The 57,671-nt window shown below is 43.6% G+C and carries 56 protein-coding genes and 2 tRNA genes (1 of these 58 running past the window's edge); 39 read left to right on the top strand and 19 right to left on the bottom strand.

What is annotated here, in order from left to right:
* From alr to htpX, 4 genes are all read left to right on the top strand, one after another.
* Window positions 1-56 carry the 3' portion of an alanine racemase gene (gene alr / locus ACN0VI_RS12085; RefSeq protein ID WP_417446982.1) on the top strand. Its footprint begins 1,039 nt before the window's first position, so 56 of the gene's 1,095 nt are visible here — the last part of the coding sequence; its start codon lies beyond the left edge, outside the window; it ends in the stop codon at window positions 54-56.
* Window position 57: 1 nt separating this feature from the next.
* On the top strand, window positions 58-471 hold the full coding sequence (locus ACN0VI_RS12080; protein ID WP_417446981.1) for a secondary thiamine-phosphate synthase enzyme YjbQ: 414 nt from the start codon (window positions 58-60) through the stop codon (window positions 469-471).
* Window positions 472-496: 25 nt separating this feature from the next.
* Window positions 497-1,210: a PepSY domain-containing protein gene (locus tag ACN0VI_RS12075; RefSeq protein WP_417446980.1), complete on the top strand. Its 714-nt coding sequence runs from the start codon at window positions 497-499 to the stop codon at window positions 1,208-1,210.
* Window positions 1,211-1,452: 242 nt separating this feature from the next.
* A complete protein-coding gene (gene htpX, locus ACN0VI_RS12070) occupies window positions 1,453-2,352 on the top strand; it encodes a protease HtpX (protein ID WP_417446979.1) in 900 nt (299 codons plus the stop codon).
* 59 nt (window positions 2,353-2,411) lie between these two features.
* Here the strand turns inward: htpX and ACN0VI_RS12065 are convergent, their stop codons facing one another.
* Window positions 2,412-2,954 carry a DUF2799 domain-containing protein gene (locus ACN0VI_RS12065; protein WP_417446978.1) on the bottom strand — a complete coding sequence of 181 codons (543 nt, stop codon included), beginning with the start codon at window positions 2,952-2,954 and terminating at the stop codon, window positions 2,412-2,414.
* 179 nt (window positions 2,955-3,133) lie between these two features.
* On the opposite strand from ACN0VI_RS12065, the gene dusA reads away from it, so the two are divergent.
* The 4 genes from dusA (at window position 3,134) to ACN0VI_RS12045 (ending at window position 7,074) form a co-directional block, all read left to right on the top strand.
* Window positions 3,134-4,126: a tRNA dihydrouridine(20/20a) synthase DusA gene (dusA, locus tag ACN0VI_RS12060; protein WP_417446977.1), complete on the top strand. Its 993-nt coding sequence runs from the start codon at window positions 3,134-3,136 to the stop codon at window positions 4,124-4,126.
* 85 nt (window positions 4,127-4,211) lie between these two features.
* Window positions 4,212-5,081 carry a hypothetical protein gene (locus tag ACN0VI_RS12055; RefSeq protein WP_417446976.1) on the top strand — a complete coding sequence of 290 codons (870 nt, stop codon included), beginning with the start codon at window positions 4,212-4,214 and terminating at the stop codon, window positions 5,079-5,081.
* A 109-nt stretch (window positions 5,082-5,190) separates the two neighbouring features.
* Entirely contained in the window at window positions 5,191-5,730 is a 540-nt protein-coding gene (locus ACN0VI_RS12050) for an SRPBCC family protein (RefSeq protein WP_417446975.1), read from the top strand.
* 147 nt (window positions 5,731-5,877) lie between these two features.
* On the top strand, window positions 5,878-7,074 hold the full coding sequence (locus ACN0VI_RS12045) for a phospholipase A (RefSeq protein ID WP_417446974.1): 1,197 nt from the start codon (window positions 5,878-5,880) through the stop codon (window positions 7,072-7,074).
* Window positions 7,075-7,122: 48 nt separating this feature from the next.
* Here ACN0VI_RS12045 and ACN0VI_RS12040 read toward each other — a convergent pair whose 3' ends face one another.
* Window positions 7,123-8,553: a M20 family metallopeptidase gene (locus tag ACN0VI_RS12040; RefSeq protein ID WP_417446973.1), complete on the bottom strand. Its 1,431-nt coding sequence runs from the start codon at window positions 8,551-8,553 to the stop codon at window positions 7,123-7,125.
* A gap of 113 nt (window positions 8,554-8,666) precedes the next feature.
* Between ACN0VI_RS12040 and ACN0VI_RS12035 the strand changes: the two genes are divergently transcribed.
* Window positions 8,667-9,560, top strand: coding sequence for an MBL fold metallo-hydrolase (locus ACN0VI_RS12035; protein WP_417446972.1), 894 nt, complete (start codon window positions 8,667-8,669; stop codon window positions 9,558-9,560).
* 293 nt (window positions 9,561-9,853) lie between these two features.
* Here the strand turns inward: ACN0VI_RS12035 and ACN0VI_RS12030 are convergent, their stop codons facing one another.
* The gene (locus ACN0VI_RS12030) at window positions 9,854-10,588 is read right to left on the bottom strand and encodes a fumarylacetoacetate hydrolase family protein (RefSeq protein ID WP_417446971.1); all 735 of its coding nucleotides are present in this window, start codon (window positions 10,586-10,588) and stop codon (window positions 9,854-9,856) included.
* Window positions 10,589-10,608: 20 nt separating this feature from the next.
* Between ACN0VI_RS12030 and ACN0VI_RS12025 the strand changes: the two genes are divergently transcribed.
* From ACN0VI_RS12025 to ACN0VI_RS12010, 4 genes are all read left to right on the top strand, one after another.
* On the top strand, window positions 10,609-11,100 hold the full coding sequence (locus ACN0VI_RS12025; protein ID WP_417446970.1) for a copper chaperone PCu(A)C: 492 nt from the start codon (window positions 10,609-10,611) through the stop codon (window positions 11,098-11,100).
* A gap of 42 nt (window positions 11,101-11,142) precedes the next feature.
* Window positions 11,143-12,165: a DUF2333 family protein gene (locus tag ACN0VI_RS12020; RefSeq protein WP_417446969.1), complete on the top strand. Its 1,023-nt coding sequence runs from the start codon at window positions 11,143-11,145 to the stop codon at window positions 12,163-12,165.
* A 386-nt stretch (window positions 12,166-12,551) separates the two neighbouring features.
* Entirely contained in the window at window positions 12,552-13,112 is a 561-nt protein-coding gene (locus ACN0VI_RS12015; protein ID WP_417446968.1) for an RNA polymerase sigma factor, read from the top strand.
* Window positions 13,113-13,163: 51 nt separating this feature from the next.
* Window positions 13,164-13,736: a hypothetical protein gene (locus tag ACN0VI_RS12010; protein WP_417446967.1), complete on the top strand. Its 573-nt coding sequence runs from the start codon at window positions 13,164-13,166 to the stop codon at window positions 13,734-13,736.
* A gap of 63 nt (window positions 13,737-13,799) precedes the next feature.
* Here ACN0VI_RS12010 and ppa read toward each other — a convergent pair whose 3' ends face one another.
* Window positions 13,800-14,330, bottom strand: coding sequence for an inorganic diphosphatase (gene ppa, locus ACN0VI_RS12005; RefSeq protein ID WP_417446966.1), 531 nt, complete (start codon window positions 14,328-14,330; stop codon window positions 13,800-13,802).
* 268 nt (window positions 14,331-14,598) lie between these two features.
* On the opposite strand from ppa, the gene ACN0VI_RS12000 reads away from it, so the two are divergent.
* Window positions 14,599-16,602: a sodium-translocating pyrophosphatase gene (locus ACN0VI_RS12000; RefSeq protein WP_331889706.1), complete on the top strand. Its 2,004-nt coding sequence runs from the start codon at window positions 14,599-14,601 to the stop codon at window positions 16,600-16,602.
* Between the two features lie 352 nt (window positions 16,603-16,954).
* Window positions 16,955-18,400 (top strand): hypothetical protein, encoded by a 1,446-nt coding sequence (locus ACN0VI_RS11995; RefSeq protein ID WP_417446965.1) that lies wholly within the window; start codon window positions 16,955-16,957, stop codon window positions 18,398-18,400.
* A 28-nt stretch (window positions 18,401-18,428) separates the two neighbouring features.
* On the opposite strand, the gene ACN0VI_RS11990 is transcribed toward ACN0VI_RS11995, so the two are convergent.
* Window positions 18,429-19,910, bottom strand: coding sequence for a rhomboid family intramembrane serine protease (locus ACN0VI_RS11990; protein ID WP_417446964.1), 1,482 nt, complete (start codon window positions 19,908-19,910; stop codon window positions 18,429-18,431).
* Between the two features lie 139 nt (window positions 19,911-20,049).
* Here ACN0VI_RS11990 and ACN0VI_RS11985 point away from each other — a divergent pair, with 139 nt between their 5' ends.
* Window positions 20,050-20,661, top strand: a complete 612-nt coding sequence (locus ACN0VI_RS11985; protein ID WP_417446963.1) for an energy transducer TonB — start codon at window positions 20,050-20,052, stop codon at window positions 20,659-20,661.
* A gap of 73 nt (window positions 20,662-20,734) precedes the next feature.
* Here ACN0VI_RS11985 and ACN0VI_RS11980 read toward each other — a convergent pair whose 3' ends face one another.
* Window positions 20,735-22,000, bottom strand: a complete 1,266-nt coding sequence (locus ACN0VI_RS11980; protein WP_417446962.1) for a 6-phosphofructokinase — start codon at window positions 21,998-22,000, stop codon at window positions 20,735-20,737.
* 316 nt (window positions 22,001-22,316) lie between these two features.
* Here ACN0VI_RS11980 and mpl point away from each other — a divergent pair, with 316 nt between their 5' ends.
* From mpl to ACN0VI_RS11950, 6 genes are all read left to right on the top strand, one after another.
* Complete coding sequence (mpl, locus tag ACN0VI_RS11975) at window positions 22,317-23,672, top strand: UDP-N-acetylmuramate:L-alanyl-gamma-D-glutamyl-meso-diaminopimelate ligase (protein WP_417446961.1); 1,356 nt, start codon at window positions 22,317-22,319, stop codon at window positions 23,670-23,672.
* The gene (locus ACN0VI_RS11970; RefSeq protein ID WP_417446960.1) at window positions 23,669-24,304 is read left to right on the top strand and encodes a flavin prenyltransferase UbiX; all 636 of its coding nucleotides are present in this window, start codon (window positions 23,669-23,671) and stop codon (window positions 24,302-24,304) included. The genes mpl and ACN0VI_RS11970 overlap by 4 nt, the downstream gene beginning before the upstream one ends.
* Window positions 24,305-24,505: 201 nt before the next feature.
* The gene (locus ACN0VI_RS11965; RefSeq protein WP_331889720.1) at window positions 24,506-25,438 is read left to right on the top strand and encodes an ABC transporter ATP-binding protein; all 933 of its coding nucleotides are present in this window, start codon (window positions 24,506-24,508) and stop codon (window positions 25,436-25,438) included.
* Window positions 25,435-26,196 (top strand): ABC transporter permease, encoded by a 762-nt coding sequence (locus ACN0VI_RS11960; protein WP_417446959.1) that lies wholly within the window; start codon window positions 25,435-25,437, stop codon window positions 26,194-26,196. The genes ACN0VI_RS11965 and ACN0VI_RS11960 overlap by 4 nt, the downstream gene beginning before the upstream one ends.
* Entirely contained in the window at window positions 26,189-26,782 is a 594-nt protein-coding gene (locus ACN0VI_RS11955) for an LON peptidase substrate-binding domain-containing protein (protein WP_331889724.1), read from the top strand. Before ACN0VI_RS11960 ends, ACN0VI_RS11955 begins: the two co-directional genes overlap by 8 nt.
* 68 nt (window positions 26,783-26,850) lie before the next feature.
* Window positions 26,851-27,399 (top strand): hypothetical protein, encoded by a 549-nt coding sequence (locus ACN0VI_RS11950; protein ID WP_417446958.1) that lies wholly within the window; start codon window positions 26,851-26,853, stop codon window positions 27,397-27,399.
* 534 nt (window positions 27,400-27,933) lie between these two features.
* On the opposite strand, the gene ACN0VI_RS11945 is transcribed toward ACN0VI_RS11950, so the two are convergent.
* Both ACN0VI_RS11945 and fabV read right to left on the bottom strand, forming a co-directional pair.
* Window positions 27,934-28,449, bottom strand: coding sequence for a hypothetical protein (locus ACN0VI_RS11945; RefSeq protein ID WP_417446957.1), 516 nt, complete (start codon window positions 28,447-28,449; stop codon window positions 27,934-27,936).
* A 261-nt stretch (window positions 28,450-28,710) separates the two neighbouring features.
* Window positions 28,711-29,892: an enoyl-ACP reductase FabV gene (gene fabV / locus ACN0VI_RS11940; RefSeq protein WP_331889730.1), complete on the bottom strand. Its 1,182-nt coding sequence runs from the start codon at window positions 29,890-29,892 to the stop codon at window positions 28,711-28,713.
* 174 nt (window positions 29,893-30,066) lie between these two features.
* On the opposite strand from fabV, the gene ACN0VI_RS11935 reads away from it, so the two are divergent.
* Both ACN0VI_RS11935 and ACN0VI_RS11930 read left to right on the top strand, forming a co-directional pair.
* Complete coding sequence (locus tag ACN0VI_RS11935) at window positions 30,067-31,866, top strand: DUF3592 domain-containing protein (RefSeq protein ID WP_417446956.1); 1,800 nt, start codon at window positions 30,067-30,069, stop codon at window positions 31,864-31,866.
* Between the two features lie 54 nt (window positions 31,867-31,920).
* On the top strand, window positions 31,921-32,421 hold the full coding sequence (locus ACN0VI_RS11930; protein ID WP_417446955.1) for a helix-turn-helix transcriptional regulator: 501 nt from the start codon (window positions 31,921-31,923) through the stop codon (window positions 32,419-32,421).
* Window positions 32,422-32,465: 44 nt separating this feature from the next.
* Here the strand turns inward: ACN0VI_RS11930 and cfa are convergent, their stop codons facing one another.
* Entirely contained in the window at window positions 32,466-33,617 is a 1,152-nt protein-coding gene (gene cfa, locus ACN0VI_RS11925; protein WP_417446954.1) for a cyclopropane fatty acyl phospholipid synthase, read from the bottom strand.
* 191 nt (window positions 33,618-33,808) lie between these two features.
* Here cfa and ACN0VI_RS11920 point away from each other — a divergent pair, with 191 nt between their 5' ends.
* The 15 genes from ACN0VI_RS11920 (at window position 33,809) to ACN0VI_RS11850 (ending at window position 49,033) form a co-directional block, all read left to right on the top strand.
* Entirely contained in the window at window positions 33,809-34,855 is a 1,047-nt protein-coding gene (locus ACN0VI_RS11920) for an NAD(P)-dependent alcohol dehydrogenase (protein WP_417446953.1), read from the top strand.
* Window positions 34,856-35,289: 434 nt separating this feature from the next.
* Window positions 35,290-36,672, top strand: a complete 1,383-nt coding sequence (dbpA, locus tag ACN0VI_RS11915; RefSeq protein WP_331889740.1) for an ATP-dependent RNA helicase DbpA — start codon at window positions 35,290-35,292, stop codon at window positions 36,670-36,672.
* A 96-nt stretch (window positions 36,673-36,768) separates the two neighbouring features.
* On the top strand, window positions 36,769-37,143 hold the full coding sequence (locus tag ACN0VI_RS11910; protein WP_417446952.1) for a hypothetical protein: 375 nt from the start codon (window positions 36,769-36,771) through the stop codon (window positions 37,141-37,143).
* Window positions 37,144-37,204: 61 nt separating this feature from the next.
* Window positions 37,205-37,861: an SOS response-associated peptidase family protein gene (locus tag ACN0VI_RS11905; protein ID WP_417446951.1), complete on the top strand. Its 657-nt coding sequence runs from the start codon at window positions 37,205-37,207 to the stop codon at window positions 37,859-37,861.
* Window positions 37,862-38,136: 275 nt separating this feature from the next.
* Entirely contained in the window at window positions 38,137-39,138 is a 1,002-nt protein-coding gene (locus tag ACN0VI_RS11900) for a hypothetical protein (RefSeq protein ID WP_417446950.1), read from the top strand.
* A gap of 28 nt (window positions 39,139-39,166) precedes the next feature.
* Window positions 39,167-39,505, top strand: coding sequence for a hypothetical protein (locus ACN0VI_RS11895; protein WP_417446949.1), 339 nt, complete (start codon window positions 39,167-39,169; stop codon window positions 39,503-39,505).
* A gap of 257 nt (window positions 39,506-39,762) precedes the next feature.
* Complete coding sequence (locus ACN0VI_RS11890) at window positions 39,763-40,095, top strand: type II toxin-antitoxin system MqsR family toxin (RefSeq protein ID WP_417446948.1); 333 nt, start codon at window positions 39,763-39,765, stop codon at window positions 40,093-40,095.
* A gap of 13 nt (window positions 40,096-40,108) precedes the next feature.
* Window positions 40,109-40,681 carry a type II toxin-antitoxin system MqsA family antitoxin gene (locus tag ACN0VI_RS11885; protein ID WP_417446947.1) on the top strand — a complete coding sequence of 191 codons (573 nt, stop codon included), beginning with the start codon at window positions 40,109-40,111 and terminating at the stop codon, window positions 40,679-40,681.
* Window positions 40,678-41,103, top strand: coding sequence for a hypothetical protein (locus ACN0VI_RS11880; RefSeq protein ID WP_417446946.1), 426 nt, complete (start codon window positions 40,678-40,680; stop codon window positions 41,101-41,103). The genes ACN0VI_RS11885 and ACN0VI_RS11880 overlap by 4 nt, the downstream gene beginning before the upstream one ends.
* Before the next feature lie 297 nt (window positions 41,104-41,400).
* The gene (locus tag ACN0VI_RS11875) at window positions 41,401-42,642 is read left to right on the top strand and encodes a tyrosine-type recombinase/integrase (RefSeq protein ID WP_417446945.1); all 1,242 of its coding nucleotides are present in this window, start codon (window positions 41,401-41,403) and stop codon (window positions 42,640-42,642) included.
* Window positions 42,643-42,650: 8 nt separating this feature from the next.
* A complete protein-coding gene (locus ACN0VI_RS11870) occupies window positions 42,651-43,355 on the top strand; it encodes a hypothetical protein (protein ID WP_417446943.1) in 705 nt (234 codons plus the stop codon).
* A 92-nt stretch (window positions 43,356-43,447) separates the two neighbouring features.
* Window positions 43,448-43,654: a helix-turn-helix domain-containing protein gene (locus ACN0VI_RS11865; protein WP_417446942.1), complete on the top strand. Its 207-nt coding sequence runs from the start codon at window positions 43,448-43,450 to the stop codon at window positions 43,652-43,654.
* Window positions 43,647-44,606 (top strand): AAA family ATPase, encoded by a 960-nt coding sequence (locus ACN0VI_RS11860; protein ID WP_417446941.1) that lies wholly within the window; start codon window positions 43,647-43,649, stop codon window positions 44,604-44,606. The genes ACN0VI_RS11865 and ACN0VI_RS11860 overlap by 8 nt, the downstream gene beginning before the upstream one ends.
* Before the next feature lie 134 nt (window positions 44,607-44,740).
* Window positions 44,741-46,801 (top strand): AAA family ATPase, encoded by a 2,061-nt coding sequence (locus ACN0VI_RS11855; RefSeq protein WP_417446940.1) that lies wholly within the window; start codon window positions 44,741-44,743, stop codon window positions 46,799-46,801.
* 3 nt (window positions 46,802-46,804) lie between these two features.
* Window positions 46,805-49,033 (top strand): restriction endonuclease, encoded by a 2,229-nt coding sequence (locus ACN0VI_RS11850; protein ID WP_417446939.1) that lies wholly within the window; start codon window positions 46,805-46,807, stop codon window positions 49,031-49,033.
* A gap of 95 nt (window positions 49,034-49,128) precedes the next feature.
* Here ACN0VI_RS11850 and ACN0VI_RS11845 read toward each other — a convergent pair whose 3' ends face one another.
* The 10 genes from ACN0VI_RS11845 to ACN0VI_RS11800 form a co-directional block, all read right to left on the bottom strand.
* Window positions 49,129-49,473, bottom strand: a complete 345-nt coding sequence (locus ACN0VI_RS11845) for a hypothetical protein (protein WP_417446938.1) — start codon at window positions 49,471-49,473, stop codon at window positions 49,129-49,131.
* A gap of 180 nt (window positions 49,474-49,653) precedes the next feature.
* Window positions 49,654-49,730, bottom strand: a tRNA-Met gene (locus tag ACN0VI_RS11840).
* 109 nt (window positions 49,731-49,839) lie between these two features.
* Window positions 49,840-50,931: a redox-regulated ATPase YchF gene (gene ychF / locus ACN0VI_RS11835; protein ID WP_417446937.1), complete on the bottom strand. Its 1,092-nt coding sequence runs from the start codon at window positions 50,929-50,931 to the stop codon at window positions 49,840-49,842.
* A gap of 30 nt (window positions 50,932-50,961) precedes the next feature.
* Window positions 50,962-51,555, bottom strand: a complete 594-nt coding sequence (gene pth / locus ACN0VI_RS11830) for an aminoacyl-tRNA hydrolase (RefSeq protein WP_331891513.1) — start codon at window positions 51,553-51,555, stop codon at window positions 50,962-50,964.
* A gap of 132 nt (window positions 51,556-51,687) precedes the next feature.
* The gene (locus ACN0VI_RS11825) at window positions 51,688-52,374 is read right to left on the bottom strand and encodes a 50S ribosomal protein L25/general stress protein Ctc (protein ID WP_417446936.1); all 687 of its coding nucleotides are present in this window, start codon (window positions 52,372-52,374) and stop codon (window positions 51,688-51,690) included.
* Between the two features lie 446 nt (window positions 52,375-52,820).
* On the bottom strand, window positions 52,821-53,771 hold the full coding sequence (locus ACN0VI_RS11820) for a ribose-phosphate pyrophosphokinase (RefSeq protein WP_331891511.1): 951 nt from the start codon (window positions 53,769-53,771) through the stop codon (window positions 52,821-52,823).
* A gap of 63 nt (window positions 53,772-53,834) precedes the next feature.
* A tRNA-Gln gene (locus tag ACN0VI_RS11815) sits at window positions 53,835-53,909 on the bottom strand.
* An 8-nt stretch (window positions 53,910-53,917) separates the two neighbouring features.
* Window positions 53,918-54,805, bottom strand: a complete 888-nt coding sequence (ispE, locus tag ACN0VI_RS11810; RefSeq protein ID WP_417446935.1) for a 4-(cytidine 5'-diphospho)-2-C-methyl-D-erythritol kinase — start codon at window positions 54,803-54,805, stop codon at window positions 53,918-53,920.
* Window positions 54,802-55,428, bottom strand: a complete 627-nt coding sequence (gene lolB, locus ACN0VI_RS11805; protein ID WP_331891509.1) for a lipoprotein insertase outer membrane protein LolB — start codon at window positions 55,426-55,428, stop codon at window positions 54,802-54,804. The genes ispE and lolB overlap by 4 nt, the downstream gene beginning before the upstream one ends.
* Before the next feature lie 168 nt (window positions 55,429-55,596).
* Window positions 55,597-57,567: a tetratricopeptide repeat protein gene (locus ACN0VI_RS11800; RefSeq protein WP_417446934.1), complete on the bottom strand. Its 1,971-nt coding sequence runs from the start codon at window positions 57,565-57,567 to the stop codon at window positions 55,597-55,599.
* Window positions 57,568-57,671 lie beyond the last annotated feature (104 nt).

Below are 57,671 nucleotides of genomic sequence, written 5' to 3'. Positions count from 1 at the left end.
GTGGTGTAACACGTCGCGTTCGTTTCTATTACAAAGACAAGTCGTACGAGTTCTGACATGAGTCTTTCTGAAACACTGAATATCAAGACTCAAGGACAGGGTCTGCATGAGTTTACTCAACAGCTGGAACAGCTGGTTCGCAAAGCCGATAAACGGATTGGCATTTGCCATGTGTTCGTGCGTCACACTTCCTGCAGCCTCTTAATTCAGGAAAATGCCGATCCCAGCGCTCAGCGAGACTTGGAACATTGGCTTAATCGGCTGGTGCCCGAAAACGATCCTCTCTATACTCACATCTACGAAGGCGCGGATGATATGCCTGCACACATCAAAGCAGCATTAACCGCGACGACCTTAAGTATCCCGATTGTCGATGGAAAGCTTGCGCTCGGCACCTGGCAGGGTACTTATCTTTGGGAACATAGACACGGTAGTCATAATCGACAGCTGATCATTCATATCAGCAAATAAACTTATTAGCTAAAAGTGATTCATTATGAAACCGATTGTTTTCTTCCGTAAATTCCATAAATGGCTTGGTTTAATTATTGGTATCCAGGTATTGTTCTGGGCCGCCGGTGGCTTCGTTATGACATTCTTCGATATCGAAGAAGTGCGCGGTGAGCATACTACGGCGAAACAGGAGCCTTTTACTCTCAATCAGCCTGTTGTAGTGACCGCTCAACAGGCCATCAGTCAGATCGACTTTGCACCAGAAACGATAACTCTGAAAGGATTCCTGGGAGAGCCGGTTTGGGTGGCACAAGGACAAGACAAGCAAGCGATAATAGACGCCGCTACAGGCGAAAGGCTCTCGCCACTGGATGAGTCTCTGGCTAGACAAGTTGCACTGGCAGACTTTAGTGGTGACGGCGAGCTTGCGGAACTCAATCTGCTTTCTGAAGAGTTGGGCGAGGTGCGTGGTAAAGGCTTACCCATCTGGCAGGCTCAATTTAATGATAGTGACAATACTCGTGTGTATATCTCGCCACAAAATGGAGAAGTGGTTGCCCGCCGCAATGATACCTGGCGAGTGTTCGATTTCTTCTGGATGTTGCACATCATGGATTACAAAAACCGTACCGACTTCAATCATCCGTTAGTGGTGTTCGCAGCATTATTAGCCTTGTTTATGACCTTAAGTGGCCTGTATCTGGTGATTAAAATGGTGTTTTTGAAGCCGAAACGAGCCAATCCCCGCAAGGCCTGACACTAGCCCGTGGCAAAACTTAAGCCAAACAGTAAACTGATTCCGCTGATTATTGTCATAGCTTTAGGCTTGTTTTGGCTGATTAAGTTATTGATATTCAATTACTTGTTATAGGCTTATACTTGGTTACAAATTTTAAGGGTTTGCTGACCCTGAATTGACTTGTAGATTGGCGCAAAATCCCAATATAGTAGTCATTAGTGTGTGCTCAATCTGAGCAGTATTACTTTACGGAGAAACACATGTTACGAATTGGTTTATTTATTTTAACTAACTTTGCCGTTTTAATATTGGCGGGTGTGGTGCTAAACCTCATCGGCTTTAATGGTCTTATGGCTGAAAATGGTGTTGATCTTAACCTGACAGCATTATTGATTTTCTGCGGTATTTTCGGTGTTGGTGGTTCTTTTGTTTCCTTGCTGATGTCGAAATGGATGGCCAAGCGTTTCATGCATGTCAAAATGATTGATAAGCCTGCTAACGAAACAGAGCAGTGGTTAATTAACACTGTGTCTGATTTAGCACGTGAGGCTAAAGTCGGTATGCCGGAAGTGGGTATTTTCCCGTCTCCGCAGTCGAATGCTTTTGCTACCGGCTGGAACAAAAACAAAGCCTTGGTTGCAGTCAGTCAGGGCTTGATGCAACGCATGAACCGCGATGAAGTGCGCGCCGTATTAGCGCACGAAATTGGCCACGTTGCTAATGGCGACATGATTACATTGACCCTGATTCAGGGGGTGGTAAATACCTTCGTTTTATTCTTCTCAAGAGTGATCGGTCATTTTGTTGACCGTGTGATTCTTAAGAACGAACGAGGCTTTGGTATTGGGTACTTCATATCAGTGATGGTGGCACAAGTCATTCTGACTATTCTGGCCAGCACCATAGTGATGTGGTTCTCACGTCGTCGAGAGTTCCGAGCGGATGAAGCGGGCGCACAATTGGCCGGTACAGGCGCCATGATTTCAGCGCTAGAAAAACTCAAGGTGGAATATGACATGCCGTCGGATATGGGCGAGACCTTTACCGCTTTCGGTTTGAAGAATGGTCGTACAGGTTCGTTCCAGGAGAAGTTCGGTAGTTTGTTCTTATCGCACCCTCCGTTGGATAAGCGAATCGAAGCTTTGCGTAATCGCTTTTAAGATTGAGATGAAATACAAAAACGGGGCCTAGTGCCCCGTTTTTTTGTATTTTCAGCGAATCAGCGATACATATCTAACAAGTAATTAACGCGGCTGATCTGGTTATTTGTGTCTCTGATTTCTTCATCAATATCATCCAGCTCTAGATTCAGACGTTCTTTTTCTTTTTCGTCTTCAATGCGACGAATGGCTTGTCGAAGTATTTCATGTTCGCGCATGAGTTCGTCCAGGTGAACCTGTAGATTTTCATGGCGTGAGAAGAGTCCGTCTTTATAGCTGGCTGTATATTCCGGGAAGGCGGCAGTGCAGTTTTGATTGGCATTGCTGGCTTTTACACCGTGCTGAAATCCATTATGTCCGGTGCAGTAAACTTCCAATCCTTTTTGGCGGCCTTGCTCGTATTGGTTACGGTCAATGCGAACGCCATATTCGATGCAGGCTGATTCGTGGTTGAGTATATAGTCGGAATCACGGCCAAATTTGCCGTCCTGATAACCCACTTGAGACCAGTTGCCGGAAACGCATTCTGTTTCTGACAGGGTGGCGCAACCGTTAAGTAAGATGGCAAAAAGCGCCAACAAAGATAATCGTTTTGTAATCATAATTTTTTCTCCCACACTCCAAAAGGGAGTGCCTCCTCTTTAAACTTTAACTGATATTAAAATATGCTAAAACCCAAAACCAACAAAACCCTAAGAAAATAGTGCCCAAAACTAGGGTCTGAAAGCAAAGGATCATATAATAGCGCCCCAAAGCGCAAACGCCTAATAGTAATCGAATCGTGGAAAAAACCTTAGATCGCAAAATTTGTATCGCTCCCATGCTGGATTGGACCGACCGTCATCAGCGACGATTTATGCGTCTGATCACCAAGCATGCGGTGCTCTACACTGAAATGATTACTACAGGTGCCATTATTCATGGCGGGGCTGAACGCCACCTGAAATTTAATCAGGAAGAGCATCCGGTTGCCGTACAGCTCGGTGGCAGCGATCCGAAAGACTTAGCTCATTGCGCTAAAATCTGCGAAGACTTTGGTTACGATGAAATCAATCTGAACGTCGGCTGCCCCAGTGACCGCGTGCAAAATGGTCGTTTCGGTGCTTGTCTTATGGCTGAACCCGAACTGGTGGCCGAGTGCATGTCAGCGATGGCTAATGTGGTGGACGTGCCGGTTACGGTGAAAAGCCGCATCGGGATTGATGATCTGGATTCTTATGAACACTTGCATCGTTTTGTTAATACTGTCCAATCTGCAGGTGTTAAAACCTTTATTATTCATGCGCGCAAAGCTTGGCTCAGCGGTTTAAGTCCAAAAGAAAATCGTGAAATCCCACCGCTTAGATACGACGTGGCCTATCAGATTAAGCAAGATTTCCCAGAGCTGGAAATCATCGTCAATGGTGGTGTCACCACGCTTGAGCAAGCCGAAGAACACATGCAGCATGCTGACGGCGTCATGATTGGCCGCGAGGCTTATCATAACCCTTATTTCCTGTCTGAAGCGGATAACCAGTTTTACGGAACACACAACGACATCCCAACACGCTTTGAAATCGCTCGTGAATACATGGACTATATACAGAGTCAGTTGGACCAGGATGTCTATCTAGGACACATGACCCGCCATATATTAGGATTGTTTTTTGCCCAGCCCAAAGGCAAATTATGGCGCCGTTACTTAAGTGAAAACGCCTACAAAAAAGGCGCAGGATTAGAAGTGCTTGAAGGAGCTTTAGCGATTTATGAAGAAGAACTTGATACTGCTAGTTAGTCTGGTAATCATCACCGTAATGTTTTTAATCTGGTTTAAACGTGAGCCTTTATTAACTCCAGTTCAAAAGCTAGAGCAGTCGTCTATGGAAGCAACTGAGCTTGACTTAGCTTCACCTTATCAAACCTCCGAAGTTCAAACACTAGAAACTGCTCCTCCTTCTTTTGAACATGAAGCGCCAGAAGAAACCATAGAGCAAGTTCCTTCCAATGTGTGTAAAGAGCAACTCGCAGAGCAGTATCCAGAGCTTGATAAGCGGTTGAACCAAACGATTCAGGACTTTTACCTTAGTGAGGATGAACTTGCAGGAGAGGGTGTTTATCAAGGAATGCCTTTTGAAACCTTGAAAGTGTTGGCTGATTCAAATGACTCCAAAGCTATGATTGTTTATGGCTCAGAGAAAATTTGGTATTCGGCTTTGGGGGTTAGAATCTCAGGCCCTGATAGCCGATACCGAAACTCGGATCAAACAAAAGATATCGTGAATAATCATAAAATTGATCTTGAGGGAATCAGCGAAGGTGAGAGTTATCTTTATAAAGCAGCGATTTTTGGGAAGGTCGGGGCTATTTTTGAGATGACTTTGCTGCTTGATATGGCAGGTAATCGATTGAATACAAACTCTGGTGACGAGACTGTTATTCGAGAGCTGATTGCAAAAAGCTTAGCCTATGAAAAGTTACAGGTTGATATTCATCAGAGCGATGCAGCTTTGAAAAGTATGTTTTTAGATTCTGTTGGTTGGAGAGATAGTATTCAAAGACTTTACGCAGACCGTGAAGACTATGCTGAGATTAGGAAACAAATAGAATCTGACGCGGAGAAGATGTATCAGGAGCTTAAGGCCCGATGGGAACATGATCGCGAATACTATGGTTTTGAAATTTACCCTGATTATCTACAGGGGGATTTAGAAGAGTATGGAAATGCCTATCTGGAGTGCCATCTGCGTTAAGGTTAGTCAGCGCACATCTGTTCACTAAAACGTGAACCACGTCACTAAATTTGCATATTTGCATTAATCTGAGCTAAAGTAGTAACTCTCCCTGAATGTTGGAGGTTCTATGAAGTTTCTTAAATGGTTGCTAATCATTATTGCTGTTCTAGCAGTGATTCTTGTAGTGGTTGGTTTCCTCTTGCCGCAAACGCGACACGTTGAGCGTTCTATTACTGTTGCCGCAACCAAAGACACCGTTTTCAATCAAGTCAATAACCTTAAAAACTTTAATAATTGGTCACCATGGTCTGATATCGACCCCAATGCATCATACTCATTTACTGGGCCCCAAAGTGGCGTAGGTGCGACTATGGCATGGGATAGTCAGATGAAAGAGGTCGGCTCCGGTACTTACAAAATTGTTGAAAGTAACTATCCGAACCTGGTCAAATTTGAAATGAAGTTTGGTCAGGAGCAAACTCCAGCAGAAAGCTCATTCATCCTTGAAGAGATTTCCTATGCAGAAACACGAGTGACCTGGACACTTGATGCTGACTTTGGAAATGATTTAATTGCCCGTTATATGGGTTTCTTCTTAATGGAAAAAGCTATTGGCCCGCAGTATGAGAAAGGGCTAGATAACCTCAAAGATGTGGTGGAGGGGTAGATGATAAGTTAGGTAGGTAGCCTCTTGATAGAGGCTACCTATTTAGCTTATTGTCATTGTTCCCACTTATCAAAACAATTCCTGCCGGCTTCATTTTAATCTGCTACAATTTTCAACAATACAACCCTACAACTTAGTGATAATGACATGAAGTCTAAACCTTTCGTTTTAGTGTGCGCCCTATTTCTAATATTCAATTCTTTTCCAATTTTTGCTGCCGAACAAGGGGAGCAGGATAGCTCTAAAACAGAGGAATCTCAGGAGCAACCCGCTACAGAGCCTGAGGAAAAAAAAGATATTTTTGACCATTCAAAAGAAACCCTGCAGCGTGTGATGGAAGACTATGACCGCTGTGTTTTGCAGGAGTTTGATCAACGCGATAAAGACACCCCTATCTCGGAAATTCGAGCACATTGTTCTAAAGATAGTAATCTAGCTATTTATCGTCCAAGTAAAGAATTGCTTACTGACGATAGTTTCACAAAAGGAAGTCAAGGCGACTCAACCAAACCTGAAAAAGAAGACTCTGATGTTATTAAGAAACGATTAAGACTGGAGTACCGTGCCAGTGACAATCGTTTTGCAATATTGCCCCATAAACCCAACTATTTGTTGCCAGTGACGTTTAATAATAGGCCTAACCAGGCGAGTTTGGATGCAATTGGGGAAGATCGGGAGGTCGATAATATCGAGGTGAAGTTTCAAGTAAGTTTCAAAACACCTATATGGGAAAAACCATTTGGAGAGAACAGCGCATTATTCTTTGCTTATACCGGACAATCCTACTGGCAGGCATATAATTCTGATGTGTCCAGCCCATTCCGTGAAACTAATCATGAGCCCGAGATCTTTGCGACTTGGGCTACCGATTGGAAAGTTGGGGGCTGGCAAATTCCAATATTCTCAACTGGTGTTTCTCATCAGTCAAATGGCCAAAGTGGATTAAAATCACGTAGCTGGAACCGATTGTATGCGCGAATGGCTTTTGAGAAAGAACGGTGGGTGGTGTTGTTTACTCCTTGGTGGCGTATTCCAGAGGAGCGTAAAGATGACCCCTTACAACCTGATGGTGACGATAACCCCGATATAGATGATTACATGGGTTACTTCGAGCTGTATTCTGCTTATAAATGGGATGAACAAAACTTTGGAATCATGATCCGAAATAACCTGCGTAGCGATAATAAAGGTTCTGTGCAGTTAGACTGGACATTCCCATTAGATGACGACGGAAAATTACGTGGCTATGTTCAATATTTCAATGGCTATGGTGAAAGTTTGATTGATTATAACCGTCATGTGAACCGTTTAGGGGTTGGGTTTGTGTTGACAGATTGGTTATAAAAATGGGTATGTAAAAAAAGGCGCATTGAGCGCCTTTTTTATTAGTTGTTACTTTTTGCGATTGAAGTGATCGGTTATTACCTGCGAAACACAGGTGGTGAGTTTTTTTGCAAAAGGAATATGCAAAAACTCATTTGGGCCATGCGCATTAGAGTTAGGTCCTAACACGCCGGTAATCATGAACTGTGCTTTAGGAAATTTCTCGCCTAGCATTCCCATGAATGGAATAGTGCCGCCTTCACCCATATACATGGCGGGTTTGCCATAAACCTTTTCGGAGCTACGCGCTAACGACTCGGCTAACCAGGGTGCAACATCGGGTGCATTCCAACCATCGCCATCCTGATCCGGTTCGAAACTTACTTTGGCACCACTCGGTGGGTTCTCGGTTAGAATTTTGGTTAATGCTTCTGTCGCTTTTTTACTGTTGGCTGTGGGTGGCAAACGTAACGATAGTTTTATCGAAGTAGTTGGGCGCAGAACATTACCAGCATTTTCAATTTCTGGCATACCCGCAATACCGGTATACGATAGCGCTGGTCGCCAGTTTCGATTAAGTAAGCGTTCGAAATTATTTTCTGCCATCGGCTCAACGGCTTCAACGAACGGATAGGCTTCGACAATTCCATCACCCAACACTTCGGCAACTTTGAGTGTTTGCTCTAATCGCTGATGAGGAATGTCAGCATAAAATTCTTTGGGCAAAAGGCGACCGCTTTTATCATCTTCAAGACGATTAAGCAGTTGGCGGATAATTCGGAAGGATGAAGGAACCACACCACTGCCCATGCCTGAGTGAATGCCTTCACGCAAGACATCAACTTTCAAGGTGCCGCTGGTCATGCCCCGCAAACTCATGGTGCACCATAGTTGCTCATAATTACCTGCACCAGAATCCAGACAAATGACTAATGAGGGTTCGCCAATACGATCTCGCAGCTGGTCAATGTAATAGGGCAGGTCATAGCTGCCGGATTCTTCACAGGCTTCGATAATCACTACGGTGCGCGCGTGTGGTAATCCCTGCTTTTGAATGGCCATCAGGGCTGTTAATGATGCATAAGCTGCGTAACCATCATCGGCGCCACCACGACCATATAACTTGTCATCGCGCATGACCGGAATCCACGGCCCCAAACCTTCTTCCCAGCCCGTCATTTCAGGCTGCTTGTCTAAATGTCCATACATCAGGATGGTGTCATCACTTGGATTATTGGTGCCATCGCTGGCCGCGATTTCCATGAATATAATCGGTGTTCTACCTTTAATACGCACGATTTCCAGTGTTTTATTGGGAATGTCCTGGGCATCGCACCAGTTAGCGATCTGCTGCACCGCCTGCTCCATATAGCCGTGCTCATCCCATTTAGGATCAAAGTGGGGGGATTTGTTGGGGATTTTGATGTATTCAATTAACTCAGGAACAATCTCGTCGTCCCATTTTTTATCGATAAACTCTTGTGCCTTCTGGGTATCCATAAAAGTCTCTTAATGTTTGTTGGGCCTGTTCACAATTATTTTACATAAGTTTCGGTTAAACTGTAGAGCTCGAATGTAAACAAATATGGGGTAAGACTATGTTTAAGGGAAGTATGTTTATAAGAACAGTTACTGCAATGAGCTTGATGCTGGTGTTTAGCGGCCAGACTTTTGCTCATGCGGATTCAAAAAATGAAGTCGAAATCAAAGCACAGAAGTTAACGGATGGTATTTATGTGTTGTTTGGACAAGGTGGCAATATTGGCTTGTCGGTTGGTGACGATGGTGTCTATATGATTGATGACCAGTTCGCGCCACTGAGCGATAAAATTAAGGCTACCATTGCTGGAATTACTGATCAGCCCGTGAGCTTTCTAATCAATACTCACTGGCATGGCGACCATATTGGCGGCAATGAAAACTTTGCTAAAAGCGGTACAGTGATTGTGGCCCACGATAATGTCAGACAGCGTATGAGCACAGGACTTGAAATGTCAGCTCTGGGCCGTAAAGTTGAGCCTTCACCAGAAGCAGCATTACCGGTTGTGACTTTTGATAGTGAAATGAGCTTACACCTTAATGGTGATGAAATGCGCGTGTATCATGTCGCCAAAGCACACACCGACGGTGATGCAATTATCTACTTTGCCAAAGATAACGTCTTACACATGGGCGACACCTACTTCAATATTGGTTACCCCTTTATTGATGTCAGCAGCGGCGGTACTGTCGATGGTTACATTGCAGCGGTTGAAAAAGGCTTATCGTTAGCCAACGACGACACGCAGATCATTCCAGGCCATGGCCCAATGTCGAATAAAAAGGAGTTGTCGGAGTTTATGGCTATGCTAAAAGACTTACGTAGCTCTGTCGCAAAGTTGAAAGACAAAGGCATGAGTCTGGAAGAAGTGTTAGCGGAAAAACCAAGCGCAAAATACGATGAAGAGAATGGCAAAAACTTTATTAAACCGGATCAGATCGTCACCTTTATTTACCATACGTTGTGATTTGCTGACCATGTAGAGGTAGAAGTATATTTTTTGGATGTTACCTATTGGGCTTTTGAAGGCTAAGAGCAGATTCTGACTTTCGTCAGAATGACAAACCTCTGGGCTGGTGCCATTTCTTTGGGTATAACTCCAAATATCACTCTTCTTTCGAATGTACTCGGATAATTACAAGTTAGAAAACTATAAAAGGCATGTCATTCTGAATTTAATTCAGAATCTGCTCTTCGTCTTTTAAAAAAGGGCGGGTTTATAAACCGCCCTTACTTAAGAATCCGACCTACATAAATTTATTAAATAATCGTAAACGCTAACTTCAATCGATTCAGCATTTCTGCCTGAACCAACTGCCCTTTTTGGATCGGGCCAACACCTTCTGGTGTGCCAGTAAAAATCAAATCTCCCGGCTGCAAAGCTATGTGCTTTGACAGTTCGCTGATAACTTCTGGGATTGACCAGACCATGTCACTGATATCTGCCGATTGCCTGATGTCGTTATCAACGGATAAGGATATTTTGCCAGAAGTCACTAAGCCTAATTCTTCTTTAAGAATGATTGAGCTGATGGGTGCAGATTGATCAAAACCTTTTGCTAAGTCCCAGGGACGCCCTTTGCTTTTGGCTTCGGCTTGTAAGTCACGCTTAGTCAGGTCAATACCTAGCGCATAGCCTAAAATACAGTGTTCTGCCTGCTCGACGGACACCGAATCAGCTGGTTCGCCAATGGCAACTACCAACTCTACTTCGTGGTGTAAGTCATTGGTCATGCGAGGATAGGGCAGTTTTTTCGGGTTTACGACAATAGAGTCTGCGGGCTTGCTGAAGAAAAAAGGAGCTTCTCTACCGTCATCACCCATCTCACGCGCATGGGCGGCATAGTTGCGTCCTACGCAATAAATTCTTCTTACTGGAAATTGACTGTCATAAATCGGTTCGGAACCGGTTGAAAAGCCTTCATCACTATCGGAATCAATCACATTGATAACAGGAATCATTGGAATGGCGGCGGGATCAATTATGGTCTTCATCAGTTGGTCATAGAGTTAATATGAGTTTGTCAGTACAATACTCGCATCACATCGAATTTTCCAATTTAAAGCTGATTATGAACCTGTTTAAGACATTATCGTTAGTTTTCGTTATTTGTGTAGGTTTTTTGACTGCCTGTTCGCAACCGAAACCAGAAATTGAAATAGTTGACCCATGGTTACGTCTGATGCCGGAAGGTGTTAAAAGTACCGCTGGTTTTGTGACTATCAAAAACAATACAGACTCACCGATTGTGTTAAAGGATGTGTCGTTAGATTGGGCCAAATATGCCATGTTGCATGAGTCAAAAGTGGTCGATGGCATGGCTAAGATGCAGCACCTGGATGAGCTAGTTATTGATAATGAACTGGTTTTCCAGCCGGGCGCGAAGCACATCATGATTATGGGGGTGAACGAGCCGCTTGTTGAAGGCAACAGTTATAATATTCGTTTACACTTTAAGGACAGGGAGCCTCTTGAGGTTGCATTTAAAGTCCGCCAAGCTAATTAATATCAGAACAAACGTCGGTTAATTGATAGGGAAAGGTTAAACATGAGTGAATCTAATCGTGAGTTTGATGAAGTGACCGGTAATGGCCGCGGACGAAGAAAATGGTCTGCTGTCTTGGCCACTATTATTGTACTGCTGGTACTGATGTTAGTGTTTATCTTTATCTGGAGTTCAGAGCCTGATCCGGTTGATATCAATGCGATTGAGCAAAGTTACACAGGAGAGGTTCCACGCGGTTACGTCACGGTAGAAACCACAGCGCAAATTGTCGAAAACCTGCTGAATAAAAGCGGTGGTTTTTTAAGTAATGACATCATGCCACCAAGTGTATTTATGGACAATATGCCCGCTTTTGAATTTGGCGCTTTGGTGCAGATTCGTGATATAGCTCAAGTACTTCGCAACGATATTAGCCGCTCTCAGTCGCAGTCGCTTGAAGATGAATCGCTAAAGTTCGCTGAGCCGGCTTTTAACATTGACCATAGAAAGTGGATGTTTCCAAGAGCGGAACGTGAATATCGCAAAGGCGTTAAACTGTTAAGAGAATATCGTGATCGTTTGGCTGATCCGCAGGACTCCAATACTCAGTTTTATGCACGCTCCGACAATCTTCGCTCATGGCTATATTTGGTCAGCAAACGCTTGGGTGGCTTGTCGCAACGATTAAGTGCCAGCGTCGGCCGTTCCAGAATCAACACCGACTTGGCTAATGATGCATCAGCAGAACAGTCCACACCGTCCAGTTCGATTGTTACTGTGACAACACCGTGGATGGAGGTTGACGATGTGTTCTGGGAAGCGCGTGGCGCAACCTGGGCACAGATTCAATTACTCAAAGCTATCGAGAAAGATTTTGCTCATGTATTGGAAGATAAGAATGCGCGCACCAGTTTTCAGCAGATTATCATGGAGCTGGAAGCGACCCAGGAGCCTATTTGGAGCCCAATGATATTGAATGGTAATGAGTTTGGTTTCTTCTCTAACCATTCGTTGGTGATGTCTTCCTATATTTCCCGAGCCAATGCCGCAACCATTGATTTAATTGATCTATTAAAAGGCGGTTAGACAATGATTTGAGTTATTTTTTATAGCTGCAAGCTATTAAATTTATAAAGACAATCAATTTTATTAATCATCTTTAAAGCCGCATAATAACTCCTGAAACGAGTAAATACAGATTGTTTCAGGAGTTTCCCTCCTAACACTTCTGAAGCTGTTTGAATTGCTCAGCTTTTACCCCCTGTAGAAAGTGAAGTCATTCTCTAATTGTTTTCTCTATTGGAGAGCTGTTTATTAGAGAATGTGACATCCCCATTTGGCCCTTCCCCAAGGGCCTTTTTTCTTTCAGTGCTTATCTTGCCTTGATACTGCGTTGCAAACGGTGCAAAAAGATTAATAGGCTGTGACTAAACCCTTTTGCTAAACTGGGCATCTAAAGATTAAACTCAGCGATGATCATAACCTTGCAAGCACAGCCCATAGAACAAAAGGACTTAGATAACCAAGCCCAGCTGGTCGCTTTAGCGAAGCAGGGAGATATGCAGGCGTTTGAGAGTTTATATCGGTTGTTCAGCAACAAGATTTATTTGTTGTGTGTACGGATGACAGGACGTCCAGCGCTGGCTGAAGAGCATATGCAGGATGCTTTTATTAAAGCCTGGCAGGCGCTGCCAAATTTTGCAGGCAATAGTAAATTCAGTACATGGGTATACCGCATTGCGGTCAATGTAGTGCTTAACGAACAACGTAAGAACCATATTGAGATATATGCGGATCAGGACTGGCAACAGGCCTTTGAAGATGAGCTGTCGGAAACGCATCATCCGCAACAGATTGACTTGGAAAAGGCGATTGTGAAATTGCCGGCCCAAGCTAGAAATGTGTTATTGCTGCATGATCTTATGGGCATGACCCATGAAGAAGTAGGCGATACATTAGGCATCGCCAGCGGAACTTGTAAGGCGCATTTAAGCCGCGCACGAGTATTGCTCAAAGAGCAGTTAGATCGATAACTGAACTTTGTACTTAGAACATCTGATTAGGTAATTTAAATAGGTAATGGTATGACAGATAAACAATTAACAGAGCAAGAGACTAATGCGCTTATTGAGCGCCTGCAGCAATTGCCTGATGCCATTGAAGCGCCAGATCGCTGGAGCCAGATCAAGGCAAAGCTTGAAGCCGAAGCTGCGACTGGGTCTGACACAAATGCCGACAATGATCAGGTGAAGCAAGCAACACATCGAAAATTCTGGCAACCAATGGCTGCAGCAGCGGTATTGGCGTTGGCGGTAACTCTTTATACCATTTCGCCGTGGCAGCAGAACTCCACTGAATCGTCGATGCTCGTTGAAACAATTACTGAATCAGCCACTCAATCCCACTCGAGTTTTAATATGACAGTAGCTAGTTTGCAATTGGCCAACAGCCAATATTATGCCAAGCTCGGTTATCAGCTCGATCAATCACAAGTTGGGCTCGACCCCGCAGTACGTCAATCTTTAAAGGACCTACGAAGCGCACAACAACAATATGCTGGGGCACTTAAGCAACAGCCGAATGATTTACAGCTGCAACAGCAGTTAATTGAGATGTATCAGAAAGAAAGACATCTTCTGCAGAAGATTATTGCTTGATACATCATCCAGAAACAAAAAAGCCTGCTTTGAGCAGGCTTTTTTGTGGAACTTGAAAACGGATTAGCTGTTTTTAAAAGCTTCGATGCCTTCAAGGATTTCTTGCTTGGCGGCTTCTGAGCCTGCCCAGCCATCAATTTTGACCCATTTGCCTGGCTCAAGATCTTTGTAATGTTCGAAGAAGTGTTCGATCTGGTTGCGTAACAACTCTGGAATCTCTTCAATTTCATGAATGCCTTGATACATTGAGCTAAGTTTACCCGTTGGGATAGCAACAAGTTTGGCATCTTCACCAGATTCGTCACTCATTTTCAAAACGCCAACTGGGCGACATGTGATCACACAACCTGGAAGCAATGGGAAAGGTGTTGGTACCAATACGTCAACTGGGTCGCCATCTTTAGATAATGTTTTGTTTACATAACCGTAGTTGGTCGGATAGTGCATACAAGTTGCCATGAAGCGGTCAACAAACAAAGCGCCGGTTTCTTTATCGACTTCGTATTTGATCGGGTCGCTGTGTGCTGGAATTTCGATAATGACGTTAATTTCATCCGGAGCATTTTTACCCGGGCCTACATTGTCCAAGCTCATTGTTTTACCTTTCAGTGTTAGGAGTTTTACCCAAAAGAACGATGCGCCAAAGCGGCATTCAGACCGTTCAATGTTCGAAGGGCGCGTATTATAACGGCCTTTGTTCACAAAATAAATTGAATAATCGGTGAACATCTTGCGTAAAAATTGTACAAACCGAAAAACTGCTATAGACTGAATTCGAGGTTTGTAAAAAACCGATAACAATCAAAGATATAAACATCAATACAGCATTAAATACAACAATCGATATGACAATGGGGGATGTATGACAGACAACATGATCTTGCCACCACTATTAGGCTTAATAGGTTTGGCTTTTGCATTTATCATTTATTTCGTCGTTAAGCGATATCCAGAAGGTGACGACAAGATTAAGAAAATCGGTAACGCCATTCACTCTGGCGCCATGGTTTTCATGCACCGAGAATACCGAATGCTCGCACTGTTTGCGGGCATTTTGTTTATTATACTGTGGCTTTCTCCGCTAGGCGGCAACACTGCTTTGGCATTTGCCGTGGGTGCGATATCGTCAGCTTTGGCTGGCTATATCGGTATGTACACAGCAACCAAAGCCAATGTTAGAACGACTACAGCCGCACATACCAAAGGCGCCGCCGAAGCGTTAAGCGTGGCCTTCTTTGGTGGTTCGATCATGGGTCTTTGCGTTGCATCGCTGGGCCTGATGGGCTTGGGTGGTCTTTACTGGTATTTCGGTGGTGACCCAGAAACGGCTCACTATATCCATGGTTTCGGTATGGGCGCTTCATCAGTAGCGCTGTTTAGTCGTGTAGGTGGTGGTATTTTCACTAAGTCAGCAGATGTTGGCGCCGATTTAGTGGGCAAGCTCGAAGCAGGCATCCCAGAAGACGACCCGCGTAACCCTGGAGTTATCGCTGATAACGTAGGTGATAATGTGGGTGATGTGGCTGGTATGGGCTCGGATATTTTCGAATCCTACTGTGGCGCTATGATCGCCTCAATAGCGATTGCTGCAACCATGGCTACCTCCGATCTGGGCGCGCAAAATGTATTAATGGCAGCACCGCTGGCATTAGCTTCAGTCGGTTTAATCTGTTCTATTTTAGGCATCATGCTGGTCAAATTAATGTCCAGTAATAAGCCCGAAGTAGCGCTTCGTGTGGGTACGATTGGCGCGGCGGTGTTGTTTGTTATAGCCGCTTATTTCTTACTGCAAAACATGGAAATCTCCAATAATGTTTGGCTGGCAGTACTATGCGGTGCCGTGGGCGGGATCATTATTGGCCTGGTCACAGAGTATTACACCTCAGGTGCCCCCATTCGTCATATTGCTAAGTCGGGAGAAACCGGCGCTGCAACCGTGATGATTTCAGGACTTGCCGTAGGTATGCAATCTGTCGTCGTGCCAGTATTAACCTTGGCCGCCATTATCTTTATTTCTACCGAGCTGGCAGGAGTATACGGTGTTGGTATTGCCGCAGTTGGTATGTTGGCAACCGTCGGCATCACAATGGCCATCGATGCTTACGGACCAGTAGCCGATAACGCAGGCGGAATCGCTGAAATGGGTGGTCTGGGTAAAGAAACGCGTGATATTACCGACTCATTAGACGAGTTGGGTAATACCACCGCAGCCATCGGTAAAGGCTTTGCTATCGGCGCAGCAGCTTTGGCGGCGCTGGCGATTATCGTGGCCTTCGTTGAAACCGTGAACGCCAAATACGGTGCAGAAGACTTTATTTTGCACATCGGTGATCCACAAGTGTTGATGGGGTTATTCATCGGCGGCCTGATTCCGTTCCTGATTGCGTCAATTACCATGACCGCAGTGGGTGATGCAGCCTTTGAGATGATTCATGAAATCCGTAGACAGTTCAGAGAAATCGCTGGCCTGCTGGAAGGCAAGGCAGAACCAGACACCGAAAAATGTGTCGCCATTGCAACCGATGCCGCACTCAAGAAAATGATACTACCGGGTGTTATCGCCGTAGCAGCCCCACCATTGGTAGGCTTCCTGCTAGGTGCTGAAGCATTAGGTGGCATGTTGGGTGGAGCCTTGGTTAGTGCAGTCTTATTAGCACTAATGATGGCCAACGCCGGTGGAGCCTGGGACAACGCCAAGAAATACGTAGAAAAAGGCAATCATGGTGGTAAAGGTTCCGATGTTCACGCAGCCACTGTGGTCGGTGATACTGTAGGCGATCCCTTCAAGGATACATCAGGGCCATCGATGAACATTTTGATTAATGTTATGGCGATCGTGTCCTTGGTCATCGCCCCATTATTGTAGGAAGCGTCTAAATTTACCTCTGGCTTTGTTAAATGAACGGGTTACTTTCGTCATTCACTATCTTGTGAAATCCTTAAGTAACCAGTCCATCTGCCGTGCCAGAGGGCGAATATATTTCGCTTCTCCGATCTTGTGCTGCAATTCAATCAATTTGTCCCTCAGCGTTAACGATGTGTGAGGGGCGGTAGGGGCAGACCGATGTGTCTGCCCGATACCTTTCCCAGCAGTAACTACAATTCGATACACGCAGAAAATTCATATTTGGCTAAACCTTTGCTAAAGTGCTAAACGCACCTCAAAAATAATTATAAAAGCTCAATTATTCTTATAAATTATTGTTCAAGGATTAGATATGAACTGTAAATATCATCTACACAAAAAAGCTTTGTGGCATTGTAATCACTGCGATACTCCCTTCTGTATTGACTGCTGCGATGTTGAACCTGGCATGCATTCTCCACGCTGTTTATTGTGCCGAAACCACATGGATTCTTATGGATTAAGCGATCATGTCGAACCGTTCTGGAATAAGCTAAGCCTATTTAATGGTTACCCATTTCAAAAGAATGCTATTAATTTTCTGGGTGTTTTTATGGTTATGGCTTTTGTGGTGGGGGTTATAAATAACTTCATTCCGATATGGTTAATTAATGTAATACTAAAGTTAATTCTTTTCTCTGTGGGCATCACTTATGTATTCAGTGTGCTAACGAAAGTAGCTAGAGGTAACTTCGAGGCACCCAGCTATGATGAGGTTAACCTGAATAATTCTTCAAATATGACAGGTAAAGTGATTGGACTTTATCTTTTTTTGATAGGTACAGGTATAACGATTACTGTAACATTCGGATGGATCGGTTTATTGAGCGCTTGGGTAGCATTAGGTTTCTTTTTGCCAGCGATGATGATTAACTTGGCCATGGTAAGGAGTATTGAAGCTGCTATAAATCCCGCTGATTTGCTCAGAACTATTGTAGGTATCGGCTGGCCTTATTTACTGCTGGTTTTATTTGTGTATTTAATTGGAATTGGCCAAGAGTTTGCCCAAAACACCATTTATTTCTGGCTACCTGAGTTCATTTCATACCCACTCATTTATGGGGCTCTTGGCTTCTTTCATATCATGATGTTTAGCATGCTTGGTTATGTGGTTTATCAGTATCATGCCGAGCTTGGCTACGGCATTAATGCCGAACAAATTATGAATAATGAGAATGTGCAGCAAGTTGAAGAGCTTAGAAAGCTAGCGCATTCCGATGTATATATCCAGGAAGGGCGCTTTGATGATGCAGAAGCTGTGCTGTATGAGACTGCCAAAAATCCTCAATACAGCTCGCTGGCTTTAGAGCGCTTAATTAAATTAAATATGGCACGTAATAATCCCGTGGCGACAGTCAAGGCAGCGCGTGCCTATTATGATCAAAAAGACTTATTCAAACATGCGCCCAAGGCGTTAGCTTTGTACCAGGAAATTGATTCATTTGAGCCTCTTTTTAAACCAATGAATGCTAATGCTCGCGCAGTGTTGATTGGGGCGATTCGTAATCCGAAGTTATTGCCAGTCGTAGAAAAATTGACTACCGATATGCAGGAAAAGCTTGAGCAGGATCCTGCTTTGGCTCAGGCACTGTCAGCAGAAGCTAAGTTTTATGCCGAAGTGATGAACGATGATGATAAGGCAATTGATTTGTTGGAGAAGTTGCTCGCTAAATTCCCACACGGCAGCCATAAAATAGAAGCTGAAAGGTTATTAGGTATCTGCATGAATATGAAGCAGTCGCTTAAACCTAACGCATAGATCGCTATAAAGTTAAAGCGCTATAGGATTAACCCTGCTGTAGCGCTTTTTTTGCTTCTTGCCCGGCAAAGGTATCGGGGTACTTTTGACTAATAAACCCTAACACTTTTTGCTTTCCTTGCCAGTCACCATTTTGTCCGGCGGCAAAAGCAAAATGCAGCAGCAAATCAGGCAGTTTTTCTAGGTCATGATAGTGCTGAACCAATAGTGTGATAATCGGCTTGATAGGTTCAGTCTTTTTATGACGCACCTGCTTGCGGGAAAAATCCAATAAGATATTGGCTGGGATAGGTTTAAAGCCGATACCATTATGCTTAAGATCGTTTAAGCACTGTTCTGCAAGGGGCATGAGCGAGTCATTGTGTACAGAAGCCTGCATAATATCGGCGCATAAAGTGGCATAGTAACTAGACTCTGGAGATGCTTTTTCTAAATTATAGAGGCGGCTTAAAACATCTTTGTTGTGTGGCTGATCGCGAAGAATCGCGTAGAAATGAGTTTTAGCCTGTTCAAAATTTAAGCCCTGAGTGGCCGCCACCGCTTGTTTATAGTGATTATCAATTCGAGCAGCCTGGTCATCTTGTGCTGGCACATCAATTAGTTCAGTAGTGTTCTCTGTGGTTGTGGTAGCTGCCTGAGGACTGAGTCTGATCAGCTTTAATAACCAGACACAAATAGCGCCACCCAGCAATCCACCAAAGTGAGCCATATAGGCAACATTGTCACTGCTCATACTATCCTGTACTAATTCTTTTGCCAGCCAATAAAACAAGACTAAGGCAGCAGGCAATCGAACATAATTAAAGATCACAAAAACCCAGTAGAAATAGCGAATACTCTTCAATCCATACCAGGCGGCAAATCCTCCCATCAGACCTGCAATAGCACCGGATGCCCCAACCAGCGGCACAAACTTGTCATCGGTGGTGATAGCGAAGAAGGTCACCGCTGCTAATCCTGACAGGATGTAAGTGGTGAACATTTTGGTGCGACCCATTAATAATTCGAGGTTGTAGCCAAACAAAAATAGGAAGATCATGTTGCCAATCAGGTGGCCTATATCGCCATGCATAAACATGTGGGTAAAGGCTGTAAATAGACTCGGGTCAGAAGGGAAGAAGGCGTATTGGAAAAGAGACGCTTCGGCCAGAATTGATTCTAGCTTTTCTCGTTTCTCGCGCCATTCTACTGAGTAATCCGAACGAGACTTAACGTATTTGGCAAACTTCTGGTCGAGCAAAATATGCTGTACTAAATATTCATCAGGAATATTCGAATTGGTCAATGCGTCATACAAGTCACCGCGCTCTTCAAAAGAGTAGTCCTCAAGCGCTTTCTGCTCGAGGCTAAGCATGTCTTCCTCAATATAAAAATCTATACCTTGATAAAAGATATCATCGTCGTTTGATTGCAATGAAAAAAAAGCGACGACGTTTATCAGAATAATAAGGATGGTCAAAATCGGCGGATTTTGCTTTGAAATTCGGTTTTCGGCTGGTATTAGTAGCATTATTCTAGTTATTCATTTCCCTCGAAGGGCTTACTCTAACTGATTTTGGTTGTCTTGTTAAAAGTAAATTAACCCTTTTTTCCAATAGAGCCGTTTGTATTAGTGAACAATAAAATTCATAAGAACAAAGGAGAAGGGTATGAAAATCATCAGCGCCAGCGTTCTAGCACTTATCGTGACCTGTGCTTTGATTCTGTTAATGAGCCAGCTTATAACCAGTAACGCAGAGGTTCCGCAAAGAGAAAGCGTAGTCCAATTGACGGAAACACCGTTGCCACCAGAAAAAACAAGAACCAACCGTCGACCACCAGAGCCACAGCCGCCAGCTGTTGCGCCATCTGCTGGGGATGCCTTGCCATTACGGCCATCAACGGTGGATACTCGGGAGCTTCCTACGGTTGATATGCCACCTGTTGAGATCGCCTTTGAAGGAAGCCCGATTGGGGCATTCTCAGCACCAGAGCTGGTACAAAGTAATAGTGCCATGCCGTTATATCAGGCGCAGCCGAACTATCCCATGATAGCAGCAAGTCAGGGCATAGAGGGGTGGGTATTATTGCAGTATGACGTGGATACCAGCGGTACCTTGTCCAATATTAAAGTGGTTGATGCGCAGCCAAGAAGGACATTTGATCGTGAAGCAGTAGCTGCGCTTAAGAAATGGAAATTCAAACCGGCCATGGATAATGGGCAGCCAATGTCGGTTAAAGGTCAGACCGTTAAAATTGAGTTTAACCTGGAGAAGGATTGAGAATGTAGCATGAATAGTAGGGTGCGTCACGACGCACCCTACAAAAGCGTAACCCTTCAAAACATTTAAAGCCCTAAACTTTAAACTTGGTTTTAAGCTTCTTTTTCACCAATTCATTTTTAAGCTCAACATACTGCGGTAAGCCATTTTTGTACGGCGGGTATGATTCGCCCTGAATGAGTGGCTGAAGATATTGGCGGCATTCTTCGGTGATGCCAAAGCCGTCGCGTGTAATATAGCTGCGTGGCATCATTTTTTCGACATTGGCTACATCGGCCAATTTGGCTTCGCCAATCGTCCAGCTATATTTCTTGGTGTTTTTACGAACAATGGTTGGCATCACAGCGTTTTTACCGGCATCAGCAAATTCAACCGCGGCTTTACCCACGGCATACGCCTGATCAACATCGGTGGCAGAAGCAATATGACGTGCAGCGCGTTGCAGGTAATCAGATACCGCCCAGTGATATTTGTAGCCAAGCTCGTCTTTAATCATATTGGCAACAACAGGGGCTACACCGCCTAATTGCTTATGGCCAAAGGCGTCAACTGTACCCGCGTCAGCCAGGAAGGTGCCATCTTTATAAGCTGTACCTTCTGAAACTACAATCGCGCAATAACCGAATTTCTTAACGGTGCGCTCCACTTTCTTGAGGAATTTTTCTTTATTGAAGGCAATTTCCGGGAACAGAATAATATGTGGCGCATCGCCTTCTTTTTCGCAAGCCAGCCCACCCGCTGCGGCAATCCAGCCAGCATGACGGCCCATCACTTCCATCACGAATACTTTAGTGGAAGTTTCTGCCATCGACTTAACATCAAAAGCTGCTTCGCGAATCGATACCGCAACGTACTTAGCCACTGAGCCGAAACCAGGGCAGTTGTCAGTAATCGGTAAGTCGTTATCAACCGTTTTTGGAATACCAATGCAGGTGATTGGATAGCCCATGGTTTCGCTTAACTGCGACACTTTATGCGCCGTGTCTTGCGAATCACCGCCACCGTTATAGAAGAAATAGCGAATATCATGCGCCTTGAACACTTCAATCAAACGTTCATATTCAGCTTTGTTTTCTTCAATACTTTTTAATTTATGGCGGCAAGAACCAAAAGCACCGGATGGCGTGAACTTAAGTCCAGCTATATCCTTTTTCGATTCTTTGCTGGTATCGATTAACTCTTCGCGAAGTGCGCCGATAATACCGTTTTTACCGGCATACACTTTGCCGATGTTCTTAGAACCGCGTGCTGTTTCAATCACGCCGCACGCAGTTGCATTGATCACTGCAGTTACGCCACCAGATTGGGCGTAAAACGCGTTGTATTTTTTCTTAGCCATTATATTTCCTCTTAAAGCTTGTGCCATTGGGCTTTTAATTCGCTACAGCGCCACAAAAATCATTGTTAAAATTGACTCAAAGCTCTTCATTTATAAGCTCATAAAATCATCGCTTATCGTCAATTTCGCCTCGCTTTTTGTTTTGCTCATGACGCGAATTATTCAGCCCCTCAGCAAATTCTGGTTGTGCAGGGTATCAAGACCCACAAAATTGACGCGATTTTACCTTATTTCGAGAATTATCGCTTCAATAGATGACGGATTTTTCTGCTTCGCTTATGATTATCCCCACATCTTTAGAAACAACATCAATAACATGCATATTCATATTCTTGGCATCTGCGGTACTTTCATGGGTGGGATTGCTTTGCTGGCAAAACAGCGCGGCATCTCTGTCAGTGGTAGTGACCAGAATGTTTACCCGCCGATGAGCACTCAGCTGGAAGAGCAGGGGATTGAGCTAATCCAGGGCTTTGACCCAAAGCATATCCCTGAGCACACCGATTGTGTGGTGGTGGGTAATGCTATGTCGCGCGGCAATCCTTCGGTGGAATATGTGTTGGAGCAGGGCTTAAATTACCGCTCAGGCCCGCAATGGCTGGCTGAGAATATCATCCACGACAAATGGGTACTGGCGGTGTCAGGAACCCACGGCAAGACCACCACAGCCAGTATGCTGGCCTGGATATTGCAATATGCTAATCTTGATCCGGGCTTCTTAATTGGTGGTGTTCCGGAGAATTTCGGTTTGTCGGCACGAGTGAGTGAGTCACCATTTTTCGTAGTCGAAGCCGATGAATATGACACTGCCTTTTTCGACAAGCGTTCCAAGTTTGTTCACTATCGCCCGCGCACTTTGATTATGAACAACCTTGAATATGATCATGCGGATATTTTCCCCAACCTTGAAGCGATTAAAACCCAGTTCCATCATCTGTTACGCATTGTGCCGGGCAATGGACTGGTGATTTACCCAAAATCTGATGCCAATTTGCAGGGCGTGGTTGACCGAGGGCTATGGTCGGGCAAAGAGCTAATCGGTGATAAGCAAGGCTGGCAGCATAAATTGCTGCAAGAAGACGGCAGTCACTTCGAAGTGTTTTTTGCAGGCCAAAAACAGGGCGAGGTGAACTGGCCATTGATTGGTTTGCATAATGTGAATAACGCCTTGGCTGCGATTGCCGCGGCACGTCATGCGGGTGTGCCAGCCAGTCATTGTTGCGATGCTTTGGCTGAGTTTAAAAACGTTAAACGTCGCATGGAGTTGAAGGGCGAAGCAGGTGGCGTGAAGGTCTATGATGATTTCGCCCATCATCCGACAGCGGTGAAAACCACGCTTGACGGCTTCCGCGCCAAAGTTGGCGAGCAGCGTATTATTGCGATTGTCGATTTGCGTTCGGCAACCATGCGCTCCGGGATTCATAAAGACACTTTGCTGGCTTCGCTTAAAGGTGCTGATCGAGTGATTATTCATAAGCCCGCCGAGTTTGACTGGCAATTTCCAATAGAGCAGGTCAATCAGTTCGATAGTCTACAAATTTTATCGGATGTTGATTCGATACTGAATTCACTGTCGGAAATGGTACAATCGGGCGACAACATTCTTGTGATGAGCAATGGCGGCTTCGGAGCCATTCATCAGAAACTACTGCAACAACTGGCGGCTGAATGAGCGAACCATCTTTGAAGCAAACAGGCAAAGCAATCACGCTGGCGGTGACCGGTGCTTCCGGCGCGCCCTATGCGTTGCGTTTGCTGGAACAACTGTCACAGCACTATGACACCGTCTATTTAATGTTGTCGAGCGCAGCCCGTGTGGTGTTTGCTACCGAGGTCGAGGTGCAGGTCAGCAAGGCGCCGAGTGTCATTGAGAAAGAACTGTCACAACATTTAGGGATTGCTGAAGGTAAGATCAAAGCATTTTCCAGCGACAACTGGATGGCACCTGTGGCGAGCGGTTCTAGCGCACCAAAGCAGATGATCATATGCCCTTGCAGCACCGGCACCTTGAGCGCGATTGCTCATGGCGCATCAGATAATTTGATTGAACGTGCCGCTGACGTGGTACTGAAAGAACGTGGACAATTGTTACTGGTGCCGCGCGAAATGCCTTATAACACGATTCATTTGCAAAATATGACCAAGTTATCGGAAATGGGTGTGACCATTATGCCGGCATCACCAGGCTTTTATAATAAGCCAAAGACTATTGATGATCTGGTGGACTTTGTGGTGGCACGGATCCTTGATCATTTGGATATTGACCACACCTTAGGTCATAGATGGGGCTATTCTGGTAATTAGTTCTAGGTATTAGTCTGAGACAATAGTACTGAGTATTGCGTACGGACAAGTTATGACTTGTCCCTATTTTTTCAGAGCAACATATACTCGCTCTTGGTAGGGCAGATCAATGTGTCTGCTCAGCTTCTATATTTTGTAAGCGTGGCCTATAGGCAAAAAACTGCTACGGCACACCAAAACCAACAAAAGCATGGTAATTAAATGACAAAAGCATTATCCATTTCGAATTTAAGCAAAACCTACAAGAACGGCGTGCAGGCTTTGAAGGGGATTGACCTGGAAGTTGAAAAGGGTGATTTCTTTGCATTGCTTGGGCCGAATGGCGCTGGTAAATCAACAACCATCGGTATCATTAGTTCGCTGATCAACAAGTCGGGCGGCAAGGTGCAGGTGTTTGGTCATGACATTGATAGTGACTTAACCAATGCTAAGAAAATGCTGGGGCTGGTGCCGCAGGAATTTAACTTCAATATCTTTGAAGGTGTCGAGCAGATTATCTGGCAACAGGCAGGCTATTACGGCATTGGCCGCAAAGAAGCGAAGAAACGTGCTCAGCCTTTGCTGGAACAGCTCGGCTTGTGGGATAAACGTAACAGCCCAGCGCGAGAATTATCTGGCGGTATGAAACGTCGCTTAATGATTGCGCGCGGCTTAATTCACGATCCGAAATTGTTAATTCTGGATGAGCCAACCGCGGGTGTGGATATTGAAATTCGCCGCTCGATGTGGGAGTTCATGCAGGACTTGAATGAAAAAGGCACAACGATTGTTCTGACTACCCACTACCTGGAAGAGGCGGAAAGTCTGTGCCGTAATATCGCGATTATCAACCATGGTGAGATTGTTGAAAACACCAACATGAAATCCTTACTCGCAAAATTAGACATGGAAACTTTTGTATTGGATACCACGGGTCTGCCACAACAGCTACCGACAATAGATGGTTATGAAGTGCGTCGTCGAGACGATACTACCCTTGAGGTCGATGTACATAAAGGTGCTGGTGTGAATGGTGTTTTCGCAGCGTTAAGTAAACATGAAATTACGGTGCTCAGTATGCGCAACAAATCAAACCGTTTAGAGGAATTATTTGTGAGACTGACTGAAGATCAAGCGGGAGGGCAGAGCTCATGAATTACGTTGCATTCAAAACCATTGTCACTAAAGAAATTATCCGCTGGACCCGCATCTGGTCACAAACCTTGCTGCCACCAGCAATTACCATGACCTTGTACTTTGTTATCTTCGGTAATCTCATCGGCTCCCGTGTCGGTGAAATGGACGGCTTTGGTTACATGGAATACATCGTGCCTGGTCTGATTATGATGTCGGTTATTACCAGTTCATACGGCAACGTTGTGTCCTCATTCTTCAGTGCAAAGTATCAGCGCTCCATCGAAGAGATGATGGTATCGCCAGTGTCTAACTGGGTTATTTTATTTGGCTTTGTGGGCGGTGGCGTCTTACGTGGTTTACTTACCGGTCTTATTGTCACCATCATTGCTTCATTTTTCGTAGAATTAAAAGTCTACAATCCCTATGTGGTGGTCAGCGTGGTCTTTTTGACCTCAGTCCTATTCGCGATTGGTGGTTTCCTCAACGCGCTATTTGCACGCAAGTTTGATGATGTGGCGATTGTGCCAACTTTTATTCTAACGCCATTAACCTATTTGGGTGGTGTCTTTTACTCAATCAGTTTGTTGCCTGAGTTTTGGCAGGCCGTTTCAAAAGCCAATCCAATAATTTATATGGTAAACGCTTTCCGTTATGGATTTTTGGGCGCTTCTGATATTGGCATCGAAATAGCATTTATTCTGATTCTTGTCTTCATCGTGGCATTAACCAGTCTATCGATTTACCTGTTGAACCGAGGTACTGGACTTCGTGCCTGATCAAGAAGCCAATCGTGTTATCCCTATCTTTCCGCTACAGCGGGTCGTTTTTCCTGATAGCGTGCTCAGACTACAAATATTTGAGCAACGCTATCTGGACATGATCGCAAGGCAACTATCGCAACAACAAGGCTTCGGCGTCACCCTGATAAAAAAGGGTAACGAAGCAGGCATTCCTGCAACGCCCTTCGAGTTTGGTACCTATGTCGAAATCGTCGATTTTGACCAAAAAGACAATGGTTTATTGCTCATAACCTGTGTTGGCCAAAAGCGATTCCGTATCAACAGCCAAACCGTCATGCCCGACAAACTCATAACCGCCAATGTGTCCTGGCTTGAACCGTTAAAACAGCGGGCAATGACCGACGATCAGTCAGAGCTACTGCATCTGCTCAGTGACCTATCTAAGCATCCTCAGGTGGATATTCTAGATGTACCTGAACGCTGGACTGAACTAGGTTTTGTATTGGAACGATTAACCGAATACATGCCCATTACCGAGCGGCAAAAACAGGCAGTACTCGAAGAGTCGGATCTGGATACCCGCATTGCCATGCTGTATCAAATGTTGGGCTGGTTGGCCTAATATTGTCAATTTCTTAATATTCTGAGAGAATCCCAAGGTTTTTTATAACTATTAAATCGAGGGAGCTTATGAAGACAATAAGAAATTTATTACTTATCTCAATGGTAATTACGCTAAGCGCATGTGCTACAAGATTAACAAAACCAGAAGGCCCAGCACAGGCACCAGAAACAGCATTTCGAGCCTACAAAAGAGTTATCCTAACTCCAATCACTATTTCTCCGGATTTTGCAGAACATAGTTCTAACCAAGCAGCGAGAGATAAAATGGATAACTATTTGAAGCAATTAATGTCGTCAACATTTAAAGACGTGGAGTTTGAAATGGTTGATGATGCATCTAAAGTTGTGCCTAACGGCAAGAGAACATTGGTTATTCAACCGCACATAAAAGAAATTAAGTTCGTTAATACAGCCGCTAGAATTTTTGCTGGAGCAATGGCTGGAGGCTCGGCAGTTCTAATGGAAGTATCAATGGATGACATTAATGCTAATAAGTCGATTGGAAAACCTGAGTTCTATGCAGATGCCAGTGCTTGGTCAGGTTGGGGAGCTGACAATAAGGTGCTAAATAAAGTGATTGAAGATATTAACTTCTATTTTAGAACCAACTACTAATATGAATACCAAAAAAAGCCTGCATCATTATGCAGGCTTTTTTTTTGCCTGATAGTTGAGGTTAAATTAAAACAACATAAGAAACCGTCGGAATCTTTTACAAAAACCACCTTGAGTCATAAAAAAACGGATCGACTAGTTAACATTTCTCAACTAAATCAATTAGATAAAAATTTTGGCACGGTTTATGCTTACTACATAGATGAACACAGCAATTGTGTTTTATCCCCAGCTAAATTCTATTGAGACTAGCTTTCTGCTAGAAGCTGAATAGAAAGCAGCTTATCAATGCGCAAGCCATTAGCCCACCGAAAGGTGGGCTCTTTTTTTGTCTGAAAGAAATCTACTGGTGTTGGTTAGTCACGGTGAAGTTTTACCGTTGGGCCTTGGCTCACCAAACTATCATGACCAATAGAGCGGTCGCACAAGCACGCCACCTGCCGGAAATAAAAAAAGCCGCTTACTTCGCAGTAAACGGCTTTTAATGTGCCTAACCTAACCGATGCTTACATCGATATAATAAGTTCATCCAAATTACTGAGCACCACCACGCATGCTATTCAGCTCTTGAATCCAGACTTGGACTTTAGGTTCTTTTTCCGTCATCGCAGCGATTAAGCTTGATTGGTAGTCCTGCTGTTTTTTCTGCAGTTCGGGATCATTCATGATCGCTGTACGCGCTTGAATGAATTCCTTCTGATATTGAATTAACTGTTGCTGCATCTTCTTGGCTTCTTCAGAAGCTGGGTCGGCTTGTTGTAACTTCTGCTGAAGCGCAACAAACTTCTCTTCTTTCTCTTTCGGGAAGCCTGCTTCTGCTGCTACATCATTAAAGCTCTTTTGAAGTTCATCCTGCTGTTTTTTTAGTTCGGTATTCTCTTCAATCACCTGCTCTTGAACATTAGCTAACTTAGTTTGTATCTCCATTACTTTCTGTTGCGACTGTGCCTGTGCGGATTGTTGAGCCACTGGCGGCTGGTTCGCTTGTACCGACGCAACTGCAAATAAACTTGCTAATGGTAGGACTAAAAGTTTTGTCGTAAGTCTCATAAATTTTCCTCATGCTCATGACTTAATTATTAATAAATTTGGGCAAACGCGCCCTCATGATGTCCGACAGGTCTAAGTTTGAGAGTTCAGAATTTTTGATGAAAATGTAGTATTAATTGTGTCTTTTCTTTATTTTCAGAGCACTTAAATAGCTATAGAGCATATATGACGTGCCTTTTAAAGATGTGAACCTTTTTTATACATTCATATAAAAAAACCGGCAAATCTGCCGGTTTTTTAAACAATACAAAATGGTTGGGTTTAGATACGAGGATCGACATCCGCATCATAGTCAACGCCATCCACTTCAAATCCAAACAGTTTGAAGAATTCGTGCTGATAACCTTTATAATCTGAAATCTCATTAATGTTTTCAGTGCTGGCAATCTGCCACAAGTCTTCAACCTTGTTTTGAATCGAATCATCGAGCTCTTTCAGATCCAGACGGTAGCGGCGGGTATCGTCATAAATTGCATCATCGCCATACATCTGATCCATGATTAAGCCTTTGATCTGATGAATTGGATCTTCGTGCACACCATTTTCCTTCATCACTTTATATAACAATGAAATGTATAAAGGCATCACAGGAATAGCCGAGCTTGCTTGTGTCACAACTGCTTTAAGTACAGCAATGTTGGCTGTGCCATTGTATTTGTCTTGCAGCTTGTTATGAATCGCATGAGAAGCGCGATCAAGATCTTCTTTGGCTTTACCGATGGTTGCGTGACCATAAATGGGCCAGGTCAATTTCTTACCGATGTAAGTGTAAGCAACCGTCTTAACGCCATCAGCCAATACACCAGCTTCATCAAGAGCTTTCATCCAAAGCTCCCAATCTTCGCCGCCCATGACCTTGATGGTGTTTTGAATATCATCATCAGTGGCAGGATCAATACTGATATCGTGCACAATGCCTTTATCAGTATTCAAGGTTTTCTCGGTCACAGCTTCGCCGATTGGCTTCAATACTGATTTATAGACCTCACCCGTTTCTGGGTCCTGGCGACGAGGAGAAGCCAATGAGTAAACCACCATATCGATTTTACCCATTTCTTCTTTGATGATTTTAATCGCGTCTTCTTTGGCTTCATTAGAGAATGCGTCGCCATTAAGACTCTTGTTCCATAAACCAGCTTTTTCTGCCGCTAGTTCGAAACCGCGATTGTTATACCAGCCCGCTGTGCCAGTCTTTGATTCAGTCGGTTCTTTTTCGAAGAACAAACCTAAAGTTTTTGCGCCATAGCCAAAAGCCGACACGATACGCGAGGCCAGGCCATAACCGGTTGATGAACCAATCACTAAAACATTTTTCGGGCCAGTTTCAGCATCGGCTGGCATATTATTCTTAACGTATTCAATCTGTTCATTAACATGGGCAACGCAGCCATGTGGATGTGCTGTGGTACATACGAAACCACGAACTTTAGGCTTAATAACCATAAAAATTAATCTCCGGACAAAAATATGGCGGTATTGTACCGTTTTTTGAGGGCAAAGAGGTACTACCAAAGTGAACCGGTCTTGTCTAATATGAGACAAAGTTCAAATCTATGCTATTCTTCGATAACTCATTGAATTCATAATTAAAAAAATATTAATAATTGGGGTTTAACAATGACAGACGGAACACAATCTATGAAAAAAGGCGCCAATAAAGTGGGTTCAGGCTGTTTGACCGCCTTTGGGGCGGTATTTTTCTTGGCAGGAGTGGGTATCTTCTTATGGGGGCTGGTCTCCATTTATGACGCTTATGAAGCCCGCGGATGGCAACCGGTCGAAGCGACCATCACCCATGTAGAACAAGTCATATCGCGCGGCGACGACAGTACTACCTATGGTGTGACAGGCCAATACCAATACGAATACCAAGGCAGACGTTACACTTCCAATCAACTTAACTTCTATACTGGCACCGATAACATTGGCAGTTACCAGCAAGATTTTTACCGAAAGCTTGCCCAGGTAAGCAGTAATCAAAAAACCATAACCGCCTACGTTAACCCCGATAATCCGAATGAAGCAGTGATCGACAAATCTATCCGTTGGAGCATGCTGGGTTTCCAATCCATCTTCCTGTTCGTCTTTGGTGGAGTAGGATTGGCCATTATTATCTTCGGGCGATACGCAAAAAAGAAAGCCGCAAAAGAACAGAAGCTGCAACAGTTGTTCCCGGACGAACCCTGGAATTGGAAAGATGAATGGCAAAGTAATCGATTCAAGGCCACTACGGGAGCCGGCTTTAAGGTCTTGCTTGGCTTCGCCATATTGTGGAATCTGATCGCCATACCCAGCTCAGTGGGCGCGATGATACAGTTTTTTGAAACGTTAGAGTATAAGCTGTTAATTGTTCTGCTATTCCCCTTAGTGGGAATCGGATTATTGATTGCGTCTTATGTCGCTTTCGTGCGGCATAAACGCTATGGCACCAGCGAACTGGTTTTGCAGCAGACCCCTATCGCTATTGGCGGTATCAATCGCGGCACCATCGAAGTTCCTAATGACAAAGGGAACGACCGGTCATTTGGTAAGCCGTTAGAAGCTGTCATAACCCTTACGTGCCAACGCAAAATCACCACAGGCAGCGGCAAAAATCGTAGCACCAAAACCACCATTATCTGGCAAGATGATCGCCGAGTGCGTTCAAGTATAAAAGGGCACAACACCTCAAGCTATGCTTTTGAATTTAACGTTCCCGAAGACCTTCCGCAATCCGACGAATCTAATCAAAGCAATCGCGTCGAATGGGTATTGAAAATAGAGCGAGAACAACCGGGTATCGATCTTAAATTGCAGTTCATCGTGCCGGGATATGTGGTAGCTCATCGCGTCGCGTTGGAGGCTGCAGAAACTGATTTATTCGCTTCAGGTGCTGCTAGCTCTAATGACTCATACTCAGGTGGGCAAAGTCATTTAGGCAACTGGAAAAACTTAGACATCGAAGACTCAGTTACCTCACAAGGCAATCGTTATAACTTCTCAGCATTTCGTCATATTGGTTTTGCCATAAGCATGATAGTGTTTGGCTTAATATTTTCATCGATAGGCATTGGCGTTAATGTAATTGGTGACGCTCCCATTATTTTCTTAATTGCATTTGGCGGCTTCGGCTTGCTTATGTTGATATTAGGTTTAAGACAACTGACCTATCGAAGCGAAGTCACCGTCAGAGCCGGCCAACTGCAATTCTCATCAGGCCACTTAATGATGTCTGCCCCAAGAGTCATTCAGCGAAGTAAGATCGATAGCATCACCGCCGAAAGCAACATGAGCGTCGGCGACAAACAGGTGTTCCACGTTACTGCAAAGCTAACTGATGGTAGCAAAGTAGTCCTGGCCAAAAACTTATTGATGCGCAGTGATGTAGAATCCTTTATCGAAAAACTCAAAAACGAAATAGGGATCAGGAAGAACTAAGGGAAGATGAAAATGTCTATAGGTTGTTGTTTATAAATAAGGTTGGGTAATACTTTGAAAAGTAGCAAGATTTGGTTCTTAATCGCATTCTTAACGGTCATCATTGCGTTTGACATCTCGGATCTGTACACCGATGTCACACTCCATGCCGAAGTTGACCATTTGTATGTCGAAGCCTTTATGATTCTGGTCACAGCGCTGGTTATCATCTACCTCATCCTGCAGGTCGTTCGCCAACGTACCGCTGTGGCGGGCCTTGAAAAAGAATTACAGGAAAGTAAACAACTACTGCAAGAACAGAAATCGCAAATGCAGGAAGCGCGTAAAGAATACAGCGAAGTGATTCGTAAGCAGTTTGACGAATGGAGCCTTACAGGCAGCGAAATAGACACTGCCTATCTGCTACTCAAAGGCCTCAGCTTCAACGAAATTGCCGAAGTCCGAGGCATCAAAGAAAAATCCGTGCGCCAGCAAGCCTCGCAAATTTACCAAAAAGCCAACCTACCCGGACGCCACGCATTCGCAGCCTGGTTCTTCGAAGATTTTATGGGGTAGAGGGCATGCGTAGGGATATCTCATGAGTTGTCCCTACTCTTAACCTAGCGAACTGAATCATAACGTCCCGGCCGATCACGCTTCGCCAGAACCAATTGCCACAACTGACCATTCTTGGAGCGGAAAAACCCTGCGCTACAGTGCAGGTAATATTTCCACATTCGATAAAACCGCTGATCATATTTGTCAGGCAGACTGCCCCAGGCGTTGTTAAAATTCTGCCACCAGGCCATCACCGTCTTATCGTAATCAGGGCCAAAGTTGTGCCAGTCTTCGATAACGAAGCGTCCATCTAAAGCTTTGGTCATTTGCAACGCGGAAGGGATTTTGCCATTGGGGAATATGTATTTATTGATCCAGGGATCGATTCTGGCGATGGTGCGATGCAGGCCAATGGAGTGCAATAAAAAGAGCCCATCATCTTTTAATAGTCGCAAAGCAGTATCGAAATAGGTCGGATAATTTTTCGGACCAACGTGTTCAAACATACCGATTGAGACAATCTTGTCGAACTCGCCCTTAAGATCCCTATAATCCTTGAGTTCGATAGTAACTGGCAAATCCCGGCAGCGTTGGCGGGCTAATTTCTGTTGCTCTTTGGAAACGGTAACCCCATGCACGGAAACGCCATAATGTTGAGCAGCATATTGCGCAAAGCCACCCCAGCCACACCCAATATCCAGCACTTTTTCACCGGGTTGTAAGTCAAGCTTTCGGCAAACCAGATCCAGCTTAGCAATTTGCGCTTCAATGAGATTGCCGGCGTTCGCCCAATAACCACAGGAATAGCTCATGGTCGGATCGAGCATCGCCTCGAAAATATCGTTGCCAGTATCGTAATGCTTCTCGCCGACCTCATAAGCGCGGGCACGTTTTTGCCGATTAACGATCTTTTGAAGCAGCGCCTCGCCTATCAGCCTGATACGCGCCATTCCCGTCAACTTATCCTCGACATCAGCGCTTAGCAAACGGGTAAATAACTCATCCAGCGCAGCGCATTCCCACATACCATCCATGTACGCCTCGCCAAGCCCCAACGAACCCTGCGTCAGAATACGACGATAGACTTGCGAATCTAAAACCTGAATATCCCACGGATTAGAGCCGTTAAAACGGACGCCAGCCTCTGCCGCTAACTCCACCAGAATCGCAGGCGGCTCCACCTGAGCGCGCGAATGACTTGATATATCGTTCACATTGACCTCCTATCAGCCTGAATCCCCTGAATACATTAACGTATGGCCAATCGAAGATGCAAGCGGGAAAACACAACCTTACTCTAGACGCGAGCGGCATTTATGGGCCTTAAACCCCAATCAATTTCACACGCCTTTCATTCGAAAATGTTATCCTCTTACGGTTAACAAATTAAATTAAGGAGACAGACATGAAAGTAGCCGCTTATGCAGCTCCCTCAGCAACCGAAGATCTCGCTCCCCTCGACATCGAACGTCGCGCCGTTGGTGACAATGATGTCCTGGTCGATATTGAATACTGCGGCGTCTGCCACAGCGATATCCACACCGCGCGTAACGATTGGGGCGGTACTCAATACCCGATCGTACCCGGCCATGAAATTATCGGTCGCGTGCTCGAAGTGGGCAAAGGTGTTTCCGAATTCAAAGAAGGCCAGTTAGTCGGCGTCGGCTGTATGGTCGATTCCTGCCGTCACTGCCATTCCTGCGAGGAAGATCTTGAGCAATATTGCGAAGAAGGGCTGGTCGCAACCTACAACAGCGAAGACAAAATCTCCGGGGGTATCACCCAAGGCGGATACTCGGACAAGATCGTCGTCGATAAAGACTTCGTATTAAGCGTGTCTGAAAAACTCGATACCAAAGCCGTTGCGCCATTATTGTGCGCGGGGATCACAACCTATTCACCCTTGCGCCAGTGGAACGTTAAAGAAGGCGATAAAGTGGGTGTGATTGGTTTAGGAGGCCTCGGTCACATGGGCGTCAAGCTGGCCAAGGCCATGGGTGCGCATGTCGTCATGATCACAACCTCGCCGGACAAAGGTAAAGACGCAAAACGCCTGGGCGCGGATGAAGTCCTTATCTCTAAAGATAAAGATGCCATGAAGCAGCAGGCTAACAGCTTCGACTTCCTGCTCAACACAGTGCCAGTAGCACACGACGTGAATCCTTATGTCGCTCTATTGAAACGCGACGCAACCATGGTCATCGTTGGCGCCATTGCACCGCTACCGGAAATTCATGGTGGCGGCCTAATCATGCAGCGTAAGCGTATCGCCGGCTCATTGATTGGTGGCATCAAAGAAACGCAAGAGATGCTCGACTTCTGCGCCGAACACAACATCGTCTCCGACGTTGAAATGATTGATATGGAGAATATCAACGATGCTTACGAGCGCGTCATCAAATCCGACGTGAAATACCGCTTCGTGATAGATATGAAGTCACTGACGCAATAGTCACCGTAATTCTTCGGTAGGGGCAGCGCAAATGTGCCTGCCCTAAAGATCAAGAGCAGATCCTGAATCCAGTTTGGAATGACATGCCTTAAGGAATTCTCACTCTCTTTAAGGTTTGTCATTCCAAACTTGATTTGGAATCTGCTCTTTTCTTTAAACAGGCAGATTTTATCCATGTAATAGAGCATATCCACAGGCGCTACCCATCTCAATACATAAACCACTTTATCCCATCCTCTCAAGATATCCCTTTATCATATACCTCCAACTGTATATAATTCGCACAGCTTAAGAGCCTTGCTTCTTTCCCAAACTGCTTCATCCAAATTCAGTTCCGACAGATTCACACAGCTCTATTCGTTACCGCAACGAACTCTTGCCATAAGAATCCTTGCCGTAACCATCATCAATTTGTAGAAAACCAGGATATAACCATGAGCCACGCTGCTTTTTCGACCCTTGCTTTACAACCCGCCTTAATCGCTAATCTGGCTGATCTGGGCTTTGAGCGGATGACACCCATTCAATCCGAGGCTCTGCCATTGGTGCTCGAAGGCAAGGATGTGATTGCGCAGGCGAAAACCGGCTCCGGTAAAACAGCGGTATTTGGTCTGGGGATTCTGGAAAAACTGGACATCAAGAACTTCTCGGTACAATCCCTGGTCTTGTGCCCAACGCGCGAACTGGCGGAACAGGTTGCCGAAGAAATTCGTCGTCTGGCGCGTCCGATTGCCAATGTTAAAGTCATGACCGCGTGCGGTGGAACGCCTTTGCGCCCGCAGGCCGAGTCATTAAAATACGGTGCACACATCGTGGTCGGAACGCCGGGCAGAATCGTTGACCACCTTGAAAAGCAGACCATCGATTTATCAAGCATGAACACCTTCGTTCTCGACGAAGCGGACCGCATGTTAGACATGGGCTTTCAGCCTGCGCTGGACAGCATCATCGAAGAGTTGCCGCCCCAGCGTCAGAACCTGTTGTTCAGCGCAACCTACCCGAAACAGATCCAATCCATTGCCGAGCGCGTGATGACGCAACCGGTACTGGTGCAAGCGCTGGCCAAACACGACAACTCCAGCATCGAGCAAGACTTCTATAAAATCAGCGACGAAGGCGAGCGCACCGTTGCGGTTCGCTTATTGCTGTTAAAACATCGTCCCGATTCAGCGGTGATTTTCTGTAACACCAAACGCCACGTAAAAGATCTGACGCAGGAACTGAAAGGCTTCGGTTTCAGCGTGCTAGCTCTGCATGGCGATCTGGAACAGAAAGAACGTGACCAGGCCTTGATCCGTTTCTCCAATAACAGCGTTTCCGTGATGGTCGCCACCGACGTCGCTGCTCGTGGTCTTGATATCGATTCGCTGGATATGGTGATCAACTACCACATCGCCAGCGATCCCGAAGTGCATGTCCACCGCGTCGGCCGAACCGGCCGTGCTGGCAACAAAGGCCACGCCTGCTCAATCGTCATCAACAAAGAAAGCCACAAACTCGCGCGCCTGGCTGAATACCTCGAACAGGAAATCACCACGCAACCGTTGCCCGACACCAAGCTGCTGAAAGAACCAACCTTCAGACCACCAATGTCGACCATCCAGATCGACGGCGGTAAAAAGCAGAAACTACGCCCCGGCGATATCCTCGGCGCATTGACCGCAGACTACCGAATCGAAGGCAGCCATGTCGGCAAAATCCAGGTCGCCAACAGCTGGGCCTATGTCGCGGTTAAAACCGACGTACTCGAAACCGCGGTGCAATTGCTCAACAACGGCAAAATGAAAGGCAAAAAATTCAGAGCAAGAAAGATCTAAAGGCTAGTAAACTGAAAAAGTCTATTATGGTATTCTGATAAATCGTAAAATTAACTGTCACTTTTTTTGGATGACAGAACAAAAGGAAAGTCATTGATGCCCATAAAACTCCATTTGGCATTAGTCATAGTATCGAACATTGTAGCCCTAATAGCGGGTTTTATTCTGGGAATGAGTGGTTATGAAGTTTTAAAGCCATCGCTCCCGGAAATGCTGCAAAACAAGCAAGCTGGATTTATCGTCTTCGGTTTGATTCCTGCTGCGCTAGGCTATTATGTTTCCAGATTCATATTTCATTTTATCCCAGGCAAATGCCCAAAATGCGGTAGTCATGCCACTTACCGTCCCAGTGCGACAAAAAAGAACGCCTTTGGCGTAAAGCAAAATATTCCTGTGACCTATCATTGCAAAAGTTGTGGTTATGTCCACCGCACTAAAGTCTTTCCGCACCACAGACCTGATGTCACCTAAGTGATATGAGACAAAAAACAGCTTGCGGCTATGATGATTAAAACTTAGGTAGGAGTGAATCATGTGCGGACTGGTTGAGCTTTATAAAAAGCCTGCGAAAAAAATTGAAAAGACATTAGACCTACAAGTTCCCCTGGAGCTTGGAACCTTTCGTTGTTACCACCCGATTCAGATCATTCATGGCAGCCAGCAGGGCAATCAAGTCACTAAAGCCCTCTGGCAGTTTTTGCTGGAACAGAAAGACGGCCAATGGAAACCCAGCAAATACACCTCCTTTAACAGCCGCTGGTACGAAGGGCAGGGCTTTAAACGCTCCTTCACCACAGCCTTTAAAGAAAGCCGTTGCATCATTCCCGCCAGTGCCTTTGTCGAAGGCATGAATAAAGTCTACCACCTGTTAAAACCCGCCGACGGCAGCCCGATCTATTTTGGAGGGCTCTTCAAACAATGGGGCGATGAAGACAACCCCGTCTACTCAGCCTCCATGATCACCATTCCCCCACACCCCAAGCTCGAAGGCATCCATAACAAAGCCATGCCGCTCATGATCCCGGAAAACGATCTCGGCATGTGGCTCGATCCAGAATTTCACAATACCGAAGCTTTTACCGACTTGATGCAACCGCAACTGAGAACAGATTTTAAAGTCATGAAAATAAAAGGCTGGTCTAATTTAGAGACCGCGGAGGATAGCTTTGAAGTAAAAGCAGACCATTGATATACGTATTGCTCTCGTACTAGAAAATAGAACAAACCTGAAAATATTAAAGCTCCCCTTAATTTAAAAATGACTTGCAGTAATGCACTTGTGCATTAAATGTACAGTTGTAAAAAAATGTGACGTGGTATACATTGTTGCAAACAATTGAGAGGGAGCTTCAAATGATTAAAAGAATAGATTATGGAGAAGCACCTTTATTAGAGAACAATATATATTCTGACGTCATTAATTAAGTAAGGCGTTAGCTGAAAAGGAATGGGGGGATATCGAAGATGGGATGGAAAGGAACAGTTCGTTCAGTTGGCTCAGCGATACGCGCTGCTGAGCGCGATGCTAAAAGGAGAGAAAGAGAGCTTCAACAACGGAATAAGCAATATGAAAAAATGCAGGAATTAGAGCAGGCAGCTTATGAAGTTGATGTCTTTAATAATCATATTGATGTAATTCAGTCACTGCACAAAGAATGTAGCCCCCGGATAGACTGGAATCAAATTGCCTTATCTAACCCGCCTATAGAACCAAGAAAAAGCAATGATAATGAAGAAAAAGCACGATTAATATCCGATAACTATAAACCAGGGGTATTTGATCGTTTATTCAAGAGAGAAGAGAAGAAAAGGGAGTTACTCTCCAAAAAAATCGTAGAGGCTACGAAATCTGATGAATCTCTATATAAGTCTAAGATTAAAAACTGGGAAAAAGAAAAAGAGGAATGTAAAGAAGCTGTAGAAATAGCTAAAGCACTTTTAGATGGTAAGCCAGAAGCAAAAATTGAAGCAATAAATAACCTCCAACCCTTTTCGGAAATATCCAATCTAGGTTCAAGTTTGTCAGTTGATGTCTACGATAATGGAATTTTGGAGGCAACGGTAAAAGCTCATGGTACAGAAATTGTGCCAAGCGAAATTAAAAGCCTACTTAAAAGCGGGAAATTGTCTGTTAAAAATATGCCTAAGGGACAGTTTAACGAAATATATCAAGACTATGTATGTAGCTGTGCTTTGCGGGTAGGAAATGAATTATTTTCAGCCATCCCGGACAAACTAGTTCTTGTCACAGTTATAGACACATTACTTAACTCTCAAACAGGTCACTTAGAAGAAACACCTATTCTGTCTGTGGCGATATCTCGTACTACGATCGAAAGCCTTAATTTAGAAACAATAGATCCGTCTGACTCATTACATAACTTTAAGCATAATATGTGTTTTAAAAGAACAAAAGGGTTTGAACCAGTTGAACGTATAGATCCAGAGGGGTTAGATTATACATAATTCAAGTTAGATGCTGACTAGCAAATAAATGTGCTCTGCCCCCATTAATTGTGACCCAATTAATGGGGATTTAGGACATGGGTTCCGTGGCCAGACAATAGGATACTCGATTGATGATGCTTGGGAGATTCACGGTTTAACTCGCCGGCTCACTTTAAACTTAGAAGATATGTGTGTATTAATTGCCAGTGAAACCCACAAGGCTAATGCAATTCGCTATCACTTCCACCGCTCTACTGCAGATGAGGTGCGCGCCATATTGAAACAAATGGATTTCAATAATAAGGAAAAACATACGAAAGTTTGCAAAGAAATGAAGACGCTTGTTTGGACAGCACTAAAAGTAAAAATACCTTTTTGGGAGTAGCTACGGATAACCGGTCATAGTAAATTGGACACACTGGCCACCTAAATCAGAATCCGTGTACACTTTTGCTGGATTCCACACAGGCAGTAAGCCTTGTTTGAATTCTTATGGTTGATTCTAGTTTTTTTACATAAAAATCAGTTGGTTAAGTTGGATAAAATACATTGAGGTTATTGGATGCGGTATGTTAAATATTTGGCAAAAATAGCTCGCAAAACACCATTATGGTGTAAATCTATTGAAAATGGTGCGTTCTAATGCCACAATATGATTTAGATGATATTAAAAAAGCAGCAATAAACTCTAAAATTGAATACAGAGGTACTCAACTTAATAGGAGAGTGCAAGCTGAAGCTCAAAGTTTAGGCTTTAAATTTAACGATGTTAGGTTAACAATTTTAGAACTCACGGAGGATTGCTTTGACAAAACTCATCATTATGAAAAAGGAGCACCAGATGATTCCTACATTATTACTACAGACTGCCGGTTAAATGAAGGCGACAAAGTAACCATATATTTAAAATTGAGATTGAAAGGCAAGCACTTATCTATAGTAAGTGTTGGTTCTTTTCATTTGCCTCGTTATTAGTGGGAGAAGAAGTATGAATCATTGCACGAACTGTGAATCGAGCAATATACAGATAATTAATGAGCAAGTTCCGTTTTCGTACAAAAGTAAAACTGTAGAGCTTGTTCTGCATAGTACTGTTTGTCGTGACTGTGGGGATGAGTATGTTTCTGCGGATCAGATTAAGGAAGCTGACAATTTATACAGACAGGCTAGGGCAGATATTGATGGTATTTTAAAACCAGAAGAGATTAGAGAAATTAGAAAGTGCTTTGGATACACACAAGAAGAAGCTTCTCAGATCTTTGGTGGAGGTTCTCGTGCGTTTGGAAAATATGAGCGTGGCGAAGTCAATGTAAGTACTAGCATGAACTCCTTGATGTTAGTAGCTAGAGATGTTCCTGGTGCTATGGACTATCTCGTTGAACGTGCAGGGATGAAGCCAAAAGTAGAGCTAAAGCAGCTTAAGGCGCAGATGGCAGAGCTTTTAAGTGTACACAAGCCTAGAAACAAGCATTTAGACTTTGTAATTCGAAAGCCTATTAGTTGGATTTCAGAAGTATCTGCTAACGATGACTCAGATCCGTTAACGGAGTTATCTGTATGACGAATAGAAGACAGATAAATTACACTATTGATGCTTATTTTTTTACAAAAGTACTATTTGAATCTCATACACATCCGAATGAGAAATTTGACCATAATATAGATGTGAAGTGGAACATTGAGACATCATCTTTAGAAGATAATAGTATTTTTGTTGCTTTAAACGTTAAAACAGATAGCGAGACATGCTCAAAAACACCATATAATATTGATATTGATACATCTTGTAAATTAACTCTTAAAGAAGAGCGAGAGTATTCGAAAGAATTAGAAACGGCTATGGTTCGAAATGCTGCATCTATTTGTTATGGAGCTATCAGAGAAAGAGTTTTGGAATTAACATCTCGTTCCATTTGGGGCTCGGCAATAATCCCCCCCAATTACTTTAACGGGTTAACCCCAAACACTGAATCAGATGAGTAGCGTTATGTAAAGTTTCAGCTTTCGTCGTCCATAAAAAAAAGGCTTACAGAGAAATCTGTAAGCCTTTTTTATATATGGTAGCTATGGGTGGACTTGAACCACCGACCCCAGCATTATGAAAGCGATCAGGGCATGAATTTGCATGAATCTTGATTAATTAAAAAATGCGTTATTTGCCAATAAATATAATTAAAACAGTGGCTTACAAACATTTCTTGTTTCATCTCCATTCATCTTGAATTCAGCTAAATTCCTCTATATTGGACTTACGGTGGACTTACGAAACTATCAAAAACAGTGAAAGAACGGATTACCAAGGCATTTTTGGCTGAACTTGAACCAAAAGATCGCCCCTATGAAGTGCATGATACGGAAATGACAGGGCTGTTAGTTAGGGTTCAACCAACTGGCAAAAAGAGCTATTACTTTACCTATAGAAATTCTCAACACCTTAGACGAAGAATCAGATTAGGTACTGTTGAGAATATGACTCCCAATAATGCGCGTGATGTTGCTCAAGAGCGATATTCAGACATCATGAAAGGCATTGATGTTCAGACTCAAAAAGTCCTGCAAAGGAAAGAGGCTGAAGCTACAAAGAATCGAAGACTTGGATCATTCATTAATGAGTTGTACGAGCCTTGGATTTTGACCCACCACAAATATGGTAAAGGAACTTTATCTTTAATACGTTCCCGTTTTTCCTGTTTCATGAATACACCCCTCGAAGAAATAACAATAAGAAGAATTGAAGCATGGCGTAAAGATCGCTTAGGGGATGGTATTAAACCTACAACCGTTAATCGACAAGTAGCCGCTTTGAGAGGGTTGCTGACAAAGGCGGTAGAATGGGAGGTTATACCCGATCACCCCTTACAAAAACTAAAGGCATTGAAAACCAGTAGTACCCCATTGGTGCGGTATCTATCACCCGGTGAAGAGACGCGGTTATATCGGGTACTTGAAGAAAGAGATACCGCTTTAAAAGAGGAACGGTTAAGGGGTAATGAGTGGCGTAAAGTACGCGGATACCACTTACTACCCGATCTAAGCAAACACACCTATGGCGATAGAATGACACCAATGATTATCTTATCCCTTAAAACAGGGTTAAGACGCGGTGAGTTGTTCGCATTAACATGGCATGACGTTAATTTAAATAAGCGGTTGCTAACGGTTAGGGCAGAGAATGCTAAGTCCAGTAAAACAAGGCATTTACCCCTTAGTGAGACCGCATATAACGCATTAAAAGCATGGCATAAGCAGAGGGATAAAAATAACCCTTTAGTCTTTCCATCGCATAACGGCACGAAGCTAACCAATGTGAAAAAGTCTTGGGCTTCAATTCTCGATAAAGCACAAATACCTAATTTTAGATGGCATGACATGAGGCATGATTTTGCCTCTAAGCTGGTTATGAATGGCGTACCACTTAATACAGTGCGTGAGCTATGCGGTCATGCAGACATGAATACAACACTTAGATATGCACACTTAGCACCAGAGCATAAGGCTGATGCTATAGCAACATTAGGATAGGAGGGAAAATGAGTAATCAAGAGGATAAAGAAAGCATACAAGCAATAACTGATAAGTTGATTTCAGATATTCGTATAGTCCGTGAAGATAATGAGCGGGAAGCCAGAAAGCGGATTGATATGTATAAAAGAATGCCAGAATCATTTGTGGGACATACTAAGGAATATTTTGTGATGGATACATGGAATGTACATGACCAAGCAATTCCACTGCTTTTAGGAATACATCCAAATAACTGGCCTCACATAAAATCAAAGATTAACTATCAAAGCCTTAACAAGCTTATTGATTCGGACAAGTATGAAAGCCTAAAGCTTATTAACCCAGATGCCAGAAAGAATAAGTGGGTTATCAGAGTTAAAGACTTTGTTAGTTGGGTAAACGCTAAAGGGATAAAGCAAGCTAAAGGGTTTGAGTTAGCCGTTAATAACGTTTTAGGGATGCTTAACCCTAAAGGGGAAGAAAAGACTCATTCAAAACCCCAAAGGGCTAAAAAATACTCTCAAGATAGAGAAGTATTGTTTAAAGCTGTAATAGCTGTGCTCTCAAATATGCATGAAGACTGTATAAAAGGTGGTAAAGTCAGTGCATCTAAAGTTGCCAGTATAGTAGAGCAAAAATCCTTAATATGGTGGCCTGATGGTGAAATCCCATTCAGTATTGAAACAATGGCAAGACATATAAGAGAAGCCGTTAATACCCTTAAGCGATAGCGATCCGATCTCTAACTGTAGGGATCATACATTTCATTTCTGTTAATCCTAGTATCTGCTCCATACATTAAACAACACATGGAGCATTTACTATGAATCAAAATTCATCAGAATCATTATTAACCCCTAAAGAAGTTTCAGAAATCTTAGGGGTTACTCAACACACCTTAGCGGTATGGCGTTGCGAAAATCGCTATCCATTACCATACATTAAAGTAGGGCGTTACATACGCTACAGAAGTAAAGACTTATCCGCCTTCTTGGACAAACAGACAGTACAAGGAGGCTATGATGAGTAATAAAGCATCACAACCCCGATTTGATGGTAATTGGATAAAGGCGGAGTTTGATAATAATCCACCATTCAAAGTAACTCCCATAAGCCAATTCTTGAATAAGAAGATTCCACCAAGAGAGCATCTTTTGAAGCCTTGGTTGCCAAAGCAGGGGCTAGCAATGGTTTATGCTCCTAGAGGAGTAGGGAAAACACACTTTGCATTAGAAGTTGCTGTAGCCGTGGCAACAGGGGGAGAGTTTCTAGGCTGGAAAGCCCCCTTCTCCTTAAGAGTGCTGTACATAGATGGAGAAATGCCATCTGCTGATTTACAAGGAAGGCTGAAGGATATTCAGAAAAGAACAGGCTTAATACCTGGTGACAACTTACTTATTATGACTCCAGATGAGCAAACTGGTGCTATGCCTGATCTCTCAGACCCGAAATCACAAGCCCTCTTGCAATACTATACAGATGTGGATTTAGTGATTGTCGATAATATTTCTACCCTATGTAGAACAGGTAACGAGAATGAAGCTGAAAGCTGGTTAACTACTCAGGCGTGGGCTTTAAGATTAAGAGCTGAAGGTAAATCTGTACTTTTTGTACATCATGCAGGAAAAGGCGGGAATCAGAGAGGAACAAGCAAACGAGAGGATACGCTAGATACGGTAATAGCGTTAAAGCACCCATCAGACTATAAAGCAAAAGATGGCGCAAGATTCGAAGTACATTTTGAAAAGGCTAGGGGCTTTAGTGGTGAAGATGCAGAGCCGTTAGAGGTAAGCTTAAATATTGATGAAGAGAATGGTTATCAATGGAATTGGGAGAAGATTGAAGATTCCATTGGTAAGAAAATCCTAAAGTTAAAAGATGAAGGACTAAACCAATCGGAGATAGCAGATGAATTAGGAGTTAATAAATCGACTGTAAGTAGGAAGATGCAATATCTTAAAGCTAAAGGTAACTTGGAATAAGTTGCAGAGTTGCATGAGTATAGAGTGCAACAATGCAATCTTGCATTAAATGAGCGGTTGTAAAGAAATGTGACGTAGTATACATTTGCAGAAATGGATGAAAAATGGAAGATTAATAAGAGCAGAGGTGTGCAATGAAAATAAAATTAAAAAACTGCAACAATATAGACGAAGCTGAAATTTCAATAGATCAAAATAAGTTGAATATTAGATTTGGAATTAATGGCACAGGCAAAACTACAATAGCTAAGGCAATCCTATATTCTGTTGAAGACAAGGGCGAATTAAAAAAACTAAAGCCGTTTAACAGTGAGAATAAAGCATCATCAGTTGAGGGGTTAGAAGAAATAAAAAAAGTGAGTGTTTTTAATGATGAGTTCATTAACAGTGTATTGTTCAAAGAGGAAGAGCTTGTAGATGGAAGTTTTGACATCTTTATAAAAGATAAAAAATATGATGAAAAGATAGGTATGTTACATGAAGAATTAAAAGGTGTTGCGAAAATATTTGAAGATGAGAAATATGAAAAAGTAATTGAGGATCTAAATGAAATATCAAATTGTTTCAAAACCACAAAAAGTGGCATCTCTAAAAACTGTAGTGGATATAAGGCAGTAAAAGATGCAAATAAGGTCAAAAATATACCAAAGGCTCTTGAGGTATATAGAGAGTTCATAGAGGGAGAAAACAACAATCACTGGATAAGCTGGCAGATAGCTGGAGGAGAATTTTTAAAAAATAAATGTCCTTACTGTACAAATGAAATAACAGATGAAAAGGAATTTATTAAAAAAGTAGAAGAAGAGTACGAACCTAAAGTTATCGAACATTTAAACAAGGTGGCTAAAGCTATTGAAAGTCTTGGTGGGTACTTTAGTGAAGATACTAGGAATAATTTAACGAGAATTATAGATAAAAATGATAAGTTATTAGAAGAAGATGAGGCATATATTTTATCTGTAAAGTCAAATATTGATATATTTAAAGAAAAGCTAGAAAGACTTAAGAAATTATCATTTTATAGTGTATCTGATGCAAAAAAAATAAAAGATGCTTTGGATGGGATGCAGATAGATTATAAGTCCTTAAATCACTTACAGTCAGGCATGACAAAAGAAATTATTTACTCAATTGAATCTGAGCTTGAGTCTCTTCGTAAGCAATCTGATAAATTAGATGGGATGTTAACTGATCAAAAGAATAGGCTTAAGGTAGCTATTGAAAAGAATGAAAATGAAATAAATGACTTTATGCGAATGGCTGGATATAACTATAGAGTTAGAATTAAACAGATGGGGGAAGAGTATAAGTTAGTTCTGGAGCATTTAGAAGCGAATGGAGTGATTGTTAATGGTGCATCACATTTGAGTTTTGGAGAGAAAAATGCTTTCTCTTTAGTTCTTTTTATGTATAAGTCAATATCTGAGGGGTGTGATTTATTTATCTTAGACGATCCTATCTCCTCTTTTGATAATACAAAAAAATATGCGATTCTTGAGCGGCTATTTAAAAAATCAGGGACGCTGCAAGGAAAAACTGTACTCCTTTTGACGCACGATTTCGAACCAGTAATTGATCTTATTAAAACCTTGAAAGGAAAATTTCAGCCTATACCAAATGCGAAGTTTCTTAGGAATAAGAAAGGTAAGTTGGTAGAGTCAGAAATAAGCCCAAATGATATAAAGACTTTTTACCAAATATGTCAAGAAAACATATCAAACACGAATGAAGATATATTAAAGTGTATTCATTTAAGACGTTACTTTGAAATTCTAGATGATAAAGGTTTAGAGTATAACCTATTGTCATCTTTAGTTCACAAAAAGAATAAACCAACAATTAAATCTTTAGAAAAAGAAGATAATATGACCGAAGTGCAAATCAATAATGCAATAAATAAGATTGAAAATTCAATGGAAGATTTTGACGGCTTTGATTACTTCGAAATATTAAAAAAGATTAAAGATTCAAAATATGTAATAGAAATGTATAAAAAGACATTGTCAAACTTTGAAAAACTCCAATTGTTTAGACTTCTCGAAGTTCAACAAGTTGATCCTGTATTGATGAAGTTTGTTAATGAAACATATCACATAGAAAATGATTTTGTATGTCAATTAAATCCACTTGAGTATGAATTGATACCAGATAGCATAGTAGATTATTTGGATAGTTACATTGAAGCGGAAGTATAAGATATGTCATACGATTTTAATAATATAAATGACTATGAATTTGAATTGTTAGTTGCTGACTTGTTAGCCGCAGAATTTCAATGTCATGTCGAAACATATAAGCCAGGCAAGGATAAAGGTGTAGATGGGAGATTTGTAATTAAGAAGAATGATGAAGCTATCATTCAGTGTAAGCACTGGAGTAAGTCAGGGCTAAGCAGACTTTTGACCAAAATTCAAAATGAAGAGCGAGAAAAAGTTAAAAAAATAAACCCGACTAGATATATATTTGTTACATCTTTACCATTAAGCCTTGCTAATAAAAAAAACATATGTGAAAAATTTTCATTAAGTTGCCTTGCGGAAACTGATATTTATGGGTCTGATGATTTAAATACATTATTGAGGAAGCACCCTGAAGTAGAAAAAGCTCACTATAAACTATGGATTTGCAGTACGGCCGTATTGCATAGCGTTTTAAATTCAGGAATTAAAAGTAAAAGTAAGGATTACCTAAAAAGAGTGTACGAAAAAAGAAAATTATATGTACCTACTAATAATCATAGTAAAGCAATACAAATAGTTAACTCTGAAAAAGTTCTAATCGTAACAGGAAGTCCTGGTGTTGGTAAAACGACTTTAGCAGAGCAAGTTACACTAGATCTGGTTAAAGAAAATTATGAATTGTGTATTATTACTTCAAATATAGAGGATGCTGATAGTATTTTTGACCCTAATAGTAAACAAGTTTTTTATTTCGATGATTTTTTAGGTAGTAATTATATAGAAGCAATTAATGATAAATCTGACTCGAAAGTAGTGGATTTTATAGAAAGGGTTAGATTATATAGTAATAAGAGGTTTATTCTTACATCTAGAAGTAATATATACCACTCCGGTAAGCAAGCGTCCCAATATCTTTCAGCTACAGAAACAAAGCATTTTGAATATCAAATTAACATTGATAGTCTATCACAGTTGGAAAAAGCTAAAATATTATACAACCATATTTGGTACAGTAAGCTGGATGAAGCGTACACATTGAAATTTTATGTAGGCGAGAAGTATAAAGAAGTAATTCAGCATTCTAATTTTAACCCAAGACTCATAGCTTTTATCACAGCTAAAGAAAGAGTTAAAAATTACGATGCTGATAATTATATAGATTTTGTTGACGAGAGCTTAACTAATCCTGAAATGATATGGGAGCATGTTCTTGAGAACCAGATTGATAAATTGGCTTGCAAATTGTGTATAGCAGTTTCCTTAAATGGTGGTCACATTCCAGAAAGAAAATTTATTGACACTTATTATCAATTAAGAGGCGATGTCTCAACTCCTTTTGATAATTACATTAGAAGGTATAGTGGTTCAATCTTCCTTCGAAATATATCTTTTTTTAATGTTGTGACTTATAGACATTTCGATCCCTCATTAAACGATTACATCATCCACAACTACTTTAAAGACCCGGCTTCATTACTTGAATACTTTAAATTACTAGGTACTTATAATTGTATAAAGACATTAAAATCACTTTACAATGATAAGTATATTAATAAGTCAGTTTATAATTTTATTCTAAGGGAGCTTATAGTCTATGTAGATGAACAATTTGATGAACTAAACGACTTTACTATTTATTTATTCTATACCTATATAGCGTCTGACGATAACCAAAAACTGGATTTGGTTGATATCTATTTATTAAATGCATTTGAGAAAGGTTTAATGGATATCTCTAGCATGTGTTTTTTTAATTGCATTGAATGTATAGAATACCTTAAAGATAAAGATGTTATTGATAACTATTTGGAAGTTAAAAATTCCTTTATTCCGCTTATAAACACTATTCATAGTATTGATTACTTCGTACACATATCTACCTTGATATCTGAAATTGATGACGAGGAAATTGATGAGAAATTTCATGAGAGGGCTGATGAAATTCTATGTCAGGATATAACAGATATTGTTTATCATGAAGGTTTTTGTGACCATGTCTTTAGTGAGGACGATTATGATCAGTCTAAAGTATCCTTTGATCTGGAATTCTTTTTAAGAGGAATTGGTATTGATGATACTAAAGTATCAATTGATTCTGCTCTCTCTTTCCTTGATCTTGAATCTATTATTATTTACAACAATCCCAGCGATAGTGATGAAGATGATGTACTAGACAGTCCTGAAACAAACAGCTGTAGCGATGAATTGACAGAAGAAGAGGAAATAGAAAGGATATTCTCAGGATAAAAGTGTTTATTTCAATAAGTAGACATATTATTCCATAAACCCTTTTGTGGGTCTCTTAGCAGGTTTTTCATATAGCTCCATTAATTCGCACATTATTACCTCCGTTTAGCTTTCAGTTTCTCCAATTTATTTCTTCTATTATCGATATAGTCATACATTCTAAGTGCGCGCCCTTGTAAATACCCAGCTAGTGCTAATCCTGCAAATTCAAATATAAGAAAAACAACTCCTCTCCAAATAGACAGTCTCTTTATGAAGTCTATAAATGTGTCAGAAGCAGCAGGAGGCCCTTCAAAGTAAAATCTCATAATGCTAAATAAAGGTATGAATATAAAAAGCGTTATGAATGCAAACATCATATTATTTGAAATTCTTAGCAAAGAGTCTGCGCCTTTCTCTACTCTGAGAAGGCTCATATTGTCCCATTTTTTTGATTTCATATCGTTCCCTAGCTAACGGTGTTCAAAAATATATTATCTAACCTGTTATTGGGTGTTTTGGGAAGAGATAAGTGTAAAAAAAAAGGCTTTTTATTCATCCACGCTGGACTTACGGTGGACTTACGTTTTTCAGGCAATAAAAAAGGGTTGCGCCAAAATGACGTAACCCTTTGATATATATGGTAGCTATGGGTGGACTTGAACCACCGACCCCAGCATTATGAATGCTGTGCTCTAACCAGCTGAGCTACATAGCCATAATTCAGTGGCGCGTATTTTCGTGATTTGGGGGCTTCTTGTCAAGCCTTTGTCTTTAAAAAGTCTTCCGAAAATAGCGCCTGTAGTTCTGTCGAAAAAATCCCTGCCTTAAACGTTGAATCGGAAGTGCATGACGTCGCCATCTTGGACGATATACTCTTTGCCTTCCAGTCGCCATTTACCGGCTTCTTTGGCGCCTGCTTCACCATTACCTGCGATGAAGTCGTCATAGGCGACGACTTCGGCGCGGATAAAGCCTTTTTCGAAGTCGGTGTGGATAACGCCGGCGGCCTGTGGTGCTGTGGCGCCGATTTTGACCTGCCATGCGCGAACTTCTTTAACGCCAGCCGTGAAGTAGGTTTGTAGGTTAAGTAGGCTGTAACCGGCGCGGATGACGCGGTTAAGGCCTGGCTCGTCCTGTCCGAGGTCGGCGAGGAAGTCTGCTTTGTCTTCGTCGTCGAGGGCGGCGATTTCAGATTCGATGGAAGCGCAGATTGGTACTACTTGGGCATGTTCGGTCGCAGCAAACTCACGCACCTTGTCCAGCAATGGGTTGTTTTCAAATCCATCTTCGCTGACGTTGGCGATATACATGGTTGGCTTGTTGGTGATGAGCTGGAACTTACGCATGATCTTTTGCTCATCTTTATCCAGGTCCAGAGAGCGCAGAGCGTTACCTTCGTCGAGGCAGGCTTTGGCTTTTTCTAAGATGGCCAGTTCTGCTTTGGCGTCTTTGTCACCGCTTTTAACGATTTTGGCGGTTTTCAGAATACGCTTTTCGACGGCTTCCAGGTCAGCCAGCGCTAACTCGGTGTTAATGGTTTCGATATCAGCGATAGGATCAACCTTGCCGGCAACGTGGACCACGTCGTCGTTGGCAAAGCAGCGAACCACGTGGGCAATGGCGTGCGTTTCGCGGATGTTGGCGAGGAATTTGTTGCCGAGGCCTTCGCCTTTCGACGCGCCTGCAACCAGACCGGCGATGTCGACGAATTCCATCGTTGCGGGTAAAACGCGCTGCGGATTAACGATTTTAGTCAGGGCATCAAGGCGTGGATCAGGAATCGGTACCACACCGGTGTTCGGTTCGATGGTGCAGAATGGGTAGTTAGCTGCATCAATGCCCGCATCAGTCAATGCGTTAAACAGTGTTGATTTACCAACGTTTGGAAGTCCTACAATACCGCAATTTAATGCCATGACGTCAATCTCTTTGAGTTGTGTTGCGTGTTAACTGGCGGGTGGGGTGACGCTGTGCAGACGATGCACGGCTTTATCCCAGTCGCCATTCAAAAGGGTGCCGGTTTCGCGTACCGCTTCATCAATCGCGAGGATGATGGCGTTGCGGTCTTCCGGACTGGGCTTACTGAGCACGTAGCCGGTGACCTGGCTTTTGTGGCCTGGATGGCCAATGCCGACTCGTAAGCGCATGAATTCTTTATTGTTACCAAGGCTGCTGATGGTGTCGCGCAGACCATTGTGGCCGCCATGGCCACCGCCTTTTTTCAGTTTCAATGTGCCGGGATCGATATCCAGCTCATCGTGGGCGACTAAAATCTGTTCCGGTTCGACTTTATAGAAGTTGGCGACTGCCTGAATGGCTTTGCCGCTAAGGTTCATAAAGGTGGTTGGGATGAGCAGCATGACCTCGTGGCCATCGATGAATCCTTTACCGAACAAACCGTGGAATTTGCTTTCAACTTTGAGCGGAATCGAATAGGCGCGTGCGAGTTCCTCCACATACCAAGCTCCGGCATTGTGGCGGGTGCCATCGTATTGTGTGCCTGGGTTAGCCAGACCGACAATTAACTTGATGCTGGACACTGCGCAATTTCCCCAAAGTTAAGATTTATTAAAAGGGCTTTAAAGAAAAGACCCCGAAATGGTTGCCCTTAAAAAGGATTTCGAGGTCTTATCATAGCCAGAAAAGGCCGATTTCGCTAAGCAGTCAAAGAATTATTCTTTGTCTTCGCCTTCGTCATCGCCTTTCTGTGCAGATGCTGGAACTTCTGCTGCTGCTTCATCAGCCGCTTCCGCTTCTGCTTCAGCTTCTTCATCTTCAGATGGGCCACTTGGACGAACGATGTTAGCTATAGACAAGTCATGCTCTTCGCCTTGAAGTTCTGTTAGTTCAACACCTTCTGGCAATACAAGATCAGACATGTGGATAGTTTCGCCGATTTCCAACGAGCCTAGGTCAACTTCGATGTACTCAGGTAGGTTACGTGGACGACACGCTACTTCTACGCTAGTGACCTGGTGAGAAACGATACCGCCAGCTTTAACGCCAGGAGCTGATTTCTCATTAAGGAAGTGCAATGGAACCGTCGCGTTCATGATTTCGCCACGAACGATGCGCTTAAGATCCATGTGTAGAACTTTTGGTTTAAAAGGGTGACGCTGAATGTCCTTGATCACGACTTCTTCAACAGAACCAGCGATATCCAATTTGATGATTGAAGAATAAACTGCTTCTTCATCAAGCATATTGATGATCTGGTTGTGATTTAAAGAAATAGATTTAGGTTCTTCCTTACCACCGTACACGATAGCAGGGATTAGATCTGCTTCACGACGTAGGCGGCGGCTCGCACCTTTCCCCATATCGCTACGCAATTCAGCGTTAAAAGTAAAATCGCTCATTGTGATACTCCACAAGTTGAGGGTTAGTATAAACCTGTACTTCGCGACCAAAGACAGGCATGAATTTTTGGTCTGGGGTCAATTTGACCGTGCAGGCCCAAAAATGGTGCGAAATTATACAACAGCAAGGGTGGCAGAAGCTAGGGGAAATGTGGATTTATTGGGGATAGTGTTACATGGGGGAGGGGTTTGATGGGTTACGCTTTGCTAACCCATCCTATAAAGGGCTCAACATGTTTGTCACCCCGCGGCTCGACCGCGCGATCCAGTGCCATTTGAGAGGAAGAGCAGATTCCAAATCTAGTTTGGAATGACAAGCTTGTAGAGGCGGGGAGTAGGGGCAACTCATGAGTACTCAATGGGGCGGCTCTTGTCCGTACAGAAAAATCAGGCAATAAAAAAGCAGGCGCGAGGCCTGCTTTTAGGATGTTGCTGAACCGAGAATCTTAGTCTAGAAACATGGTGGAGATGGATTCTTCGGTGTTGACGCGTCGAATCGATTCGCCCATAAGTGGTGCCAGGTCGAGGATTTCTATGCGGTCACATTCCTGCGCTTCTTTCGATAGCGGGACAGTGTTGGTGACGACCAGGCGGTCTAGGCTTGAGCCGTTGATGTTGTTGATGGCGTTGCCGGATAGGACTGCGTGGGTGGCATAAGCGAAAACGCTTTTGGCACCGTGGTCTTTCAACGCTTGTGCTGCCTGGCAGAGAGTACCGGCGGTATCGACCATATCATCAACAATCACGCAATCACGTCCTGATACATCACCGATGATGTTCATGACGCTGACTTCGTTAGCGCGTGGGCGACGTTTATCGATAATAGATAAGTCGGCGTCGTCGAGGCGTTTTGCGATAGCGCGTGCACGAACCACACCGCCAACGTCTGGCGAAACAACCATCAGGTTTTGGCCTGCGATATTGGATTGGATGTGTTCGAGAAGTACTGGAGTGGCGTAGACGTTGTCTACTGGAATATTGAAGAAGCCTTGAATCTGGTCTGCGTGTAGGTCGACGGTGAGTACTCGGTCGAAACCTACGCCGCTGATCATGTCGGCGACGACTTTGGCGCTGATTGGAACTCGCGCTGAACGTACGCGACGATCTTGACGGGCGTAACCATAGTAAGGAATTACTGCGGTGATACGCTTGGCGGATGCACGTTTCAGTGCGTCGGCCATGATGATGAGTTCCATCAGGTTGTCGTTAGTCGGTGCGCAAGTAGATTGAATTATGAAAACGTCTTTACCACGAACATTTTCCAAAATTTCGACGCTGCATTCGCCATCGCTAAAGCGTTCGGTATGCGCTTTACCAAGTGGCACGTTTAAATAATTAGAAATTCGTTTGGCGAGATCGGGTGTGGCATTACCACTGAAAAGCATTAAATCAGACATCGAAAAGCCCTGTAACATTAGCCCCAAAAGTTACAGCAAGCAGAAAAAACTGGGAAGAGAAAGTGGCAGGGGTAGCTGGATTTGAACCAACGAATGGCGGCATCAAAAGCCGCTGCCTTACCGCTTGGCGATACCCCTGCAATTTTTTACTTTATCAGCGGGGAGGCGTTGATACCTCTAGCTTCTAAAGTTAGCCAGCGCTGCTTGCACAGAGCGGCTATTTTACGGACTTCTCGCTCGTTGTCAAAGGTTAAGAAGAGACAACTTCCGGTTCCGGTTAGCATCACTTTTCCGTATTGAGACAGATGCCCAAAGGCTTCTTTTATCTCCGGATAAAGTTCGAGAACCAGTGTTTGCATGGCGTTGTAACCAACTTCAGGCAAACTCCCTTCGCGAGTGGCGCGTAATTTAATGGGTTTGTCGTTTCTTGTCAACGCTGAATGTGAAAAAATTTTGCCGGTGTTCACATGAACGTTTGGATAGACAATGAGATACCACTTTTCGGGGATGTCGGTGTTGGTTAAAAGTTCGCCAATCCCTTCTGCCCAGGCGCTATGACCATTAACGAAAACCGGAACGTCGGCACCTAATTGGCGGCCAAGATCAATTAATTGCTGCTGATCGAGATGTAAATCCCAGAGATGATTGAGGGCAACTAAGGTGGTCGCCGCATTGGAGCTACCGCCACCAAGACCGGCCCCGGATGGCAATCGCTTGGTCAGTTTGATATCCGCGCCGCAGCGCTGTTTGGCTGAGTCCTTGCAAAAGGGCTGCAAGATTCGAGCGGCTTTAATGACCAGGTTCTGCTCGCTGGGCACTTCGTTGTAGTCGCTGTCTAAGGTCAGCTCGCCAGTATTGTTCGGTTTAATCCAGAGGTCGTCGCCGAAGTCTAATAATTGAAACAGGGTTTGCAGTTCGTGATAGCCGTCCGGGCGTTGGCCCAGTACGCGAAGTTCTAAATTGAGTTTGGCTGGCGAGGGCCAATAGCTGTAGCCCTGATCATCGAGACTGCCGGTTGCAACGGTGAAACTCATAAGGTCAGATCCCAGCTGCGTAGTGACAATATGATTTTGTTTTCGCCTTGCGTGATTCTGATTTTTTGCGGCAGGGATATGGTGTGACCATGTTGCCAGGGGTGGCTGTCGTATTTTTGGAATAGCACCTGATAGTCCTGATAGTTCAATTCCTGCAAGGTGCCATCGACGTTGATTTTGAGATCGTCGCGATGGATGCCGGTGGGTAAACCCAGTACCCAGTCCTGCAAATAATGGATGGGTAAGTTCCAGCCGAGCACATCATATAGAAGCTGTTCGGCGTTGTAGCCTTCAAAGTGTTGCTCATCACCGGTTTTAAGTGTGGTTAGTTGCGGCGTGATATCGAGCAGCGCGTAGGTAGTGCCAAAGGTGCCGTACATGCGAATGGTTAAGGTGTCGCGCGATTGCTGCTTCCACATTATGCTGCTTGAGAAACTGTCATCGGGCTGGCTGATGCCGATGCGTCCCTGAGTAGTGAAACCTTTGATGGTCTTCAAAGCCTGATACTGCTTTTGCCACAGCGGGTCATCCCAGACGGTGGTGTCCTGTTTTTCGGGCAGGGTTTCGCAAGCGGTCAGTAATAAAGCGAAACTGATTAATAGTGTGCGCAGAGATAAACTCATTCAATGGCTCTCATTCTTGTAGTGTTGACATTCAGTAGACCGTTAAACAGATAGGACTGAAGGAGTTCTATTCAGTTCCAATGGGCGAGATTATGCCTGTTTTTAGGGCGGCTTGCATCTTTGGGAACTTAGGTTTGAATGTGCAGGTTATATTTTTGTGGGCTTTTATTACCCGGCGTTTTGGGCTTCAGGGAAACGTTGCAGGACTTCCATCAAATAGGGGTTATTCGGATTCTGGTTTAGAGCCCTTTGCCAGATTTCTGTGGCTTTTTCCTTTTCGTTCATGACCCATAAAACTTCGCCTAAATGAGCGGCTACTTCGGGTAATGGCTGCTTTTGGTAGGCCATTTGCAGGAATTCAAGGGCTTTTTGCAGGTTGCCGAGTCGGTATTGTACCCAGCCCATAGAGTCTAGAACGGCGCTGTTTTCGGGATCATGCTGATAAGCGGCTTCCACTAAACGCTGGGCTTCGTCCAGAGAGCGGTTCATATCAGCCAGGGTATAGCCCAGTGCATTCATGGCGTCATGGTGATCCGGCTGAAGGGATAATATGGTGCGCAGGTCCTGTTCCATCTGTTGGAAGTAGCCTAAGGGCTCGCCGGCCAGTGCCTTGACGTACAGCAGGTCGAGATCATCCGGGAAGCGTGCGGCTTCTTTTTCGAGCATCATATAAGCTGACAGGTGGCTATCGCGAGCTTGTAACATGCCTGCGCCAATGATGGTGATCTCTTTGTGCAGTTGATCGCTGTCAGCCTGGGCGCGAAGTTGGTTGATTGAGTCAATCATTTCCTCGACTGACTGCACCTGATTAAGCAGTTGTAGCTTCTGGTAATAGAGAGAGGTTTTATTGGGTTCGACCTGCAAAGCACTTTCGATGCGCTCTGCCGCCAGTTCGTATTGCTGAATCTGGGTTAAAAAGCTGATCTCAAATTGCAGCAGGCGCTGTTTTTCCTGCAAGCTGACCATTTGCTGGGCCTGTTGCAGGCTTTTCATGGCATATTGCCAGTTGCCCTGTTCATGCAGCAGGTGCGCCAGACGAGTACGGGCAGTATAAAAGTAGTTACCCGGAGGCACCATTTCATAACAGCTGATCGCACGAACCGGATCCTTGTTACGTAATGCTGAATCGGCGCAGTAATAGCTTGTTATGTCTTTTTTGAAGTTTTTACGCGCAAGTTGCCAGAAGTTATCCGAACTTTCTTGGTAAGCTTCCAACGCATATTGGCTGCCAGCCATTAAGAATTGGGCCTGATAATTTTTTGGTTCTTTGCGCAATACTTGCTGAAAAGCCAGTATCGCGCCGCTGTAATTTTTCTGGGTATACAGTAGTTCGCCCAGCTCAAAGGTTTGTTTACTGTTGAGGCGCTTACTTTCTACCACGCTCATCAAATAGTCAGCGCGTTGCTCATTCGACTCTATCGCCAGGGCTTCACCCTTCAACTCGATGGCTGTCAGGAATTTATTATTTTCTGATAACACCCCATCCAGCAGTCGATGGATACGGGCTTGATAAAACTGTGGGTTGTGGCTGTTAAGTAAAAGATAGGCCTCAAGTGCTTTTAGCACGGGATGATTGAGGCGCTCAGATTCTTGATTGAAGTAGTGAATGAAGTCAGCATTGTCCTGATAGCTGGTGACCTGTGTCAGTTGGTAAAGTTGTTCATCCATAGAGGGCGGTAATAACTTTAGTAGCAGGTGTAACTCGTCATTGGCGGTTGCATAGTCTTCTGTTGCGACCGCGGTCAGCATTTTGACTTTATGGGCATCGGGATCCTCTGGCGAATGTTTGAGCCAGATGCTTAATGCGTAATTGACCTGCTGATAGTTGTGTTTTTCCAGAGCGGCAACTGCTGCGCGACGAGCCAAAGCAATACTGCCGGTGCGCTCGGCTGAGTCTAGAAAGTTGCTTTGCGCAATATCCTCAAGGTTCTGTTGAGAAGCAATATTAGCCAGCAGAATACTGAAATACAGTTGGCTACGCTGATCCGCTGACATATGGGAAATATCAGGATAGGTCGCGTGGTCGTGGGCCGGTTCCAGATCATTTTCCGCTACCATGGGCTGCTTGCTGGAACAGGCGGCTAACAGGAGCAGGGTGGCGAGCCATTGTATAAGAAGGATATAAAAACGCTTATTCATCCTTCAATCCTACAATCTCTTTATAACAAGAGGTAGGAATAATTTGTCATATTAAGTAAATTCTTATCAACATAACTGACTTTTTCGATTAGCGGACATGACGG

This window comes from Kangiella sp., assembly GCF_048265365.1.
Lineage (GTDB): Bacteria > Pseudomonadota > Gammaproteobacteria > Enterobacterales > Kangiellaceae > Kangiella.
Note: the sequence above shows the minus strand (reverse complement) of the source record. Positions and strands in the feature narration are given on the sequence as shown.

Bases quoted from the DNA above. Each gene is read 5' to 3' on its own strand.
- ACN0VI_RS12080 (WP_417446981.1), top strand. From the start codon at position 58: ATGAGTCTTTCTGAAACACTGAATATCAAGACTCAAGGACAGGGTCTG.
- ACN0VI_RS12075 (WP_417446980.1), top strand. From the start codon at position 497: ATGAAACCGATTGTTTTCTTCCGTAAATTCCATAAATGGCTTGGTTTA.
- htpX (WP_417446979.1), top strand. From the start codon at position 1,453: ATGTTACGAATTGGTTTATTTATTTTAACTAACTTTGCCGTTTTAATA.
- ACN0VI_RS12065 (WP_417446978.1), bottom strand. From the start codon at position 2,954: ATGATTACAAAACGATTATCTTTGTTGGCGCTTTTTGCCATCTTACTT.
- ACN0VI_RS12055 (WP_417446976.1), top strand. From the start codon at position 4,212: ATGGAAGCAACTGAGCTTGACTTAGCTTCACCTTATCAAACCTCCGAA.
- ACN0VI_RS12050 (WP_417446975.1), top strand. From the start codon at position 5,191: ATGAAGTTTCTTAAATGGTTGCTAATCATTATTGCTGTTCTAGCAGTG.
- ACN0VI_RS12045 (WP_417446974.1), top strand. From the start codon at position 5,878: ATGAAGTCTAAACCTTTCGTTTTAGTGTGCGCCCTATTTCTAATATTC.
- ACN0VI_RS12040 (WP_417446973.1), bottom strand. From the start codon at position 8,553: ATGGATACCCAGAAGGCACAAGAGTTTATCGATAAAAAATGGGACGAC.
- ACN0VI_RS12035 (WP_417446972.1), top strand. From the start codon at position 8,667: ATGTTTATAAGAACAGTTACTGCAATGAGCTTGATGCTGGTGTTTAGC.
- ACN0VI_RS12030 (WP_417446971.1), bottom strand. From the start codon at position 10,588: ATGAAGACCATAATTGATCCCGCCGCCATTCCAATGATTCCTGTTATC.
- ACN0VI_RS12025 (WP_417446970.1), top strand. From the start codon at position 10,609: ATGAGTTTGTCAGTACAATACTCGCATCACATCGAATTTTCCAATTTA.
- ACN0VI_RS12020 (WP_417446969.1), top strand. From the start codon at position 11,143: ATGAGTGAATCTAATCGTGAGTTTGATGAAGTGACCGGTAATGGCCGC.
- ACN0VI_RS12015 (WP_417446968.1), top strand. From the start codon at position 12,552: ATGATCATAACCTTGCAAGCACAGCCCATAGAACAAAAGGACTTAGAT.
- ACN0VI_RS12010 (WP_417446967.1), top strand. From the start codon at position 13,164: ATGACAGATAAACAATTAACAGAGCAAGAGACTAATGCGCTTATTGAG.
- ppa (WP_417446966.1), bottom strand. From the start codon at position 14,330: ATGAGCTTGGACAATGTAGGCCCGGGTAAAAATGCTCCGGATGAAATT.
- ACN0VI_RS12000 (WP_331889706.1), top strand. From the start codon at position 14,599: ATGACAGACAACATGATCTTGCCACCACTATTAGGCTTAATAGGTTTG.
- ACN0VI_RS11995 (WP_417446965.1), top strand. From the start codon at position 16,955: ATGAACTGTAAATATCATCTACACAAAAAAGCTTTGTGGCATTGTAAT.
- ACN0VI_RS11990 (WP_417446964.1), bottom strand. From the start codon at position 19,910: ATGCTACTAATACCAGCCGAAAACCGAATTTCAAAGCAAAATCCGCCG.
- ACN0VI_RS11985 (WP_417446963.1), top strand. From the start codon at position 20,050: ATGAAAATCATCAGCGCCAGCGTTCTAGCACTTATCGTGACCTGTGCT.
- ACN0VI_RS11980 (WP_417446962.1), bottom strand. From the start codon at position 22,000: ATGGCTAAGAAAAAATACAACGCGTTTTACGCCCAATCTGGTGGCGTA.
- mpl (WP_417446961.1), top strand. From the start codon at position 22,317: ATGCATATTCATATTCTTGGCATCTGCGGTACTTTCATGGGTGGGATT.
- ACN0VI_RS11970 (WP_417446960.1), top strand. From the start codon at position 23,669: ATGAGCGAACCATCTTTGAAGCAAACAGGCAAAGCAATCACGCTGGCG.
- ACN0VI_RS11965 (WP_331889720.1), top strand. From the start codon at position 24,506: ATGACAAAAGCATTATCCATTTCGAATTTAAGCAAAACCTACAAGAAC.
- ACN0VI_RS11960 (WP_417446959.1), top strand. From the start codon at position 25,435: ATGAATTACGTTGCATTCAAAACCATTGTCACTAAAGAAATTATCCGC.
- ACN0VI_RS11950 (WP_417446958.1), top strand. From the start codon at position 26,851: ATGAAGACAATAAGAAATTTATTACTTATCTCAATGGTAATTACGCTA.
- ACN0VI_RS11945 (WP_417446957.1), bottom strand. From the start codon at position 28,449: ATGAGACTTACGACAAAACTTTTAGTCCTACCATTAGCAAGTTTATTT.
- fabV (WP_331889730.1), bottom strand. From the start codon at position 29,892: ATGGTTATTAAGCCTAAAGTTCGTGGTTTCGTATGTACCACAGCACAT.
- ACN0VI_RS11935 (WP_417446956.1), top strand. From the start codon at position 30,067: ATGACAGACGGAACACAATCTATGAAAAAAGGCGCCAATAAAGTGGGT.
- ACN0VI_RS11920 (WP_417446953.1), top strand. From the start codon at position 33,809: ATGAAAGTAGCCGCTTATGCAGCTCCCTCAGCAACCGAAGATCTCGCT.
- dbpA (WP_331889740.1), top strand. From the start codon at position 35,290: ATGAGCCACGCTGCTTTTTCGACCCTTGCTTTACAACCCGCCTTAATC.
- ACN0VI_RS11910 (WP_417446952.1), top strand. From the start codon at position 36,769: ATGCCCATAAAACTCCATTTGGCATTAGTCATAGTATCGAACATTGTA.
- ACN0VI_RS11905 (WP_417446951.1), top strand. From the start codon at position 37,205: ATGTGCGGACTGGTTGAGCTTTATAAAAAGCCTGCGAAAAAAATTGAA.
- ACN0VI_RS11900 (WP_417446950.1), top strand. From the start codon at position 38,137: ATGGGATGGAAAGGAACAGTTCGTTCAGTTGGCTCAGCGATACGCGCT.
- ACN0VI_RS11895 (WP_417446949.1), top strand. From the start codon at position 39,167: ATGTGCTCTGCCCCCATTAATTGTGACCCAATTAATGGGGATTTAGGA.
- ACN0VI_RS11890 (WP_417446948.1), top strand. From the start codon at position 39,763: ATGCCACAATATGATTTAGATGATATTAAAAAAGCAGCAATAAACTCT.
- ACN0VI_RS11885 (WP_417446947.1), top strand. From the start codon at position 40,109: ATGAATCATTGCACGAACTGTGAATCGAGCAATATACAGATAATTAAT.
- ACN0VI_RS11880 (WP_417446946.1), top strand. From the start codon at position 40,678: ATGACGAATAGAAGACAGATAAATTACACTATTGATGCTTATTTTTTT.
- ACN0VI_RS11870 (WP_417446943.1), top strand. From the start codon at position 42,651: ATGAGTAATCAAGAGGATAAAGAAAGCATACAAGCAATAACTGATAAG.
- ACN0VI_RS11865 (WP_417446942.1), top strand. From the start codon at position 43,448: ATGAATCAAAATTCATCAGAATCATTATTAACCCCTAAAGAAGTTTCA.
- ACN0VI_RS11860 (WP_417446941.1), top strand. From the start codon at position 43,647: ATGAGTAATAAAGCATCACAACCCCGATTTGATGGTAATTGGATAAAG.
- ACN0VI_RS11855 (WP_417446940.1), top strand. From the start codon at position 44,741: ATGAAAATAAAATTAAAAAACTGCAACAATATAGACGAAGCTGAAATT.
- ACN0VI_RS11850 (WP_417446939.1), top strand. From the start codon at position 46,805: ATGTCATACGATTTTAATAATATAAATGACTATGAATTTGAATTGTTA.
- ACN0VI_RS11845 (WP_417446938.1), bottom strand. From the start codon at position 49,473: ATGAAATCAAAAAAATGGGACAATATGAGCCTTCTCAGAGTAGAGAAA.
- ychF (WP_417446937.1), bottom strand. From the start codon at position 50,931: ATGGCATTAAATTGCGGTATTGTAGGACTTCCAAACGTTGGTAAATCA.
- ACN0VI_RS11825 (WP_417446936.1), bottom strand. From the start codon at position 52,374: ATGAGCGATTTTACTTTTAACGCTGAATTGCGTAGCGATATGGGGAAA.
- ACN0VI_RS11820 (WP_331891511.1), bottom strand. From the start codon at position 53,771: ATGTCTGATTTAATGCTTTTCAGTGGTAATGCCACACCCGATCTCGCC.
- ispE (WP_417446935.1), bottom strand. From the start codon at position 54,805: ATGAGTTTCACCGTTGCAACCGGCAGTCTCGATGATCAGGGCTACAGC.
- lolB (WP_331891509.1), bottom strand. From the start codon at position 55,428: ATGAGTTTATCTCTGCGCACACTATTAATCAGTTTCGCTTTATTACTG.
- ACN0VI_RS11800 (WP_417446934.1), bottom strand. From the start codon at position 57,567: ATGAATAAGCGTTTTTATATCCTTCTTATACAATGGCTCGCCACCCTG.